At 67.2% G+C, this 57671-nt stretch carries 49 protein-coding genes and 1 tRNA gene (1 of these 50 running past the window's edge); 31 read left to right on the top strand and 19 right to left on the bottom strand.

The features are described 5' to 3' along the window. Window positions 1-1210: the 3' portion of a serine/threonine-protein kinase gene (locus DZC52_RS07475; RefSeq protein WP_116650505.1), read on the top strand. 767 nt of this gene lie to the left of the window's left edge; only the last 1210 of its 1977 coding nucleotides appear in the window; the start codon falls outside the window, past its left edge; the stop codon is at window positions 1208-1210. A 397-nt stretch (window positions 1211-1607) separates the two neighbouring features. Here the strand turns inward: DZC52_RS07475 and DZC52_RS07470 are convergent, their stop codons facing one another. Then, complete coding sequence (locus DZC52_RS07470; RefSeq protein WP_116650504.1) at window positions 1608-2618, bottom strand: CsgG/HfaB family protein; 1011 nt, start codon at window positions 2616-2618, stop codon at window positions 1608-1610. 259 nt (window positions 2619-2877) lie between these two features. On the opposite strand from DZC52_RS07470, the gene DZC52_RS07465 reads away from it, so the two are divergent. Continuing rightward, window positions 2878-4140 carry a NupC/NupG family nucleoside CNT transporter gene (locus tag DZC52_RS07465; protein ID WP_116650503.1) on the top strand — a complete coding sequence of 421 codons (1263 nt, stop codon included), beginning with the start codon at window positions 2878-2880 and terminating at the stop codon, window positions 4138-4140. 20 nt (window positions 4141-4160) lie between these two features. Here DZC52_RS07465 and DZC52_RS07460 read toward each other — a convergent pair whose 3' ends face one another. Both DZC52_RS07460 and DZC52_RS07455 read right to left on the bottom strand, forming a co-directional pair. Next, window positions 4161-5567 carry a choice-of-anchor D domain-containing protein gene (locus DZC52_RS07460; RefSeq protein ID WP_116650502.1) on the bottom strand — a complete coding sequence of 469 codons (1407 nt, stop codon included), beginning with the start codon at window positions 5565-5567 and terminating at the stop codon, window positions 4161-4163. A gap of 112 nt (window positions 5568-5679) precedes the next feature. Then, the gene (locus tag DZC52_RS07455; RefSeq protein ID WP_181918835.1) at window positions 5680-6447 is read right to left on the bottom strand and encodes a class I SAM-dependent methyltransferase; all 768 of its coding nucleotides are present in this window, start codon (window positions 6445-6447) and stop codon (window positions 5680-5682) included. Between DZC52_RS07455 and DZC52_RS07450 the strand changes: the two genes are divergently transcribed. From DZC52_RS07450 to rsmA, 5 genes are read left to right on the top strand one after another with little or no spacing between them, the layout of a single operon-like run. Then, the gene (locus DZC52_RS07450; RefSeq protein WP_181918834.1) at window positions 6380-7477 is read left to right on the top strand and encodes an aminopeptidase; all 1098 of its coding nucleotides are present in this window, start codon (window positions 6380-6382) and stop codon (window positions 7475-7477) included. The two genes, DZC52_RS07455 and DZC52_RS07450, sit on opposite strands and share 68 nt — an antisense overlap. A gap of 54 nt (window positions 7478-7531) precedes the next feature. Next, complete coding sequence (locus DZC52_RS07445) at window positions 7532-9700, top strand: LPS-assembly protein LptD (RefSeq protein WP_147307635.1); 2169 nt, start codon at window positions 7532-7534, stop codon at window positions 9698-9700. A gap of 32 nt (window positions 9701-9732) precedes the next feature. Beyond that, on the top strand, window positions 9733-11013 hold the full coding sequence (locus tag DZC52_RS07440) for a peptidylprolyl isomerase (protein WP_116650498.1): 1281 nt from the start codon (window positions 9733-9735) through the stop codon (window positions 11011-11013). Between the two features lie 16 nt (window positions 11014-11029). Next, on the top strand, window positions 11030-11998 hold the full coding sequence (gene pdxA, locus DZC52_RS07435) for a 4-hydroxythreonine-4-phosphate dehydrogenase PdxA (RefSeq protein WP_116650497.1): 969 nt from the start codon (window positions 11030-11032) through the stop codon (window positions 11996-11998). Continuing rightward, window positions 11995-12774 (top strand): 16S rRNA (adenine(1518)-N(6)/adenine(1519)-N(6))-dimethyltransferase RsmA, encoded by a 780-nt coding sequence (gene rsmA / locus DZC52_RS07430; protein ID WP_116650496.1) that lies wholly within the window; start codon window positions 11995-11997, stop codon window positions 12772-12774. The genes pdxA and rsmA overlap by 4 nt, the downstream gene beginning before the upstream one ends. Before the next feature lie 33 nt (window positions 12775-12807). On the opposite strand, the gene DZC52_RS07425 is transcribed toward rsmA, so the two are convergent. After that, a complete protein-coding gene (locus tag DZC52_RS07425; protein ID WP_220338301.1) occupies window positions 12808-13158 on the bottom strand; it encodes a DUF2782 domain-containing protein in 351 nt (116 codons plus the stop codon). A 117-nt stretch (window positions 13159-13275) separates the two neighbouring features. Here DZC52_RS07425 and DZC52_RS15510 point away from each other — a divergent pair, with 117 nt between their 5' ends. The 9 genes from DZC52_RS15510 (at window position 13276) to DZC52_RS07380 (ending at window position 27377) form a co-directional block, all read left to right on the top strand. Continuing rightward, window positions 13276-14430 carry a hypothetical protein gene (locus DZC52_RS15510; protein ID WP_181918833.1) on the top strand — a complete coding sequence of 385 codons (1155 nt, stop codon included), beginning with the start codon at window positions 13276-13278 and terminating at the stop codon, window positions 14428-14430. Further along, window positions 14427-15206, top strand: a complete 780-nt coding sequence (locus tag DZC52_RS15505; protein WP_181918832.1) for an ABC transporter ATP-binding protein — start codon at window positions 14427-14429, stop codon at window positions 15204-15206. Before DZC52_RS15510 ends, DZC52_RS15505 begins: the two co-directional genes overlap by 4 nt. A 42-nt stretch (window positions 15207-15248) precedes the next feature. Next, window positions 15249-17936, top strand: coding sequence for a DNA polymerase I (polA, locus tag DZC52_RS07415; RefSeq protein WP_116650494.1), 2688 nt, complete (start codon window positions 15249-15251; stop codon window positions 17934-17936). Between the two features lie 819 nt (window positions 17937-18755). After that, window positions 18756-24758, top strand: a complete 6003-nt coding sequence (locus DZC52_RS07405) for a beta strand repeat-containing protein (protein WP_116650492.1) — start codon at window positions 18756-18758, stop codon at window positions 24756-24758. 18 nt (window positions 24759-24776) lie between these two features. Beyond that, a complete protein-coding gene (locus DZC52_RS07400) occupies window positions 24777-25286 on the top strand; it encodes a phage tail protein (protein WP_116650491.1) in 510 nt (169 codons plus the stop codon). A gap of 11 nt (window positions 25287-25297) precedes the next feature. Continuing rightward, window positions 25298-25822, top strand: a complete 525-nt coding sequence (locus tag DZC52_RS07395; protein ID WP_116650490.1) for a phage tail protein — start codon at window positions 25298-25300, stop codon at window positions 25820-25822. A gap of 9 nt (window positions 25823-25831) precedes the next feature. Continuing rightward, a complete protein-coding gene (locus DZC52_RS07390) occupies window positions 25832-26353 on the top strand; it encodes a phage tail protein (RefSeq protein ID WP_116650489.1) in 522 nt (173 codons plus the stop codon). Window positions 26354-26360: 7 nt separating this feature from the next. Next, window positions 26361-26852: a hypothetical protein gene (locus tag DZC52_RS07385; RefSeq protein ID WP_116650488.1), complete on the top strand. Its 492-nt coding sequence runs from the start codon at window positions 26361-26363 to the stop codon at window positions 26850-26852. A gap of 12 nt (window positions 26853-26864) precedes the next feature. Further along, window positions 26865-27377 (top strand): GNAT family N-acetyltransferase, encoded by a 513-nt coding sequence (locus DZC52_RS07380; protein ID WP_116650487.1) that lies wholly within the window; start codon window positions 26865-26867, stop codon window positions 27375-27377. 15 nt (window positions 27378-27392) lie between these two features. On the opposite strand, the gene DZC52_RS07375 is transcribed toward DZC52_RS07380, so the two are convergent. Then, window positions 27393-27686: a DUF6916 family protein gene (locus DZC52_RS07375; protein WP_116650486.1), complete on the bottom strand. Its 294-nt coding sequence runs from the start codon at window positions 27684-27686 to the stop codon at window positions 27393-27395. Between the two features lie 122 nt (window positions 27687-27808). Here DZC52_RS07375 and glmU point away from each other — a divergent pair, with 122 nt between their 5' ends. From glmU to DZC52_RS07355, 4 genes are all read left to right on the top strand, one after another. Beyond that, window positions 27809-29167, top strand: a complete 1359-nt coding sequence (gene glmU / locus DZC52_RS07370) for a bifunctional UDP-N-acetylglucosamine diphosphorylase/glucosamine-1-phosphate N-acetyltransferase GlmU (protein ID WP_220338300.1) — start codon at window positions 27809-27811, stop codon at window positions 29165-29167. Between the two features lie 80 nt (window positions 29168-29247). Continuing rightward, entirely contained in the window at window positions 29248-29655 is a 408-nt protein-coding gene (locus tag DZC52_RS07365) for an ExbD/TolR family protein (RefSeq protein ID WP_116650484.1), read from the top strand. 33 nt (window positions 29656-29688) lie between these two features. After that, window positions 29689-30066 (top strand): DUF4870 domain-containing protein, encoded by a 378-nt coding sequence (locus tag DZC52_RS07360; RefSeq protein WP_220338299.1) that lies wholly within the window; start codon window positions 29689-29691, stop codon window positions 30064-30066. A gap of 66 nt (window positions 30067-30132) precedes the next feature. Then, complete coding sequence (locus DZC52_RS07355; RefSeq protein WP_116650483.1) at window positions 30133-31260, top strand: acyl-CoA desaturase; 1128 nt, start codon at window positions 30133-30135, stop codon at window positions 31258-31260. 251 nt (window positions 31261-31511) lie between these two features. On the opposite strand, the gene DZC52_RS07350 is transcribed toward DZC52_RS07355, so the two are convergent. From DZC52_RS07350 to DZC52_RS07330, 5 genes are read right to left on the bottom strand one after another with little or no spacing between them, the layout of a single operon-like run. Then, the gene (locus DZC52_RS07350; RefSeq protein ID WP_116650482.1) at window positions 31512-32303 is read right to left on the bottom strand and encodes a TatD family hydrolase; all 792 of its coding nucleotides are present in this window, start codon (window positions 32301-32303) and stop codon (window positions 31512-31514) included. A gap of 29 nt (window positions 32304-32332) precedes the next feature. Further along, window positions 32333-32728: a YbaN family protein gene (locus tag DZC52_RS07345; protein ID WP_116650481.1), complete on the bottom strand. Its 396-nt coding sequence runs from the start codon at window positions 32726-32728 to the stop codon at window positions 32333-32335. 32 nt (window positions 32729-32760) lie between these two features. Beyond that, a complete protein-coding gene (locus DZC52_RS07340) occupies window positions 32761-33204 on the bottom strand; it encodes an RrF2 family transcriptional regulator (RefSeq protein WP_116650480.1) in 444 nt (147 codons plus the stop codon). Between the two features lie 10 nt (window positions 33205-33214). Then, window positions 33215-34420, bottom strand: coding sequence for an NnrS family protein (locus tag DZC52_RS07335; RefSeq protein WP_116650479.1), 1206 nt, complete (start codon window positions 34418-34420; stop codon window positions 33215-33217). Then, window positions 34402-34824 (bottom strand): YbaN family protein, encoded by a 423-nt coding sequence (locus DZC52_RS07330; protein WP_116650478.1) that lies wholly within the window; start codon window positions 34822-34824, stop codon window positions 34402-34404. The genes DZC52_RS07335 and DZC52_RS07330 overlap by 19 nt, the downstream gene beginning before the upstream one ends. Window positions 34825-34923: 99 nt before the next feature. Between DZC52_RS07330 and DZC52_RS07325 the strand changes: the two genes are divergently transcribed. The 3 genes from DZC52_RS07325 (at window position 34924) to DZC52_RS07315 (ending at window position 38110) form a co-directional block, all read left to right on the top strand. Then, window positions 34924-37200, top strand: a complete 2277-nt coding sequence (locus DZC52_RS07325) for a nitric-oxide reductase large subunit (protein ID WP_116650477.1) — start codon at window positions 34924-34926, stop codon at window positions 37198-37200. Between the two features lie 209 nt (window positions 37201-37409). Then, a tRNA-Thr gene (locus DZC52_RS07320) sits at window positions 37410-37485 on the top strand. Between the two features lie 73 nt (window positions 37486-37558). After that, window positions 37559-38110 (top strand): lipocalin family protein, encoded by a 552-nt coding sequence (locus DZC52_RS07315; RefSeq protein ID WP_220338298.1) that lies wholly within the window; start codon window positions 37559-37561, stop codon window positions 38108-38110. On the opposite strand, the gene mnmC1 is transcribed toward DZC52_RS07315, so the two are convergent. Beyond that, window positions 38104-39984: an FAD-dependent 5-carboxymethylaminomethyl-2-thiouridine(34) oxidoreductase MnmC1 gene (mnmC1, locus tag DZC52_RS07310; protein ID WP_116650476.1), complete on the bottom strand. Its 1881-nt coding sequence runs from the start codon at window positions 39982-39984 to the stop codon at window positions 38104-38106. The genes DZC52_RS07315 and mnmC1 overlap by 7 nt on opposite strands. Window positions 39985-40091: 107 nt before the next feature. On the opposite strand from mnmC1, the gene DZC52_RS07305 reads away from it, so the two are divergent. After that, the gene (locus tag DZC52_RS07305; protein ID WP_116650475.1) at window positions 40092-40517 is read left to right on the top strand and encodes a MerC domain-containing protein; all 426 of its coding nucleotides are present in this window, start codon (window positions 40092-40094) and stop codon (window positions 40515-40517) included. Window positions 40518-40590: 73 nt separating this feature from the next. Further along, window positions 40591-40980, top strand: coding sequence for a glycine cleavage system protein GcvH (gcvH, locus tag DZC52_RS07300; protein ID WP_116650474.1), 390 nt, complete (start codon window positions 40591-40593; stop codon window positions 40978-40980). Here gcvH and nfi read toward each other — a convergent pair. The 6 genes from nfi to groES all read right to left on the bottom strand — a co-directional run bounded on the left by nfi (window position 40977) and on the right by groES (window position 48399). After that, entirely contained in the window at window positions 40977-41633 is a 657-nt protein-coding gene (gene nfi, locus DZC52_RS07295; protein WP_116650473.1) for a deoxyribonuclease V, read from the bottom strand. The genes gcvH and nfi overlap by 4 nt on opposite strands. Continuing rightward, a complete protein-coding gene (gene glnE / locus DZC52_RS07290) occupies window positions 41634-44195 on the bottom strand; it encodes a bifunctional [glutamate--ammonia ligase]-adenylyl-L-tyrosine phosphorylase/[glutamate--ammonia-ligase] adenylyltransferase (RefSeq protein ID WP_116650472.1) in 2562 nt (853 codons plus the stop codon). Then, window positions 44192-44977, bottom strand: coding sequence for a gamma-glutamyl-gamma-aminobutyrate hydrolase family protein (locus DZC52_RS07285; protein ID WP_116650471.1), 786 nt, complete (start codon window positions 44975-44977; stop codon window positions 44192-44194). Before DZC52_RS07285 ends, glnE begins: the two co-directional genes overlap by 4 nt. After that, window positions 44974-45975, bottom strand: a complete 1002-nt coding sequence (locus tag DZC52_RS07280; protein ID WP_116650470.1) for an amidoligase family protein — start codon at window positions 45973-45975, stop codon at window positions 44974-44976. Before DZC52_RS07280 ends, DZC52_RS07285 begins: the two co-directional genes overlap by 4 nt. 423 nt (window positions 45976-46398) lie before the next feature. Beyond that, complete coding sequence (gene groL, locus DZC52_RS07275) at window positions 46399-48048, bottom strand: chaperonin GroEL (protein ID WP_116650469.1); 1650 nt, start codon at window positions 48046-48048, stop codon at window positions 46399-46401. Window positions 48049-48108: 60 nt separating this feature from the next. Further along, window positions 48109-48399, bottom strand: coding sequence for a co-chaperone GroES (groES, locus tag DZC52_RS07270; protein ID WP_116650468.1), 291 nt, complete (start codon window positions 48397-48399; stop codon window positions 48109-48111). 268 nt (window positions 48400-48667) lie between these two features. On the opposite strand from groES, the gene cutA reads away from it, so the two are divergent. The 6 genes from cutA (at window position 48668) to accC (ending at window position 54514) form a co-directional block, all read left to right on the top strand. Continuing rightward, window positions 48668-48988 carry a divalent-cation tolerance protein CutA gene (cutA, locus tag DZC52_RS07265; RefSeq protein ID WP_116650467.1) on the top strand — a complete coding sequence of 107 codons (321 nt, stop codon included), beginning with the start codon at window positions 48668-48670 and terminating at the stop codon, window positions 48986-48988. Further along, window positions 48985-51285, top strand: coding sequence for a protein-disulfide reductase DsbD (locus DZC52_RS07260; protein ID WP_116650466.1), 2301 nt, complete (start codon window positions 48985-48987; stop codon window positions 51283-51285). Before cutA ends, DZC52_RS07260 begins: the two co-directional genes overlap by 4 nt. Further along, complete coding sequence (locus DZC52_RS07255; protein WP_116650465.1) at window positions 51282-51818, top strand: TlpA family protein disulfide reductase; 537 nt, start codon at window positions 51282-51284, stop codon at window positions 51816-51818. The genes DZC52_RS07260 and DZC52_RS07255 overlap by 4 nt, the downstream gene beginning before the upstream one ends. 407 nt (window positions 51819-52225) lie before the next feature. Then, window positions 52226-52672 carry a type II 3-dehydroquinate dehydratase gene (gene aroQ / locus DZC52_RS07250; protein ID WP_116650464.1) on the top strand — a complete coding sequence of 149 codons (447 nt, stop codon included), beginning with the start codon at window positions 52226-52228 and terminating at the stop codon, window positions 52670-52672. 3 nt (window positions 52673-52675) lie between these two features. Beyond that, entirely contained in the window at window positions 52676-53164 is a 489-nt protein-coding gene (gene accB, locus DZC52_RS07245; protein ID WP_116650463.1) for an acetyl-CoA carboxylase biotin carboxyl carrier protein, read from the top strand. Between the two features lie 3 nt (window positions 53165-53167). After that, complete coding sequence (accC, locus tag DZC52_RS07240) at window positions 53168-54514, top strand: acetyl-CoA carboxylase biotin carboxylase subunit (RefSeq protein WP_116650462.1); 1347 nt, start codon at window positions 53168-53170, stop codon at window positions 54512-54514. 190 nt (window positions 54515-54704) lie between these two features. Here the strand turns inward: accC and DZC52_RS07235 are convergent, their stop codons facing one another. After that, on the bottom strand, window positions 54705-55178 hold the full coding sequence (locus DZC52_RS07235; protein ID WP_116650461.1) for a chemotaxis protein CheW: 474 nt from the start codon (window positions 55176-55178) through the stop codon (window positions 54705-54707). An 8-nt stretch (window positions 55179-55186) separates the two neighbouring features. Next, window positions 55187-57671, bottom strand: a 2485-nt coding sequence (locus tag DZC52_RS07230; protein ID WP_147307634.1) for a hybrid sensor histidine kinase/response regulator, incomplete at its 5' end; no start/stop codon positions are given.

The raw sequence follows: 57671 nt of genomic DNA, 5'->3' as shown, positions 1-57671 counted from the left end.
CTGGTCGGCGCTGCTCGCCGACATGAAACCCCTCAAGACCGGCAAAACGGGTCCGGTCCAGCGTGGTGACACGGGGCCCTCCACCGCCGAGCGCGAGGTGACCGAGGCACTGGCCACGGCCCGCACCGCCGCCCAGGCGGCGCCGGCCGCCAGCGCGCCCGAGGCCACCGCTGTTCTGCAAACCGAAACCGCGCAGCAGCATCCCGTTCCCGTCCAGCGCGAGACGCCGAAGCGGCGGGGCCGCACTGCGGCCATGCTGGTCGTGCTGGTCCTGGCACTGGCGGCAGCCGGCTTCGGGCTCGCGCGGCTCGATCCGTCCACCTGGAACCGCGTCACGGCCTGGTGGCCGGGCGCAGGCGACTCCGGGACCCCGTCTGCCGCACCTGCCCCGGAGGCCGACTCGGAAGAGGCTCTGGCCGAGCAACCCGGCCCGGCGGCCGATGCCGCCGGCGCATTGCGGGCCGGTCAGGCCGTGGCCGCCGGCGAGGGCGGAGCCGACGGCGAGGCGACCGCCACCGAAGACGCTGGCGGCGGGTCGGACAGTGCGGCGACGAGCCTTGCGAAGGATGAAGGTCAGTCGACCGGCTCGGCAAGCGAGGCCGTTGCGACGGGCGAACCCGATTCGGTCGCGGGAAACACAGGCGAAGAATCCGGTTCGACGGAAGCATCGGTCGTCGAACAAGGCCCGGAAGTGGCCATGGTCGAAAGCGAGTCGACTCCGGCACCCATGAACGCCGCCCCCGCCGAGACTGCGCGGTCGTCGGCGCCCCCACCGCCGCCGCGCGGAATCGTGGTGATCGGCGTGGGCGATCCGGTCATCGCCGATCCGATGGTGCGCGAAATCGAGTCGGCCCTGCGCGGCGGCAGCCACCCGCTGGTGCAGCGCGGCTTCGTCAGCGGTTATCGCAACTACGTCCAGGGCGAGGAAGTCGACCTGGCCGGGCTGGCCGGGCCCGCGCTCGATGCCGGCGCGCGCTATGTCGTCGTCGCCCGCGCCCTGCCGGCCGGCGAGCGGGAGCTGCAGTACTACAATCGCGTCGAGACGGCGTTCATTGCCCAGCTCGAGGCGATCACCTACGACCTGCACGACATGCGCCAGATGGGCGCCTCGCCGGTCGAGCAGATCGAGTTCACTTCACTCAACGCCACGCGGCGGGCGGTCGATTCCGTCGAGCCGTGGCTGGCCGGGATCAGGGCGCAGTTCGACTGACGGCGGCGGCTACGCCGCGTTTGTTCGTTCTTTCGTTCTTTCGTTCTTTCGTTCCGGCGCTTTTTGCGTTGGGGCTCGTGAATTGGTTATTTGGTGTCTTGGTGTTTTGGTTTTTTGGTGCGGCAGCCTTGAGGTTCGGGGGCGTGGGTTGGGCTGGGGCCGAGTACTTTGCTTTCCGCCGTGTTGACGAACCAAAAAGGCACTGAGTCCAAGTTCAGCTGGCTCTGAAGTGCCCTCCCCAAACGCATCGCGGCGCAGCCGCCCCGCCAACCCTCGCGGCTGCCGAAACCAAAACACCAAAAAACCAAAAAACCAAGGAGCCAAACCGCGAACGAAAAAGGCCCCGCCCGAACCCGGGCGAGGCCTTTTGTCGAACCGCTAGGTGTGTCGCGCGTTCTTACTGCACGTCCAGCGTGAACTCCGAGGCCACCCAGCCGGTGCGGCCCTGGCCGTCGCGGATCTGGATCCAGTCGCCGGCGCGCACGAGCACGTCGGCCATGGCGCCCGAGCTCAGGCTGAACTGGACCGAGCTGTCGCCGTTGGGGCCGGAACGGACGTTGAGCGAGTTGGCCGTGATCACCACGCGCTCTCCGGTGCCGCCGCCGGCGCTGCCGTTGCCGCCGGTGTTGCTGGCCTGGTAGCCGGCCGCCTGGCCGCCGCCGTGGCGGTAATAGCGCTGCGGCGTGCGGCGCACCACTTCTTCGACGGCCTTGCCGATGACCTGGCGCAGGGCCTTCTCGCGCGGGGTGTTTTCCCATGTGGAAAGCGAACCGCCCAGGGCGTGGCTGCCGGTGTAGCCGGCCAGGGCGCCGCCGATGTCGAAGTCCTTTGCTTCGCCTTCGATGCTGGTGGCTGCCAGTACGCGGCTGGTGTTGGAGTCGATGATGCGCAGGTCGATGGCCATGTGGGCGCTGCTGCTGCCGCCGGCGATGCCGCCGATGACCCGGCCGATGCGGCTGCCGCCGAAGGAGCCGCGCGTGCCGCTGGCGTTCTCCGAGAACTCGGTGACCGCGGCAACGACGAGCAGTTCGGCGCCCTCGATTTCGCCGATGGCCGCGGCGGTACTCTCGCGCACGCGGCCGCTGGCGCCCAGGTCCTGCTCGGCCATGACGTCGTCGATGGCCTGGCGCTCGAGCACGATGAAGCGGCCGGAGTTGAACAGGGCGGTGGTCAGCATGTCGGCCATGCCGTCACCGATCGATTCGTTCCACCAGCGGCCGGAGTTGGCCGCCTTGTTTTCGAAGCGAGCCACGGCGATGCGGGCCTGCGGGCCGTTGTAATGCGCCGCGCGGGCTTCCTCCATGCTCGGGCCGGAGCCGCTGTCGCGAACCTGGGTGGTGGTGCCGGCAGCCGGGCAGCCGGTCAGCATGCCCAGCGCGCACAGGCCGACGATCAATCTCAACTTCATGGTCTTACCTCCCGCTTTAATCCTGGTAGTTGCTGCACTGCAAATCCCGTATCGGATCGGCAGGCTGCTCGATGGTGTACCCCAATAACGGAATTCCCGCTGAAATCCGGCCAGACTCGGTGTTCACGGGGAACGCCCGGTCGGCTTCGGCTCATTCTAGTCCGCGTTACCAGGATGCGCCAGCGCGGCCCCTGCGTTTCAAATGTGTTAAAAGTACCGGCGCACATTCACCGGCGAATGATCGAGGGAGTCGAGCGGTTTGATTCAGGATCTTTTCGGGCTGGCGGGAATCGCCCTTTTGTTGGGCATTGCCTGGGCCCTGTCTTCGGCGCGCGCCAGCATTTCGTGGCAGACCGTTGTGGTCGGCCTGGTCCTGCAGCTGCTCCTGGCGATCCTGGTGCTGTGGGTGCCGCTGGGCAAGATGCTGTTCGACCAGCTCGGTCAGTTGTTCGTGACGCTGATCGGCTACACCAGCGCCGGTGCGGAATTCATCTTCGGGCCGCTTGCCGACGCCGAGGAGTTCGGCTTCATCTTCGCCTTCCAGGTGCTGCCGACCATCATCTTCTTCGCCTCGTTGATGGCCTGTCTCTACCACATCGGCATCATGCAGAAGATCGTCGAGGTCATGGCCTGGGTGATGACGCGTTTCATGAAGGTCTCCGGCAGCGAGTCGCTGGCCACGGCGGCCAACGTGTTCGTCGGCCAGACCGAAGCGCCCCTGGTCGTGCGGCCCTTCATCGCCGGCATGACCCGCTCGGAGCTGTTCGCGCTGATGACCGGGGGCATGTCGACCATCGCCGGCGGCGTGCTGGCCGCCTACGTGATGCTGCTGGGCGGCTCCGATCCCGCACAGCAGGCCTTCTACGCCAAGCACCTGATCTCGGCTTCCATCATGGCCGCGCCGGCCGCGCTCGTGGTCGCCAAGCTGCTGCTGCCAGAAACCCAGGAATCGGAGACGGCCGGCACGGTGCGCACCGCCATCGATCGACCGCACACCAACCTGATCGAAGCCGCCGCCGGCGGCGCCGGTGAGGGCCTGAAGCTGGCGCTCAACGTCGGCGCCATGCTGCTCGCCTTCCTGGCCCTGATCGCGCTGATCAACGGCCCGCTGGGCTGGTTGGGCGAGGTCACCGGCCTGCAGGCGCTGGTCGGCCAGCCCATCGACCTGGCTCTGCTGCTCGGCTGGATCTGCGCCCCGCTGGCGATGCTCGCGGGCGTGCCGATGGAGGAAGCGGTCGCGGTCGGCGGCCTGATCGGGCAGAAGGTCGTGGCCAACGAGTTCGTCGCCTACGTGGCGCTGACCGAGATGCAGGGCGAGCTGTCGGAGCGATCCACCCTGATCGCCACCTATGCCCTGTGCGGCTTTGCCAACTTCGCCTCCATCGCCATCCAGATCGGCGGCATCGGCGGGATTTCGCCCTCGCGTCGTGCCGACCTGGCCCAGCTTGGCCTCAAGGCGGTGCTCGGCGGCACCCTGGTTTCCCTGCTCAACGCCAGCTGGGCCGGCATCCTCGTCGGCTAGTCGGGCTCTGAACAAGCCCCCTACGGCGACGCCTGGAAGCGGTCGGCAAAGATCTCGACCACCACGGCATTTCCGGTCAGGTCGAATGGCCCCGGCGTGACGGATGCATCAGTGATCAACTCGGTGGTGAAGATATGCCCGCCGGGCGCCGCCGGCGTGAACTGCACCTCGAGGTCGCAGCCCGCCTGGTAGGCGATGGTAAACGGGAAGGGACCGCAGGTCCCCGGGGCGACAACGAACTCCGGCGGCAGCGCGGGATTGACCCCCAGCACTTCCAGGTCGAAGCCGGTAGCCGTGCCGTTGCCGGCGTTGATGACTTGCAGGGGCGCCGTCACGGTCTCGCCCAATGCCACCGTGCCGAAGTCCAGGTTCAGGGGAAGCACTTCCAGGATCACGTCCACGCCTTCGCCGAGGAGAAGCACCGGCGCCGGCGGAGGCGGCGCCGTATTGGAGCTGACCGTGATCGATGTCGACTGCAGGCCTGCGGCGGTCGGTGCGAACGTGTAGTCGAGGGTGCAGCTCGCGCCGGGCACCAGCGAGAAGGGCGGCGTGGGGCAGGCGCCCGGCACCAGCGTGTTGAGGAACCAGGGCGAGGTCGCGGGCGTGATGGCCGTGACGTCGACGCTCGCCGTTCCACTGCTGGTCAGCGTGGTCGCCAGCGGCCCGGCGATTTCCCCGACCCGGCTGGGGCCGAAGTTCAGGCTGTCCGGTGAAATCGACAGCTGCGGGGTGCCCGACAGATCCTGGGCATTGATTCGGATCAGCCAGGTGCCGTCGCCGCTGCAGCCCTGGCAGGTCGGCAGTGGAAAGGCGTTGCTCACTCTTGCGACCGCATTGACGGCGCCGTCGAGATCGCCCGGGTCGACGGGAATGCTCTGGTTGCTCGAGGCCACCCAGCTTTGCAGGTTGGGCGGGTAGTTCGGGATGGAGTCGCTGCCGTCCTCGTCGAGCGCGCCGACGCGCACATCGTTGGGGAAGGGGACGTTGGCCAGGCCGTTGATGATCGCCCCGGCGAAGAATGAGTCGCCGGCCGTCAGGGTCTGCGGGCTGGGCAGGGTGTAGGTGTTGAGCGTGTTGCTGCCGGTGTTGGCAACCAGGTCCGACCAGGACGTGATCACGACCGCGTCGGATGGGTCACCGTCCTGGTTGGGGTCCGCCCACAGGTAGAAGGTCACGCTCGTGCCGTTGGGCACGTTGTTGTTGCCGGAATCGCCGCCGAAGGCCACGCGCAGGCCGGTGATCGTCTCCAGCCCCGGTTCCACCGTGAACCGGTTCAGCCAGGCGAAGGAAATATCGCCGCTGCCACCCGCCAGGCCCCAGGCGCTGTCCTTGACGCCGTCGTCGAGGCGGTACTCATCGAGGGCGAGGCACGATTGCCACGGAAAGAGAAGGAAGAGCGCGATTGCGCGGATGCAGCGGATGGCCATGGTCGTCTCCCGGGCTCGACCGGACCCGGCCGGACATCCGGCTCGACCCCGAGAATCGTGCCCCTTTTGGCAAGACGACTGGAAAGAATCATCCTCCCGTCGGCGCGGGTTTTCAAGTGGCCTGCGCGATGACCACCAGCCGTTCCGCCTCGAGATCGTAGTCGCTGCCGGCGTAGTCGCCGTGAATCGATTCCACGGCCAGGCCGGCCTGGGCCAGCAGCGACCGGATCTCACCGGCCGACCACACCCGGTGCGAGAAGCTGTGGTAATGGACGCGATCGCCGTCGATCAGCATCCACTCGTTCTCGAGCCGGGTCATGTCCGCGGTCAGGTCAGGGCGCTCGACCAGGATGCGGCCGTCATCGTACTCGGTCAGGTGGACGGGCTGGAGGTGGCGGCAAAGATACTCCAGGCCGACGAGGTCGAGCACCAGCCGGCCACCCGGCTTCAGGCTGTCGTGGATGCGATCCAGCACGCGCCGATGATCGGCCTCGTCGGGGAAATAACCGAAGCTCGTCCACATCACGATGACGAGGTCGAAGGCCTGCTCGCGCGTGAACTCGCGCATGTCGGCCTCGACGATCTCGATGTCGCGGCCGTCGAGGGCTGCCTCGAGCTGGGCCAGCAGCGAGGGGCTGGTGTCGACCGCCGTGACCTTCAGGCCCGCGTCGGCCAGGGGCAGGGCGTGGCGTCCCGGTCCGCAGCCGAGATCGAGCACGGTTCCGGGGTGCTCGCCGAGCAGGTCGAGCAGTAGCTGGACTTCCTGGGAGCCACGCGCGAAAGTGTCGGCGTTGAACATCAGCGAGCCGAAGTTGCGCCAGAATTCGTCGTCCAGGTACCAGTCGTCGCTGTGGTCGCTGTGGTCGCTGTGGTCGGTCAAGGGTCTGCTCCTGTCGGTCATGCTGCTGGCGCTGGCCGGTTGCGCCACGGTGGCGTGGTACGGCCAGGCCGCCCGGGGCCAGATCGAGATTCTGGCCAAGCGCGAGGATATCGCAGAACTGATTGCCGATCCGGTCACCGCGCCGGCGTTGCGCGAGCGACTGCGCACGGTTCTCGAGATTCGCGAGTTCGCCTCCAGTGAACTCGACCTGCCCGACAGCGGCAGTTACTCCGACTACGCTGATCTCGGTCGCGAAGCGCCGTTGTGGAACGTCGTCGCCGCGCCGGCCTACTCGGTCGTTCCCGAAACCTGGTGCTATCCGCTGGTCGGCTGTCTCGCCTACCGGGGTTTCTTCGACCGAGAACGCGCCAGGGCGCTCGCCTCGAAAATGGCGGCCGAGGGCTTCGACGTCGCGGTCTTTCCGGCCACCGCCTATTCCACGCTGGGATGGTTCGACGACCCGGTGCTCGACAGCATGCTCGAGTTGTCCGATCCGGCGCTGGCCGAGTTGATCTTCCACGAACTGACCCACGAAATGCTCTACGTGCGCGGCGATACCGCCTTCAACGAGGCCTTCGCCACCTTCGTCGGTCGCGAGGGGGCGCGACGCTGGCTCGCGCGTCAGGGCGACGATGCCGTCGTGCGCGAGTGGCGAGCGAGCCAGGCACTGGACCGTCGGCTGACCGAGGCGTTGATGGCGGCCCGGGAGCGGCTGGCGCTCGGCTACGGACAGGCCTCCGGCCGGGACGAGCTGGCGGCGGTCAAGTCGCTCGAGTTCGAGCGACTCGGTTCCGAATTGCGGCGCCTGGCCGAAAGCGAAGGGGGACATCGGATTGAGGCCTGGGCATCGGGCGAACTCAACAACGCCCATCTGGCGCTGGTGGCGACTTACGAGGCCGGTGTTACCGCTTTCGAGTCGCTCTACCGGTCCGAATGCGCCGAAGACTTCGGCTGCCTGTACGAGCGCGCCCGTGCCCTGGCCGAGGCGGATGCGCAGCGGCGGGCGGCCTTTCTGCGCGGCGACCATTGAACAATTGCGGGGGATATGCAAACTTAACCGGCTAATTTGCAGCCGGAACCCGACTTGTCGCCGCATCACCTGCTTTCCGCCGCGATTGCCCTGGCGCTCGCCCAGGCCGCCACGCCCGCCCGGGCGGAGGTGGACGAGCCCCTGTCGTGCCCGCCGCCGGCGCCGCTGCGTATTCCCGAAGCGCCGCCGGAGACCGAGCCGGGCACCACCGACATTCATGCCGGGCAGTTCGACGCCAGCCGGCAGGACGAAGTGCGTTTTCGCGACAGCGTGCGGCTCACCCAGGGCCGGCAGCAGCTCGAAACCGACGAGTTGATCTACGAACCGCAGACCGGCCGCGTGCGCATTCCCGGCTGGCTGCAGTACAGCGGTCCGCGCCTCAACGTCGATGCCGAGAACGCCCGCTACGACACGCGACGGCAAAGCGGCCAGTTCGAGTCGGTCGTCTACACCATCCCCGGCACCACCGCGCGCGGCTCGGCGAGCAGCGTGTTGCTGCGGGATCCCGAGCACGCCCGGCTCGAGACCTTCGATTTCACGACCTGCCCGCCGGAGCAGACCGACTGGCAGCTGCAGGCGTCCAGCGTCGACATGGACCTGGAAAAGGGCGTGGGCACGGCCCGCAACGCGCGGTTGACCTTCAAGGGCGTGCCCCTGCTGTACTCGCCCTGGCTGAGCTTCCCGCTCGACGACCGGCGCAAGAGCGGCTTCCTGTACCCGGGGTTCGGCTATTCGGCCGACGACGGCCTCGACATCTCCGTGCCCTGGTACTGGAATATCGCGCCCAACCAGGACGCCACGATCACGGCGCGCTGGATCGAAAAGCGCGGCCCATTGCTGGGCTTCGAACACCGCTTCCTCACGCAGCGCCAGGCCGGTGAGTTCCGCATCGACTGGCTGCCCGACGACCAGCGCACGAACGAGAGCCGCTACTACGGCGAATTCGATTACCGCTTCAAGCCGTCCGACGGCTGGCTGGCAACGCTCGACCTGAAACGGGCGAGCGACGAGGAATATTTCATCGACCTGGGCAGCGACCTTCGCGACTCGGCCATCCAGTTTCTTCGATCGTCGGCCGGCCTGCGCGGATCGGGTCGCTACTGGTCGTTCGAGGTGCTGGCCGACAACTTCCAGGTGCTCGACGAAAGCGTGGGGCCGACGCAGGAACCGTACCGGCGCCTGCCGCGGACACTGCTTGCCATCGATCGGCCGCTGGGGGGACGCTTCCGCTTCTCCCTCGACGGCGAAGCGGTCTACTTCGACCGCGATGTGGGCGTGACCGGAGCGCGTGTCGACCTGTTCCCGCGCCTGCACTACGACCTGGTGGCGCCGGGCTGGCACATTCGCCCGTCGCTGGGCGTGCGCTCGACGGCCTACGAGCTCGACGGCGGCGGGCAGGCCAGCCTGACGCGCACCACGCCGATCGCCACGCTCGATGCCGGCCTGGCCTTCGAGCGCCGCCTCGACAGCGGGCGCATCCAGACCCTGGAGCCCAGGCTCTTTTACCTTTACGTCCCGTACCGCAACCAGGACGATTTCCCGGATTTCGACACGCGCGAACTGACCTTCGGCTTCAGCCAGCTGTTCCACTACAACCGGTTCAGCGGTCCCGATCGCCAGGGCGACGCCAACCAGCTCACGCTTGCGCTGACCTCGCGGCTGCTCGAGGCCGAGGACGGCTTCAGCCGGCTGGAGGGCAGCGTCGGTCAGATCCTGTATTTCAGGGACCTGCGCGTGCAGCTCGACGACCAGGCGCCGGACACGCGCCAGCGTTCGGCCACGGTGGCCGAGATGACCTGGCGGCCGGCGCGCCAGCTCGCCCTGAGCGCCGGCCTGCAATGGGACGACGAGGAAGATGAAACCGAGGTTGCGAGATTCGGTCTCAACTGGCAGGGTCGGGACGCCCGTCAGGTGGCGCTGGGCTACCGGTTCCGTCGGGACCGGGTCGACCAGGCCGATATGCGTTTCCGTTACCCGGTCAACGATCGGCTCAACCTTATCGGGCGCGTAACGTATTCGTTCGAGGAAAATGAGACACTGGAGGTGCTCGGCGGCATCGAGTACGACAGCTGTTGCTGGTCGCTGCGATTCACCGCGCGCGAATGGGTGCGTGACCGCGAGTCGGACAAGCGCACGGCATTCTTCGTCGAACTCGAGCTCAAGGGCCTGGGCAGCATCGGCCGCCCGCCCTACCGGCTGTTCACCGATCCCTCCTGGCGATGACAGGCAAGCATTCTCTGAGGAACTGAATTGCAATGAAACAGGCAATGATTCGAACCCTGGCGGCACTGATTCTGGTGCTGCCCCTGCTGGCGACCGCGCAATCGGACGGCCAGCCCATCGACCGCATCGTGGCGCTGGTCGAAGAAGACGTGATCCTGCAAAGCGAACTCGACCAGGCCATCGACGCCATCTCGCAGCAGGTCAGGGCGCGCGGCGAGAACCTGCCGCCGCGCAGCGTGCTCGAAGAGCAGGTGCTCGAGCGCCTGATCATGCAGCGTCTGCAAGTCCTGCGGGCCGAGCAGACCGGCATTCGCGTCTCCGACGCCGACGTCGACAATGCGCTCAATCGGGTCGCCCAGCAGAACAACCTGCCGCTGGCGCAGTTGCGCCGGGTGCTCGAGTCCGACGGCATCGATTTCGAGGAATTCCGGCGCGATATCCGCCACGAGATCATGACCTCGCGGCTGCAGCAGCGCGTGGTCAATTCCATGGACCCCATCAGCGGCACCGAAATCGACATCCTGCTCGCCTCCGACCAGTTCAGCAGCGAGGAGTACCTGCTTTCGCAGATCGTCGTTTCCGTGCCCGAGTCGGCCTCGCCCGAGCAGGTGCAGGAAGCGCAGTCCCGCGTCGAGGAAATCTACCGGCGCCTGGACGAGGGCATGGCCTTCTCCGCGGCGGCCATCAGCTATTCCCAGGGCCCGGATGCCCTCGAAGGCGGCGACGTCGGCTGGCGCAACGCCAGCGCCCTGCCCAGGGTCTTCGCCGAGGCGATCCAGGGGCTCGGGCCCGGCGAGGTGACCGAGCCGCTGCGTACGCCGGCCGGCTTCGTCATCCTGAAGGTGCGCGATGTGCGCGAGCGCAGCGAAGTGATGGTCGAAGAGTATCGGGCGCGCCACCTGATGATCAGCCCCTCCGAGTTGATCTCGCCCGAAGAGGCGCGCGAACAGATCCAGAACCTCAGGCGCCGCATCCAGCAGGGTGAGGACTTCGCCGAACTGGCGCGCGAGTACTCCAGCGAGCAGTCGACCGCCAACCTCGGCGGCCTGCTCGAATGGTTCCCGGCCGGCGGCTATGGGCCGGACATCCAGGAAGCGGTCGACTCCCTCGAGCCGGGCGAGCTCAGCGAGCCCTTCCGCAGCCCACGCGGCTGGCACCTGGTGAAACTTCTGGACGTGCGGCAGACCGACCGCACGGAAGAAATCCGGCGCTCGGAGGCGCGCGAGATGCTGTCGCAGCAGAAATCCCAGGAAGAACTGGACCGGTTCATGCGGCAGTTGCGCAACGAGTCCTTCGTCGAAATCCGGCTCTGAGGAGTCGGTCCCGGGCATGGCGCTCGAGCAACTCATCGTCACGCCGGGTGAACCGGCCGGCATCGGGCCCGAACTCGCGTGTCGGGCGGCGGCCCTCGATCCGGCGCTGATCCTGGTGGCCGATCCCGGCTTGCTGCGCGAGACCGTCGAGCGGCTCGGCCTCGAGACCACGGTTCAGGAGTTGGACTCGGTCGAGGCCGGGGCCACCGGCGGCATCCGCTGCCTGCCGGTGGAACTGGCCCGCCCGGCGGTGCCCGGGCGCACCGACCCAGCCAACGCGGAATACGTTCTCGAATGCCTCCGCGTGGCCGCCCGCCACTGCCTGGCCGGCCGCGTACACGGTCTGGTCACCGGCCCGGTCCACAAGGGCGTGATCAACGAAGCGGGCGTTCCTTTCAGCGGTCACACCGAATTTCTCGCCGCCGAGTCGGACGTGGACCGGGTGGTGATGATGCTCGTCGCCGGCCAGGTGCGCGTGGCCCTGGCGACGACCCACCTGCCGCTGCGCGAGGTGCCCGACGCGATCGACGCCGATAGCCTGACCCGGACTCTGGAAATTGTTCACGAAGGCCTGCAGCGCCAGTTCGGGCTGGCCAGGCCGCGCATCGCGGTGCTCGGCCTCAACCCGCACGCCGGCGAGGGCGGCCACCTCGGGCGCGAGGAGATCGAGATCATCGAACCGGTGATGAAGAAGCTGGACAGTCGCATGTCGCTGACCGGTCCGCTGCCGGCCGATACCGCCTTCGTGCCGGACCGCCTGCGTGCGTTCGACGTCGTGCTGGCGATGTACCACGACCAGGGCCTGCCGGTGCTCAAGCACGTCGGGTTCGGGCATGCGGTGAACGTCACCCTCGGGCTTCCGTTCATCCGCACTTCGGTGGATCACGGCACGGCGCTGGACCTGGCCGGGACCGGCAAGGCCGATTCGGGCAGTCTCAACGCCGCGATCAACCTGGCGCGCGGCATGTCCCGGCCGCGCGGATGAAGGCGCACCGGCCACGCAAGCGCTTCGGACAGCATTTTCTCCACGATGCCGGCATCATCGCCCGCCTGGTGTCGGCCATCCGGCCCGGCGACACGGATCGCATCATCGAAATCGGCCCCGGCGAGGGCGTGCTGACCGGCCCCTTGCTGGAGGCCGGTGCCCGGGTGACGGCCATCGAGCTCGACCGCGACCTGGCCGCGGCCCTGCCCGAGCGCCTGGGCTTTCCCGAGCGACTCGAAGTCATCCAGGCCGATGTGCTGGGAGTCGACCTGGCCGCCGTGGCCGACGGGCCCGTGCGCGTGGTGGGCAATCTCCCGTACAACATCTCCACCCCGATCATGTTCCACCTGTTCAAGTGGCGCGACGTGATCACGGACATGCACTTCATGCTGCAAAAGGAGGTCGTCGACCGCCTGGTGGCGGCGCCCGGAACCAAGCAGTACGGCCGGCTTTCGGTGATGGCGGCCTTCCACTGCCGGATGGAGCGCCTGTTCACCGTACCCCCGGGCGCGTTCCGCCCGCCGCCGAAGGTCGATTCGGCCATCATCCGCATGATCCCGAAGCCCCTCGAAGACGAGACGCTATCGCGCCTGCCGCAGCTCGAAGAAGTCGTTCGCCGAGCCTTCGGCCAGCGCCGCAAGACGCTGCGCAATGCGCTGAAAGGCTTGCTGGACGAAAAGGCCATCGAAGCCGCCGGCATCGACCCCATGGCCCGTGCCGAGACGGTAGATTTGGCGGGCTTTATTTCCTTAACCGATCAGTTGGGAGAGGCGTGAGCGCTCAGGATCTGTAAAGGCAGCGCTGCCGACTTACCATTCGGCGATCTTCCAGTAGGCCGGCTTCACCGGATCCATACCGTCATGCCGGCTTTCGAGCTCGCCGTCGCCGTCGGTGTCGATGAGGTAGTAGGACGGGCCACCCTCGATGGGCGTCACGCGAATCATGTACACGGCGCCGCCGGAAGAGTATTCCTCGACGATGCGGTCCTCTTCGCGCCGAATGACCACCTGCGGCTGGATCTGCTCGTCGGGATCCTGCACCTTGGGCGGCAGCGGCTCGCGAATCGGGGGCGGCGGCGGTGCATCGGACGGCGGGGGATCGTCCTGGGCCAGGGCCGGCCAGGCCATCAGCAAAATCGGGATCAGCAGGATGTATCGCATCTGGGCGGCCTTCGAACGATGTGTGTGGCAAGTCTACCAGAGGGCGGGTGATCGCAGAGATTTCAGCGTGACGTTCGGCACGTGCGAGGCTGCATCGACAAGGCTAAGCTGCCGGCCATGTCGCCGTCGATTCAATCCCCCGCGCCCCACGGCAATCCGGTCGTCGCCGCCCGGCGCGCGATGTGGGCGAATCTCCTGAAGGAGGTTGTCGACCGGCCGGCGCTTTCGGGCCTGGTCGGGCTGCTCGGCCTGGCCAGCGTCGTGCTCGTACTGGGCCTCCTGTATTCGCTGGCTCAGGCGCACGCGGGCACCGTACTCGTTTGGCTGCGGCGCTGGGGCGCAGCGGCCTGGGCCGCGGTCTTCCTGCTGTGTCTGGCCGGCCTGGTGCCGTCGGCGCGACGGGATCTGGCCGAGGCGGCGTCGGGCTGGCTGTCCGCCCTGCCGCAGATGCCCTGGGCCATGCGGGTCTGGTCGCGATGGCGCAGCTTCGGCCTGGCGCTGATGCAGGCCGTCTTCCTGCTTGCTGCGCTGGTATCCGTGCATCGCCTGGCGCCGGGCGATGTCGACCTGACCGTCTTCGATTGGCTGCCGGCGTTCGTCGTGCCGATGCTCGCCTGGCTGATCCTGCCGCTGCTGGCCCGGCCGCAGGCCACGTCTTCGGCGTCGCGCCGGTCGCGATCGCGACCGGGCGGTCGGTGCGTCGCGCGCGAGCGGCGTTCGGTGCTGTCTCACTGGCAATGGACGGATTACAAGAGTCGGCGCTGGACTGCGGGCATGCGATGGTCGCTGGGGCTCCTGGTGCTACTCGTTCCGGCCGGGGCCAGTTTCCTCCAGGTCGGCATGACGCTGCTCTTGGGCGCCCTGCTGCTCCAGTGGCTGCAGTTCTGGACGTCGTCGCTTCGGGTGGTCGTGCAGGCCAGCAGCCTGACCGCGGCATTGCCGCAGCGACCCGGGCCCTTCGTTCTTCAATTGTGCGTGCTGCCGGCGCTGCTGGTCGTCTCGCTCGCGCTCTTCGTCTTCGGGTTGGCGGCCCTGATGGGCCTGTCCGTGCCGGCGGCGCTGGTCGTCGCCCTGGCGCTCACCGGCGCGCTCTCGCTTCATGCGGCCTCCGTGCTGGCCTGGCGCCATCGGCCGCGCCTGACGGGACTGCGTTCGACGAGTGTCCTCCTGACCTGGGGCACGCTTTCCCAGGCCGCGCCGTTCACGGCGCCGCTGATCTGGCTGGGCTGTTTCGCCTGGCTGCTTCGGCTGGCCGCCAGGGAGGCGCCGTGACGGCCGTTCTGCAGGTTTCGGGCTTGTCGGTCACGCTGGGGCGGACTCCCGTTTTGCGTGATGTCGAGTTCTCCCTCGGCGAAGGCGAACTCGCCGCGCTGATCGGTCCCAACGGCAGCGGCAAGAGTACCTTGCTGGCCGCGATTGCCGGGTTGCGGCCGGTCGGAAGCGGGACGATCTTCGTCCGGGGCTGGCCGGTCCCGGGCCGCAAACGCGAGGCGCGCGAACGGCTGGGCTACATGGTGGCGCAGGACCGGCTGCCCGGCCTGCTGACGCCGCGGCAGTGCCTGGCCTTGTTCTCGCGCAGCCGCGGATTCGAATCCGTGCCGGAAAAGACCCTGCAGCAGGCCGACGACTTCGGCCTGATGCCCTGGATGGACGAGTGGCTGGCGGCCTGTTCGCTGGGAACCCGGCAGAAGGTGTCGGTCCTGCTGGCCCTGCTCGGCTCGCCGCCGCTGATCCTTCTCGACGAGCCGATCAACGGCCTCGATCCCGTCAGCGCGCTGGCGCTGAAACGCTGGTTGACCGAGCTCGCGTCGCAGTGCGGGTGCACGGTGCTGATGGCAACGCACGACATGGCCGTCGTCGAATCCCTGCACGACCACGTGATCGTGTTGCTGGAAGGCCGGCTCCTGCTCGACTGGGACCGGGAGCGGATGGCCCGCGAACTCGCCGCGAGCGGGGAGGGGCTGGAAGCCTGCGTGGCCCGGGTTCTGGGCGAGTCGAGCGCGGGCGAGCGCGCCCCGCACGAGCGCGGCCGGCCGCGCTGTCGGTAGTACCATGTGGGCCTCGTTCCAAAACGGCCCCAACCGACTGCAATGACCAAGAAATCCCGCCTCTGCCTCGTCGACGGCTCGTCCTACCTCTACCGGGCCTTTCACGCCCTGCCGAGCCTGACCAGCGGCGACGGCCAGCCTACCGGGGCGATCTTCGGCGTGGCCAACATGGTGCGTCGAATGCTCGAGCACTACGAGCCGGACTACGTGGCCGTCGTCTTCGACGCGCCGGGCAAGACCTTCCGGCACGAGACCTATGCCGAGTACAAGGCCACGCGTCCGCCGATGCCCGACGAACTCAGGTCGCAGCTCGAGCCGCTGCACGAGCTGATCGACGCCATGGGCCTGCCCCGGCTCGTGATCGAGGGCGTGGAGGCCGACGACGTGATCGCCACGCTGACGCGACAGGCTCGCGAGGCCGGCCGGCCGGTGCTGATCTCCTCCGGCGACAAGGATCTCGCGCAACTGGTTGCCGACGGCGTGGTGCTCGAAGACACCATGCAGGACAAGCAATACGACCCCGGCCTGGTCGAGGAGAAGTTCGGCGTCGGGCCCGAACTCGTGGCCGACCTGCTGGCCCTGACCGGCGACAGTTCCGACAATATCCCCGGCGTCGAGAAGGTCGGTCCGAAGACGGCGGCCAAGTGGCTCAAGCAGTACGGAAATCTCGACGGCGTGATCGAGCACGCCGACGAGATCGGCGGCAAGGTCGGCGACAACCTCCGGGGTGGGCTCGAGCAGCTGAAGCTCTCGCGCGAGCTCGTCGAGCTGGAAGATTCGGTCGAACTCGAAGGCGGTCTGGAAGCCCTCAAGCGCGGCGAGCCCGACCGGGAGCGCATGATCGCGCTGCTCAAGCGCTTCGGCTTCTCGACCTGGCTGAAACAATACACGGACGACGCGGGAGACAGCGCCGCGTCAGGCGACGAGCTGGTCGTCGAGACGGTCACCACGAAGCGGCAGCTCGATGCCCTGGTCGAGGCCCTGCAATCGGCCGATCTGATCGCTTTCGACACCGAAACCACCAGCCTGGAACCGCTCGACGCCGACCTGGTCGGCTTCTCCTTCGCCGTGGAGGCCGGCAAGGCCTGGTACGTCCCGCTGGCGCACGCCGACCAGGATAACGAGTTCAGCGCGGACGAAGCCATCGAGGCGCTGCGCGGCATCATCGAGGACGACGACCGTCCCAAGGTCGGGCAGCACCTCAAGTACGACCTCAACGTGCTCGAGCGTGCGGGCATTGCCCTGGGCGGAATCGAGCACGACACCATGCTCGAGTCCTACACCTATCACTCCTCGGGCACGCGCCACGACATGGATTCCCTGGCAACCCGCTACCTGGGGCGCCAGACCACGTCCTACGAGACGGTGGCTGGGAAGGGCAAGAAACAGGTGACCTTCGACCAGGTGCCGGTGGCAACGGCCGCCGAGTATGCCGGGGAGGATGCGGAAGTCACCCTGGCGCTCCACCAGCATCTGTGGCCCAAGCTCGAGAAGCTCGAGGGGCCCAGCCGGGTCTACCGTGAGCTGGAGATCCCGCTGATTCCGGTACTCGCACGCATGGAGCGAACGGGCGTGGCGCTCGATGTCGATGTGCTCGCGGCGCAGAGCGCCGAGATCGAAAAGCGGCTCGACGAGCTGGTCGAGGCCGCCCACGCGGCCGCTGGGCAGGCGTTCAACCTCGGCTCGCCCAAGCAACTGCAGGAGATCCTGTTCGAGCAGCTCGGCCTGCCGGTCAAGCGCAAGACGCCCAAGGGGCAGCCGTCGACGGCCGAGGACGTGCTGCAGGAGCTGGCGGTCGAAGGCCACGAGTTGCCGAATCTGATCCTCGAGCACCGCGGACTGGCCAAGCTCAAGAACACCTACACCGACCGCCTGCCCGAGCGGATCCATCCCCGCACCGGGCGGGTGCACACCCACTACCACCAGGCCGTGGCCGCCACCGGCCGGCTTTCCTCGACCGACCCCAACCTGCAGAACATCCCGATCAGGACGCCTGAGGGGCGGCGGATCCGCAAGGCGTTCGTGGCGCCGCCGGGCACCGTGCTGCTCGCGGCCGACTACTCGCAGATCGAGCTTCGCATCATGGCCCACCTCTCCGGCGACGAGCGCCTGCTCGCCGCATTCGCCGAGGGCGAGGACATTCATCAGGCCACGGCCGCCGAAGTGTTCGGTCTGGAGATCGACGCCGTCGACGACAACCAGCGGCGGGCCGCCAAGGCCATCAACTTCGGCCTCATGTACGGCATGAGCGCCTGGGGGCTGTCGCGGCAACTCGAGCTGCCCCGCAACGAGGCGCAGGAGTATATCGACCGGTACTTCGATCGCTACACGGGGGTCCGCGATTTCATGCAGGAAACGCGTGAGCGGGCCCGCAAGCAGGGCTACGTGGAAACCCTGTTCGGGCGGCGTCTGTGGGCGGACGAAATCCGATCGCGCAACAATCAGCGCCGCCAGGCCGCCGAGCGTGCGGCCATCAATGCGCCCATGCAGGGCACGGCCGCCGACATCATCAAGCGCGCCATGATCGATGTGGACGCCTGGATCCAGTCCGGGGACGTGCCCGCGAAACTGGTCATGCAGGTCCACGATGAACTGATCCTGGAGGTCGACGAAGGGGCCCTGGAATCGGTGCGCGAGGGCGTGGTCGATCGCATGCAGCACGCCGCGGAACTCAAGGTCGAGCTCCTGGTCGAAGCCAACAGCGGGCCGGACTGGGAAACGGCCCACTAACTGGCTGATTTTCAAAGCGAAAAAAATTTCTGAAAATCGGCGGAAATTTCGGAACTTTCGCGCATGAGTGCTGGTCTATTTAATCACCATGCGCATGGTTTGGTCCGCTTCCCTCCCTAGGCGGGCCAAGGATTCGGTTACAGTCCCCAAACCGGATCCGACTACAGGCCCCGGGTCCTCCCTCGCCCGGGGCCTTCTTTATTCCGGGATCGATCAATAGCGCGCCGAGAGCCTCGCGTTCGGCGTCCGGCGGTCCTCGCGATCCTCATGTATTGATCCATACACTGCGGTCGCTCCGGTCCGGCGGCCACCGAACGCGAGGCTCTCGCCACACTCTTGAACGATCCCTCTGAGATGGCAGACGCAACTGGCGGAGCCGCCGTCCGGCAGCGTAGGCAATGGAGCTGTGGCGGTTTTCCGAAGGAAAGGAGCCGCAGCGGAGTGCCGTTAAACGCGTGCTCGGAATCCTCATGTATTCGCACATACACTCCGGTTCCTGCGCTCCGGCGGCCACCGACACCAACGCTCTCGCCACGCTCTTGACCAATTCCTCCGAAATCGGCGATGTAGCGCACCGAAAACGCAGTTGTCGGCGTCCGGCGGTCCTTGGGATCCTCATGTATTCGCACATACACTCCGGTTCCTGCGCTCCGGCGGCTATCGACAGCGAGGTTCTCGGTGCGCTGGTGCGGATTTTCTTGATGGGGGGCAAGTCTGGCAGTACGATGCGATCTCGGGTTTGAGCGGAAAAGGCGGGGCTTGGTCGGTCCGCGGGTTTCCGTCGGTGCCAACGCTAATAATCCAGAGGGACTTCAGAGGGTGAATGCACTGCGAATCGGGGGGCTGCTGCTCCTGGTGCTGGCAAGCGGCGCGGCGCAGGCGCTGACTTCCCAGCACGAATTTCTCATCGACCTCGACGCCCGCACGAGCACGGGCTGCACGGTTGCGACGCCCGACGGTCCCTTCGAGGGGGTCGAGGTCATCGTCCGCAACACCGTGGAGACCGCCGGCCTGGCCGCCGCCGACGTCACCGCCGTGACGCGCCGGGACTGTGTCGATCCGGCCACGGATACCTTCGGCCCACCGGTCAACGTGGGCGGCGGCTGGCCGGTCGGCGTCGGCGAGGGTATGGCCGGCTTCCACGTCATCGAAACGAGCGTGGCCGTACCGGGCTCGCTGCGCTTCCGCGGCGCCCGCATCGGCGTGGTGGCCAGCAACGAGCTCGGCGACAACGCCACCCTGCTGGAAGTCAACGGCAACCCGATCTATCTTCCGGGCATGACGGCGCTGGCGGTGCCGGTGGCGACGGGCATTGCGCTCTTCGCGCTTGCCCTGGTGATGCTTGCGCTGGGCCTTTTCATGCTCGGGCGCCGAGGTCGGTTGACCCTGATTTCCGTGCTGTGCCTGGCCGGTGCCGGCGTGGCTGCTGCCGGCGCGGTCTATTCGGGGGCGCTGGCGGATTGGGACGCGGATGACTTGCTGGTGCAGACTTCGGCAAGCGACCCGGAAGGCGGTGTGGACGTTCGGGCGGTGTTCGGGCAAAGAAGCGGCGACGGTCTTACCGCCTTTCTGCGGCTCGACAGCGCCCTGGTGTTTGCCGCGCCGCCCGTTCCGCAGGCGGACAGCTACACCACCCAGCTCACCTCTCCGATCAACGAAGGCTCGGCATCCGGCCTGCTGGCCAACGACGATCGCGGCCTGCCCGAAGCCGACCTGGTGAGCTTCGGCGGTGGCGACCTCTCCGGCACCGTGACCGATCACGCCGCCGGGGCGACGGTCAGCGTCGGTGCCGACGGCAGCCTGACGGTCAATGCCGACGGCAGCTTCGATTTCCAGGCCGAGTCCGGCTTCGACGGCGCTTTCAGCTTCGACTACCGGCTCGAGAACGTGGCCGGCGCCGTCGATGCGACGGTCACCATCGAGGTCCAGCGCCCGGCCGGCGCGGTCGACGACGCCTTCGACGTGCTCGCCGGCGATACCCTCGATACCGGCAGCGGGGCACTGCTGGCCAACGACACCGGCTGGCCAGCGCCGCAGGTCTCGGCCTTCGGCGGCGGTGATCTCGGCGGGACGGTCGACGACAACGCCGCCGGCGACAGCGTCACCGTGGGCGCCGACGGCAGTCTCTCGGTCAGCGCCGACGGCCAGGTCGTCTTCACGCCGGAGACGGGCTTCACCGGTGACTTCGTCTTCGACTACCGCATCGACAATCCGGCGGGCAGCGACACGGCCACGGTCACCGTCACCGTCAATGAAGCGCCGGCGATCACCTCTGCCGACAACGCCACCTGTTCGGTGGGGAGCGCCTGCGATTTCGCATTCACTGCCGACGGCTACCCCGATCCGACGATCACGGTGTCCGGTACCCTGCCGGCCGGCGTGACCTTCAATGCCGGAAACGAAGCGATCGAAGGGACGCCGCAGGCGGGCAGCGGCGCGGTCTACACCCTGACCGTCACTGCCGCCAACGGCATCGGCAGCGATGCCGAGCAGACCTTCACGCTGACCGTCAACGAGGCGCCGGCCATCACTTCGGCCGACAACCTGGCTTGTGAAGTCGGCGCGGCCTGTGATTTCACCTTCACCGCCGACGGTCATCCCGACCCGAGCTTCTCGCTGCCCGGCCTGCCCGCGGGGCTGAGCCTGGACGCCTCGTCGGGCGTGCTCTCCGGCCAGCCCGACGCCGGCACCGGCGGCGAGTACAACCTGGTCCTCGAGGCGAGCAACAGCGAGGGCAACGACACCCAGAACTTCACGCTGACGATCGGCCAGCCGCCCGAGATCACCTCGCCGGCCAGCCTGACCTGCGAAGTCGGACAGGCCTGCAGCCTGGCGTTCACGGCCGACGGCTACCCGGCGCCCGGATTCAGTGTCGCCGGAACCCTGCCGACCGGCGTCGGCTTTGATGGGACCGACACCCTGTCGGGCACGCCCCAGGCGGGCAGCGGCGGCGAGTACTCGCTGACCGTCACCGCCGCCAACGGTATCGCGCCCGACGATGTCCAGACCCTGACCCTGACCGTCAACGAGGCGCCGACGATCACCTCGTCGAATGCCGCCAGCTGCCGGACGGGACAGGCCTGCAGCGTCCAGTTCACCGCCGACGGCTACCCGGCGCCGAGCTTCTCCCTGACCGGGGCACTGCCGGCCGGGGTGAGCTTCGATGCCGGCACCGGAACGATTTCGGGCACGCCGGCGGCCAGCGCCGGCGGCGAGTACGTCCTCGATCTCACGGCCGCCAACGGCATCGCGCCCGACGCCAACCAGACCTTCACGCTGACCGTCGAGCAACCGCCGGCGATCACCTCCGGTGCCGCCCAGACCTGCGCGGTGGGTTCACCCTGCGGGTTCTCGTTCACCGCCGACGGCTACCCGGCACCGACGATCACGCTCGGCGGTGCGCTGCCGGCTGGCGTGACCTTCGACGGTGGCACGGACACCATCGGCGGCACGCCCCAGGCCGGCTCCGGCGGGCAGTATTCGCTGACCGTGACGGCGGCCAACGGCGTCACGCCGGACGCCACGCAGAGCTTCACGCTGACGGTCAACGAGGCCCCCGTGGCCAATGACGATCCCACCGGCGGCATTCCGGCCGGCAGCTCGCCGGGTTCCATCCCCTACCACGGCAGCTTCGACACCGCGCTGAGCGTCAGCGCCGCCGACGGCGTGCTCGACAACGACACGCTCGGCTTTCCGCAGGCGGCCATCACCACGCCGGTCCCGTCGGCCGCCAATGGTTCGGTCAGCCTGGCTGCCGACGGCAGCTTCGTCTACACGCCGGATGCCGGTTTCACCGGGCTCGATTCCTTCCAGTACTGCATCGAGAACGTGGCGACCGACAGCTGCGCCACCGTGACCGTCGCCATCGGCGAGCGACCGGCGGCAGCCGACGACACCTATCCGGCCACCCTGGTCGGCAACGTCGGCGTGGATACCACGCGCAGCAGCGGCTACACCGTGCTCGATCTCTCCGCCGGTGACGCGGTGAGCCTGGCCGTCGATGCGACGAGCAACGGCGACGCCGTGCTCAACGGCGACGGCAGCTTCGAGTTCAATCCCGCGCCGGGCTTTTCCGGCGGCAACGCCACGCTGACCTACAGCGTGACCAACGGCTTCGGCACGGCGACCGGCACGGTCACGCTGCCGGTGGGACCGGATCGCGTCTGGTTCGCCGACAACGCCGCTGCCGCGGGCGGCGACGGGCGCGTCGATTCGCCCTTCGATACGCTGGCCGCCCTGGATGCGGCCGCCGACCAGGCCGGGGACGTGCTGTTCCTGCACGCCGGCAGCGGCGACTACACGGGCGGTGTCGGCCTGCTTGACGGACAGTTCCTCATCGGCGAGGCGGCCACCGTTCCCATTGCGTCGATCGCCGGGCTCAGCCTGCCGGCCGACAGCGTGCTCCCGGCCACCGGCGGCGGCCGGCCCAGCGTCGCCAACGCCGCCGGCAGCGGCGTGAGCCTGGGCGCGAACAATCTGCTGCGCGGTTTCGCGGTGGGCGATACCGCCGGCCCCGGGATCGACGGCACCGATTTCGGCACCTTGAGCGCGAGCGAGCTCGACGTAACCGGTTCGGGTGCCGCGTTGTCGCTGGACAACGGCACGGCCAACGCCACCTTCGGCACCCTGGCTTCGAACTCGGCGACCGGCAATGCCGTCGATCTCGTCGACGTCGACGGGACGCTCGCACTCGGCGCCGGCAGCCTGGCCGGCATGTCCGGCGCCGCGTTGCGCATCTCGGGCGGGACGGCGACCATCGACTATGCCGGCAGCCTGCAGAAGACCAGCGCCGGCGACTTCATCGGTATCCGGAATCGTACCGGCGGCAACATCAGCCTGACCGGCAGCCTGGCCTGCTCGGGCGGTTGCGGCGGCGGTGCTGCGGGTAGCGCGGTCCTGACGATCGCAAACGTCACCGGCGGCACGCTGGCGTTCAGCGGTTCCAGCAAGAGCCTGGAGCCGGCCGCGCCGTCCGGTGGTCTGCGACTGACCAACAATGCCGGGGCCACGATCGACATCGACGGGAACCTCGGCGTGACGACCAGCGGCGGCGTGGGCCTCTTCGCAAGCGGCGGCGGGACGCTCGACATGAATATTCCGACTCTCGCCCTGCAGGCCGACGGCGCCCCCGCGCTGTCGGTCGACGGCATGACGCTCGTCGGCGAGGCCGCCAGCGGGATCCTTTACGTGACCAGCGGTGCGCTCGGGAACGGCGTCTATGCCGTCTCGGTCGCCAATTCGCAGTTGCCTTCCGGCTTCACCGTCGGCACCAACCTGGTCATCGATCTCGACGACGCGGGCGAATCCGGCGGCGGCGTGTCGCTGACCAACAACACCGGCCGCATCGCGTTCACGCAGTGGAACCGCGTCAATACGAACACGACCTCGGCACTGGCCGCCAGCAGCGCCGGCACGCTCGAGATCTCGCCGACCTCGGCCGGAGCGGCCGGCACCTTCGAGGGAACCGCGGTGAGCATCTCCAGCACCGATCTGGGCAGCACCGGCGTGACCCTCACCGAGGTCTACAACACCAATGCCCGCGGCATCGTGCTCGAAAACGTCACCGGTGCCGGCGGCTTCAGCGTCACCGGAAGCGGATCGCCGACGACCGTCGGCAGCGGCGGCACGCTGACCGGCAGCCCGGACAACGCCGTGCGCCTGGTCGGCGCGCGCAATGTCTCGCTCGGCGGCATGATCGTATCGAACACCGGCAGCCACGGCATCTACGGCACCGGCCTGAGTGCCTCGACACCGGGCAGCGGCGGCAACGCCTTTACCTTCCACGACGGCGAGATCAACGCCGCCGGCGACGGCAACGACGAGAACGCCATCCACTTCGGTGACGCACCCAACATCGACAACGTCAGCGACGCGGTGACCCTGCACAACGTGATCTTCGACGGCTACGCCGAGAACGCGTTGCACCTGGCCAACAACACCGTGGCCGTCGACGTCAGCGTGACCGACAGCCTGCTGCGCAACGCCAACACCACGACCAACTCCAACGGCCTGTTGCTGCAGAGCCTGACCGGCGCCTCGGCCAGTTTCGATCTCACCGTCACCGGTACCACCTTCGGTCAGCCCTTCGGCGGCAGTTCGATCTGCTGCAACGGCCTGACCTTCAACGCCCAGGGGACCGGCATCCACAGCCTGGTCGTGCAGGACAACGTGTTCCAGAACATGAGCCGTGCCGGCGGCGGGCAGGGCCTGAGCGTGGCCACCACCGAGACCGGCGAGATGAGCGTCGATATCAGCAACAACCAGTTCATCGACCTCGACGGCGCCCACGTCGGGCTCGCGCCGCTGGAGGATTCGGCCATGAGCGGCACGATCGCCAACAACACCTTCACCGCGCCGAACATCCGGGGCGTGGGGATCAGCATCGTCGGCGACGGCGAGGCCGGATCGGTGCCGGGCAGCACCGGCTCCTTTACCGGCGCCTTCCTGATCCAGGGCAATACCATCGGCAGCACGGGCGCCCGCATGGATCGCGGGCTTCGCCTGCTCTCGCGCGATACCGCCAACCCGGCCGGCCGGATGGATTTCACCGTCGAGAACAATGTCGTCCATTCCCTGGGCTCCGGCGGCGAGACGATCCTGGTCAACGCGCTCGACAGCGCCACGATTTGCGCCGATATCGTGAACAACACCGTCAGCACCGATGCCAGCAGCTTCTTCGACGACATCGGACTGGTGCAGCAGGACGCCTCGGTGACGAATATTGCCCAGACCAGCATGGCCGACGTAGTGACGGTCAACGGCGGCGCGACGGTCTTCACCAGCGGAACCATCAACTACGCCCAGAGCTGCAACCTGCCATGATCACCACGGAGCGTTCCCATGTCTGAGCCCTTCCTGGCCGAGATCCGCATCGTCGGCTTCAACTTCGCCCCGCGCGGCTGGGCGCTGTGCGACGGGCAGATCCTGCCCATCAACCAGAACCAGTCGCTCTATTCGCTGCTCGGCACGACCTACGGGGGCAACGGCCAGACCTCGTTCGCTCTGCCCGATTTGCGCGGGCGAACGCCCATCCACGTCGGCAATGGTTACTCCGAGGGTCAGCGCTTCGGTGAGGAGACGCACACGCTGTCGGCCGCCGAGATGCCGCAGCACGGCCATACCGGGCGGGCCTCGGCCGACGAGGCGACCGAGCCGGCGGTGACCGCCGCCGGCAGTGAAGTGCTCGCGACCGCCGGCGCGCCGGTCTACCACGACGCCGCCAATCTCACCGCGCTCGACGCGGGCAGCGTGTCCAGCGTCGGCGGCGGCCAGGCCCACGAGAACATGCAGCCGTTCATCACGCTGAATTTCTGCATCGCCCTGCAGGGGCTGTTCCCCTCGCGCAACTGAGGAAGCGATTCATGAGCGAACCCTTCGTCGGAGAGATTCGTATGTTCGCGGGCAACTTCGCCCCGCGCGGCTGGGCGTTCTGCGACGGCCAGTTGCTGGCGGTCTCGCAGAATGATGCCCTTTTCTCGCTGATCGGCACCATCTACGGCGGCGACGGCCAGACGACCTTCGGCCTGCCGGACATGCGCGGACGCATCCCCATCCACGCCGGCACCGGCCCGGGCCTGTCGCCGCGCCAGCTCGGCTCGAAGGGCGGTGCGGAGTCCGTGACCTTGACGGTCAATCAGATGCCCGGCCATTCGCACGAGCAGCGTGCCAGCACGGATCTCGCCCAGGACGCGGGTGCGCAGGGCAAGGTGCCGGCGCGGACCAATCCCGCCAGCCTCGACATCTACGACGGCATCGGTCCGTTTACGCGGCTGTCGAGCGAGTCGGTGACGCCCACCGGCGGCAGCCGCTCGCACACGAACCTGCACCCGTTCACCTGCATCCACTTCATCATCGCCCTGTTCGGCATCTACCCGTCGCGCAACTAGGAGGCTGCCATGTCCGAACCCTTCATCGCGGAAATCCGAATCTTCGCCGGCAACTTCGCGCCAAGGGGCTGGGCCACTTGCGACGGCCAGCTCCTGCCGATTTCCCAGAACACGGCCCTGTTCTCGCTCATCGGGACGACCTACGGCGGCGACGGCCAGAGCACGACCGCGCTTCCCGACCTGCAGGGCAGGGCGGCAATGCATCCCGGCCAGGGCCCCGGACTGACCCCGCGAAGCCTGGGTGAGCGCGGCGGCGTGGAAACGGTCACGCTTACCGAGGCACAGATGCCCTCGCACCGGCATGACTGGAACGTGTCGGTGCGCAGCGCCAACGAGAACGATCCGGCGGGCGACAACCAGCTGGCCGGATCGTCCGGCGCCAACCTGTACCGGGCGCCGCAGTCCATGGTGGATCTGGACGAGCAGGCCATCGGCTCGAGCGGCGGAAGCCAGGCCCACAACAACATGCAGCCCTCGCTGGCGATCAATTTCATCATCGCCCTTCAGGGTCTGTACCCCAGCCGGAGTTGATCACGCCATGAATCGACGCGAATTCGTTTCCTTTGCCGCGCTCAGCGGCGCCGTCGCCGTCCCGTCATCATCCCGCGCGGTTGCCGGCCTTTCGGGTGCCTTGCGCTGTCGCAGCACACGGCTCGACGAGTCGCGGCCGGCGATCGACGCGGACCACCATGCGCCCGCCGGATTCCGCCTCGACCTGCTCGGTGCGGCCGAGGGCGAGCCCGATTGCGATCGTCCCGGCTTCGGCCTCAAGGCGATCTATTCCGGACTGCTCAGCGGCAACGAGTTCACGCTGGTGCATCCTTCCCGGGGCGAGGTCTCGCGTCGGGGCAGCCTGCATTTCGGTCGCGGCAGCCTGGCCGGCCTGGAGGTCCAATGGGCCAATCGCCGGTCGTTCGTCGCCGCCGCGGAGCTTTTCGGTCACCGACCGAGGCCCGGCCGTTACCGGCTGGACGTCAACGGGACCGACGGCGACGGGGTGTCGCTGGAGTTCCGGCTGGTGGCGGCCTGAAGGAAGCCGGCCTTGGCGGGAGGGTGGCAAGAGCGGCTGGCGCCGACGGCGCGATGCCTGGGGCTCGGCCTGCGCAGCGAGGATCCCGAACAGGACGGCGAGTTTCTCGATCGGCTGTATGCCACGACCCGCGTCGAGGAACTGGCGCAGACGGGCTGGAGCGAGCCGGAGGTTCGCCGCTTCCTGCACGAGCAGTCGCGCCTGCAGCGCGCCCACTACCGCGAGCATTATCCGGACGCCGAGTTCCTGCTGATCGCGGGCGAGACCGAGCCGGTCGGTCGCCTGTACCTGGATGAGCGGCCCGGTGAACTGCGCTTGATGGACATCGCCTTCCTGCCCGCGTGGCGCGGCGCGGGGCGAGGGACTGCCCTTATCGAGGCGCTCCAGCGCCTTGCCGGGGAAGAGGGTCTGGCGGTGACCCTGCACGTGGAGCCTTTCAATCCGGCCATCCGACTGTATCGGCGAATGGGCTTCGAGGCCTTGGAAACGCGCGGGGTTTACCAGTTCATGCGCTGGGAAGCCTAGTGGGCCATGCGGCTACTAGTTGATCGCGATCTCGTAGCGCATGCCGTGCTCGCCGGGTCCGAGCGGCACCATGAACAACGCCAGGTCGCCGTGCTCGGGATGCACCATCACGTGCGTGCCCTGGGGCCAATAGCCGTCGTTGGGGCCGCTCTCGACGACGGCGCTGAAGGGTTGCCTGCCCTCAGGCGGCTTCTCCCCACGGCGGGCGACTTCGACCACGCGCCCGCTCTGACTGCTATCGCCGAAGCACAGCGTGACATCGCGGTCGATCAGGTTTTCGAAATCTTCGATGGTTAGCTTGTCGAGCATGCTGGTTCCGGAGGCTTGATCGGCGGCAATGGTAACCGGCGCGGCGGCGCGATTCGACAGCGGCGGCGATGGTGGCGGCCAGTATACTGGGCCCGGCTACCAGTCATTACAGGGGCAGACTCATGCTTGAAGTGATCATCCTCGCCGCCGGTGAGGGCAAGCGGATGAATTCCGCCCGGCCCAAGGTGCTCCAGCCGGTCGGCGGACGGCCGATGCTGCAGCATCTCGTCGACACCGCCCGTGAACTGCGGCCGGACGCCATCCGCGTGGTCATCGGCGCCGGCGCCGACCAGGTGCGCGCCGTGCTGGACGGGCAGGGGATCGACTGGGTGATGCAGTCCGAACGTCGTGGTACCGGTCATGCAGCCGCCCAGGCCCTGCCCCGGGTCGACCCCGCCGCGCGGGTCCTCGTATTGCCCGGCGACATGCCCCTGATTCGCGCGGCCACGCTTGCGCGACTGCTCGAGAGCGAAGCCGATCTCGCCGTGCTCAGTTTCGTCGCCGCCGACCCGACCGGTTATGGACGAATCGTTCGGGAAGGCGGCCACGTGACGGCGATTCGCGAGGAAAAGGACGCCAGCGACGAGGAACGCCGCATCGACGAGGTCAACAGCGGCGTGCTCTGCGCGGCCGCGACCGATCTGTCGGGCTGGCTCGAAGCCGTGGGCGACGACAACGCCCAGGGCGAGTACTACCTGACCGACTGCATCGGCATCGCGGCCGGAGCGGGGCGGAACGTGTCCGCGACCATCGCCGAGCAGGCCGAGGAACTCCTCGGTGCGAACGATCGCGCCCAGCTCGCCGAACTCGAGGGCGTCTTCCAGGCGCGCGCGCGCGCGGCGCTGCTGGCCGAGGGCGTGACCCTGCTCGATCCCGATTCGGTCCAGGTGCGTGGGCCGGTGGTCAGCGGGCGCGATGTGAGTATCGACGTCAACGTCGTGCTCGAGGGCAGCAATCGCTTCGGCGACGAGGTGGTGATCGGGCCCGGCTGCGTGATCCGCGACTGCGACCTGGCGGCCGGCACACGCATCGAGCCGATGAGCGTGCTCGAGGGCGTGCGCACCACCGGGGCCTGCTCGGTCGGGCCGTTCGCGCGTCTGCGCGCCGGCACCGAACTGGCCGAGGGCGCCAAGGTGGGCAACTTCGTCGAGACCAAGAAGGCCCGGCTGGCGGCCGGCGCCAAGGCCTCGCACCTGAGCTACATCGGCGATGCGGAAGTCGGCGAGGGCGCCAATATCGGCGCGGGCACCATCACCTGCAACTACGACGGCGTGAACAAGCACCGCACCGTGATCGGCAAGGGCGCGTTCATCGGGTCGAACTCTTCCCTGGTCGCGCCGGTCGAAATAGGGGAGGAGGCCACGATCGGCGCAGGGAGCGTGATCGCCTCCGACGCCCCCGAGGGTCAGCTGACGGTCTCCAGGGCCCGCCAGCGCAGCATTCCCGGCTGGAAGAGGCCGGCCGCGAAGGACAAAAAATAGCTGAGCGGAGTTGGCGCGGAGGCCGCGCCTGCGGTATTCTCGTCCCCTTCCAGTTTTTTTCCAGAGATTCTGTTTCAAAAATGCGTAGACGTCATCGAGAAGAGGAAGAAGCCGAGATCAACATCACACCGATGCTCGACATCGTGTTCATCATGTTGATCTTCTTCATCGTGACCACCTCGTTCGTGCGCGAGCAGGGCCTGGACATCTCCCGCCCCTCGCAGAGCGAACAGAAGACGGTGCAGGAAGACCAGAACCTGCCGATCGTCGTGCGCATCGACCAGACCAGCATGATCACGGTCAACAAGCGCCGCGTGGAGCCGGATGCCCTGCGCGCCAACCTGGAGCGGGAATACGCCCAGAGCCCGCAGTCGCCGCTGATCGTGGCCGCGCACCCGGACGCCAACACCAACGCCCTGGTGCAGGTGCTGGATTCGGCCAACGTGGTCGGCATCAGCAACATTTCCGTGGCGACCGAGAACCAGTAAGGTATCGGCGAGCAAACCAGCAAGGAGCCCGCGATGAACGAAGAGTATTCGCCCGAGTCCGATATGAGCAGCGACGACAAGGAAACCAATAACTGGGCCATGATCCTGCATCTGTCGATGCTTTCCGGCCTGGTGGTTCCGCTGGCCGGACTGGTCGTGCCCATCGTCATCTACGTGCTCAAGAAGGACAGCATGCCGGGCCTCAAGCCCCACGGCTATGTCGTTTTCAACTGGATGATCAGCGCGATCATCTACGCCATCATCAGCATGATCCTGATGATCGTGGGTATCGGCTTCCTGCTGCTGGCTGCGCTCGGCCTCGTCAGCCTGATCTTCCCGATCATCGGCGGGGTCAAGGCCTCCGAGGGCGAAGTCTGGCCCTACCCTCTGTCCATCAAGTTCTTCAAGTAAATAATCGGCGCCGGCCGCGTCCCCTGCCGGGGGCGGGGCTTCGGCACCGGGGAAACGAATCCTGAAATGACTCAAGAAAAGCCTCGCCTGGTCTACGAAAACCTGACCTTCTTCATCGCCATCGCCGTGCTGGGCTTCGTTGCCGCGCCGGCGTGGTTTTTCATGTACGGCTTCAGCGGCTGGACCTGGGCTTTCGCCGGCATCTTCTGGGTGCTCAGCGGCCTGTCGATCACCGCTGGCTACCATCGCCTGTGGTCGCACCGCACCTACAAGGCGGCCTGGCCGCTGAGGCTGTTCTTCGCCGTCTTCGGCGCCCAGTCGCTGCAGAATTCCGTGCTGGTCTGGTGCGCCCGCCATCGCGTGCACCATCGCTACGTCGACGATGTCGAGCGCGACCCGCACTCGATCAAGTCCGGCTTCTGGCACGCCCACATGGGCTGGATGCTGCGCAGGTACCCCACCAGCGAGATCGATTTCGACCAGGTGCGCGATCTCGAGCGCGATCCGATCGTGGCGTGGCAGCATCGCCACTACTGGCCGCTGACCTGGGGCATGAACCTCGGCCTGCCGCTGCTGCTGGGCTGGCTCGTCGGCGACATCGTCGGCATGGTGTTGCTGGCCGGTGCGTTCCGTCTGGCGTTTTCGCAGCAGTGCACGTTCTTCATCAACTCGCTGGCCCACACCCTGGGCAAGCGCACGCACAACCTCGAAAACACCGCGCGCGACAGCGGCGTCGTCGCCCTGCTGACCTGGGGCGAGGGTTACCACAATTTCCACCACGCCTTCCAGGCCGACTACCGCAACGGCATCAGCTGGTGGCAGTTCGATCCGGGCAAGTGGCTGATCGCCGCGGCGTCCTGGATGGGCCTGGCCTACGAGCTGCGGCGCACGCCGCGCTTCAAGATCCGCCGCGCGCGTCTTCAGGTGCAGTTCCGCGAACTGCAGGAGCGCCTGGCTGGCAGTCCCGATGCCATGACCTGGTCGGAAACGCTCGAGCGCGAGTACCAGCAGTTCAAGGACACCGTGGCGCAGTGGCAGGCCGTGCAGGCCGAGCGCGTCGCCGCCGGCAAGGCGGCCATCCGCGACAAGTGGCGCCGCACCGAACTGTCCACGCGCTACCGCGAACTCGAATACCGCCTCAAGATGCAGGCACGCCGCCTGGCCACCCTCCGCCAGGCTGCCGCTGCGGCGTAGTCAGATCGCGTTGCGGGTGGTACGGGTTCTCGCAACGGCGCAAAGGCGCCAAGGTCGCAAGGAATTGAAAACGTAACTTGCGATAAAGACAGTTCAGCAGCCCGGCAAGTGCTGAAAAGTGGAGATCGATTACGAAATCACCGGCCAATCGGCCGGTGTTTTTTTTGAGTATTGGTTCCTTTGCGACCCTAGCGCCTTGGCGCCATTGCGAGAAAGCGACAACGTTCCCGCTGCCCCCTTCCGACGACCGTTTACGCCTCCAGGCCGAAGAATCGTTCTGCCGTCGCCGTGGTTTCCTCGGCCAGCTGGTCGGGGCTGACGCCGCGGCAGGCGGCGACGGTGCCGGCGATCCAGGGCAGCCATTGCGGTTCGTTGCGGCGGGTCTTGATCTTCGGTTTCATGTTGCGCGGCTTGAGGTAGGGTGCGTCGGTCTCGAGCATCAGGCGGCCGGCCGGTATCTCGTGAACGAACTCCTTGAGGTGGTGGCCGCGTCGTTCGTCGCAGATCCAGCCGGTGATGCCGATATGGCAGTCCATCTCCAGGTACTCGAGCATCGCTTCGCGCGTGTCGGTGAAGCAGTGGACGACCGCGCCGGCCAGGTGCGGGCGGAACTCGCGGAAGATGGCCACGAAGTCGTCGTGGGCGTCGCGCTGATGCAGGAACACCGGCTTGCCGCAGTCGACGGCCAGCTCGAGTTGGCGCTCGAAGGCGCGGCGCTGCGCCGGGCGCGGCGAGAAGTCGCGGAAATAGTCGAGCCCGCATTCGCCGACCGCGACGACGTCGGTTTCGCGGTGCAGTTCGGCCAGGACGCTGAGTGTCTCGGCGCCGACTTCCTCGGCGTGATGGGGGTGAACGCCGGCGGTCGCGTAGAGCACGCCCGGCCAGTGACCCGACAGTTCGTGTGCCTGGACGCTTCCCGCCTCGGTCGCCCCGGTGACGACCATTCGTTTCACGCCCGCCTCCCGGGCCGTCTCGATGACGGTTTCGCGGTCGTGGTCGAAGGAGTCGTGGGTGAGGTTGCAGCCGATGTCGATCAGTTCCATGGCGCGGAATTGTACCGCCCCTGATCTCGTTATTCGTCCTCGTTGTTTCCGACCCTGCTGGGGCGGCTGAAAATCCAGGCGGCGACCAGGAGCAGGCAGGCGCCGACTGCAATCAGCACCGAAGGTGATGCGCCCGCCATCCACAGCACGAAGACGCTCAGCGCCATCGCGCCCGCCGCCGTCCACCGCGCCGGATTCGAGATGACGCCGTGGCGATGCCAGTCCCGCAAGGCCGGACCGTAGCGTGGGTGCCGGAACAGGCGGTAGCGGAATCGCGGCGAGGCCTTGGAGCCGGTCCACAGCGCGATCAGCAGGAAAACGGTCGTCGGCATCAGCGGCAGGAAGGCGCCGACGGCACCGAGCCCGATGGCGATCCAGGTGAGGATCAGCCAGAAAAGCCGGGCGGAGCGGGGATCGAGAGCCATGGAGCCGGAATTATACGCCCGGCCCTCGGCCGCTATTCCAGGCGGATCTGGAGGATACGCGCCATTTCCGGCGCGAGCTTCGGCGTGACCAGGTCGGCGAGCGTGTAGCCGTCGAGCACTTCGAGAAATGCGCGTAGCGCTTCGTCGAGCATCCGGGGCAGGGCGCAGGCGGGGGTGATGATGCAGCGGTTCTCCGGCCGGAAGCATTCGACGAGGCCGAAATCCGGCTCCATGTCGCGCACCACCCGGCCGATCACGATCTCGCCCGGCTCGTGACCCAGCCGGATGCCGCCGCCGCTGCCGCGGGTCGAAAGGATGTAGCCCAGGCCGGCGAGTTTGTGCGCGACCTTCATCAGGTGGTTGCGCGAGATGCCGAAGGCCTCGGAGATTTCCTGGATCGTGACGCGGCGCTCCCCCGTCAGGGCCAGGTGCATGAGAACGCGAAGGGCGAGGTCGGCGTGATGGGTCAGGCGCATGGTCGGGTCCTCATCCGGGGCGACCGTCGGCGCGGGGGCGCACGAGGATCGGCAGGTAGAGCCACAGGAAAACTGCGAAGGCGGCGAACCAGGCGGCGGTGCTGGTCATGACCCCGGCGCGCCAGGGCAGCCAATCCAGGGCCGTGACCAGACGAACGGTCGCGGCGGCGAGAATCAGCGCGTAGGCGGCGACCGCACCCTTCGGCAGTTCCAGGGCTCGCCCGGTGTGGCCCAGCGCGACGCGCGTCATCACGCCGATGATGAGCACGCCCATGGCGCCCGGGCCCAGCGCATGCATCCAGGCTGTGGAAGCCGGGCTGCCGGTGCCGTAGCCGAAGGCCATGAGAATCAGGCCGAGCGGAATCCAGGCGTAGCCGGCGTGCAGGATCCAGACGAGCGCGTCCGAACGTGCCTGCCAGCCCCGCCAGCCGATCACGCGAACGGCGTTGGCCAGGCCCGCCACGCCGGCCAGGAGGGCCAGCACGGCCGCCGGCGCCCCTGCCATCAGGGCCAGCGCCAACAGCGCGACCGAGGTAACGCTCGCGGTCTCGACCAGCGGCCAGCTGCGCACGACCTCCGGCCGGATCTCCCGGCGCAGCAGCCAGTTGCGCGTGAACGCCGGCGTGATTCGGCCGCCAATGATGACCATGAGCAAAACGATCAGGCCCACCGTACCCAGCTCCACGCGGCGGACCAGCTCCGGTTGCTGCGTCCACCAGCCGGCGTGGAAGAGGAGGTTGGCCAGGGCCAGGGCGGAGACTACCGCCACGAGGGGCAGGTTGCGGTAGTTGGCCGTTCCCACGATGACGCGCCCGGCATAGACCGCGACCGCGACGAAGAAGCCCACATCGATCGCGGCGACCAGAGCATGCGGCAGCACCGCAGACAGCCAGAGGGCGATTCGGCCGGCCAGCCACAGGCCGAACAGCGCCTGCAGGCCGCGACCGGACAGTGGCTGCGCCCCGGTCCAGTTGCACATCGCCGTGAGAAGGAAGCCTGCGATCGCGGCACCCGCCATGCCGAACAGCATCTCGTGGCTGTGCCACTGCATCGGCGGATGGTCGCCGGCCAGGGGCCAGCCCAGCAGCAAGAGGCCGAGCCAGCCGGCCAGGGCCAGGATGGCGTAGCCGGCCGCGGCCAGGAAGAACGGGCGAAACGGGCAAGCCCACAGCGCCGACTCCCGGCGCCTGGTTTCGATCAGGGTGTCGGTTGGCATCTTGTTGCGATCCGGGTCGGTTCGACGCGTGAAGGGCGGGTCAGTACGAAGGTCCCCGCGGCGGCGAACAGGGTGCCCAGGCCGGCGAGCAGCGCCGGGTCGGCGCCGGTGAGCCACAGGGACGCGAGGCTGGCGGCCATCAGGCCGCAGGCCAGCCATTTCGCTCCGACGGGGATGGCGCCGTGACGCTGCCACGCTCTCAGCGGGCCGCCGAAGCGCGGGTGCCGGTAGAGACGATACCGGAGCCGCGGCATCGCTCGGGAGCCGGCCCAAAGCGCGAGCAGCAGGAAGGGCGTCGTCGGCAGCACGGGTAGCACCGTGCCCGCCGTCCCCAGGCCGAGTCCGGTCCAGGTCAGGGCGAGCCACATCCAGCGGGGCGCTGCTTGTTTGCCGACATTATTCATGTATCAAGTATACATCTACATAATATGCATGTAAAATGCATCAACGGTCGCGCAGGGTAAGGCGGCCATTCGAAAGGCAGACAGAAAAGGAGAGAAACAATGACCCCGTCAACACGCTTCTGGTGGGTGCTGGCCGTCATCTGCATCTTGTCCTTCGCGACACTGGGTTTCATCGGCACCGAGATCTATCGCCAGATGCCGCCGGTGCCCGCGCAGGTCATGAGCGAGGACGGTGACCTCATCTACACCCGCGAACAAATCCAGACAGGTCGCCAGGTCTGGCAGACCCTCGGCGGCCAGCAGGTCGGCTCGGTCTGGGGCCACGGCGCCTATCTGGCGCCCGACTGGTCGGCCGACTGGCTGCACCGGGAGGCGACCGCGCTGCTCGATATCTGGGCGCAGCAGGAATACGGCGTCGGCCTCGCCAGCCTCGACGGCGAAACCCGGGCGGTACTCGAGCACCGCCTCGAAAAGGAGATGCGGGCCAACCGCTACGACGAGACGACCGACTCCATTACAGTCAGCGCCGAACGCGCAGCAGCCATCGCGCGTGTGCACGAACACTACACCGGCGTGTTCAGCAACGACCCGGATTTCGAGGCCCTGCGCGAACAGTACGCCATCGCCAACGACGCCATTCCCTCGGCCGAGCACCGCGACCTGATGCCCGCCTTCTTCTTCTGGGCTTCCTGGGCCGCGACCACGCAACGGCCCGACAGCGAAATCACCTACACCAGCAATTGGCCGCCCGAGCCGCTGGTAGGCAATTCCCCGACAACCGGTACGGCCATGTGGTCGATCGCCTCGATCATCCTTCTTCTGGCCGGAATCGGCGCGTTGACCTGGTATTACGTGGCCACTCACGACAGCGGACACCTGCAGACGCCGCCCAGGAGCGATCCCCTGCTGGGCATGAACCCCACGCCCTCGCAGCGCGCCTCGGCCAAGTACTTCTACACGGCGCTGGCGCTGTTCCTCGCGCAGATCGTCCTGGGCGCGACGACGGCCCACTACGCCGTCGAGGGCCACGAGTTCTACGGCTTCAACCTGTCCGAAATCCTGCCCTATGCCGTGACCCGGACCTGGCACACCCAGCTGGGTATCTTCTGGATCGCGACCGCCTGGTTGGCGACCGGGCTCTACCTGGCGCCGGCCCTGTCCGGCCACGAACCGAAGTTCCAGAAGCTGGGTGTCAACATTCTCTATGTGGCCCTGCTGATCGTGGTCGTCGGCTCGATGGCCGGCGAGTGGTTCGGCGTCCAGCAGCGCCTGGGCCTGGACATCAACTTCTGGATCGGCCACCAGGGCTGGGAGTACGTCGATCTCGGACGCTTCTGGCAGATTCTTCTGTTCGGCGGCCTGCTGATCTGGCTCGGCCTGATGGGCCGGTCGCTTTGGCCGGCGCTGCGCCAGCCTTCCGAGAACCGCGCCCTGATCACGATCCTGTTCCTGTCGACGATCGCGATCGGCCTGTTCTACGGCGCCGGGTTGACCTGGGGCAAGCACACGCACCTTTCGATCATCACCTACTGGCGCTGGTGGGTCGTGCATCTCTGGGTGGAAGGCTTCTTCGAAGTGTTCGCGACCTCGGCGATCGCGCTGCTGTTCACCCGGCTCGGCCTGGTTCGCGCCAGGCTGGCCACCGAGGTCGTGCTGTTTGCCACCATCGTCTTTCTCACTGGCGGCATCCTGGGCACGCTGCACCACCTCTACTTCGCCGGCACGCCGACTTCGGTGATCGCCGTGGGCGCCGTGTTCTCCGCCCTGGAAGTGGTGCCGCTAGTGCTGATCGGCTTCGAGGCCTTCGAGAACTATCGACTGCACAAGGCCGCGCCATGGGTCGAACGCTACAAGTGGCCGATCCTGCTCTTCGTGGCGGTCGCATTCTGGAACCTGGTCGGCGCGGGCCTGCTCGGCTTCCTGATCAACCCGCCGATTTCGCTCTACTACGTGCAGGGGCTCAACACCACGGCGGCCCACGGCCACGCCGCCCTGTTCGGCGTCTACGGCCTGCTTGGCATCGGCCTGATGTTGTTCTGCCTCAGGGGCATGACGCGAGATCGCGCCTGGAACGATCGGCTGCTCAAGCACGCCTTCTGGTGGCTCAACATCGGACTGGCCGCGATGGTCTTCCTGTCGCTTCTTCCGGCGGGCGTCTACCAGGCGTTCTGGTCCGTCACCGAGGGCCTGTGGTATGCGCGCTCCCCGGAAGTGGTCCACTCGGCCTGGATGCGCGGCATGGTCTGGATGCGGGTCCCCGGCGACATCATCTTTGCCGTCGGCGGTGTGCTCCTGGCCTGGTTCACCTTCCGCCTGTGGCGGGGCAGCCGGCAGCCTGAACTCAGCGCGCCGGCGGCAACGGAGCCGGTGGGCTGAGGCAAGACGAGGCAACAGGCAATGCAGCGGCCGGGCACTGTCCCGGCCGTTTGCTTTGGGTAGAATAAAGGGGGCGCCGGCTTAGCTCAGCAGGTAGAGCGGTTGCGGTGTCCCGGCGGCGCTTCTTTCAAGCTTCGCTTGAAAACCGCACCACCGGAACGATTAGAATTGCATCCTAGGTCAATGGTGGCAGTTCATTGGACCTTCTTGCCGGCTTAGCTCAGTTGGTAGAGCGGCTGATTTGTAATCAGTAGGTCGGGAGTTCGAATCTCTCAGCCGGCACCATTTCTTTTCCTTCCTGTACCTTCCTTCACATCCTCGGGGCTACGTTTCCGCTTTCGGCAAACGGAGCATCGAAATGAAACATTTCCTCGCCATACTCGCGCTGCTGGTGCTGTCGGGCTGCGCCATGATGCGGGGCGGGCCGCCGCTGGAGACGGTCGATCGGGTCGATCTCGAGCGCTACATGGGGCAGTGGTACGTGATCGCCAACATTCCCTATTTCGGGGAGCGCGGCAACGTGGCCGGCCGGGCCATCTACCGGATGCGGGACGACGGGCGCATCGACGACATCTACCGTTACCGGGACGGCAGCTTCGACGCGCCGGAAGAGGAGATGACGGGCGTGGCCTGGGTGGTCGACGAGGAGACCAACGCGGAATGGAAGGTGCAGTTCTACTGGCCGATTCGCTTCGGCTACTACATCATCGGGCTCGACGAAGACTACCAGTGGACGGTGGTCGGACATCCCTCCCGCGAATATGCCTGGATCATGGCGCGCGAGCCCGTCGTGTCCGACGAGCGCTACGAGGCGCTGCTGGCGCTTCTGGAAGCCCGCGGATTCGATTCCTCCCAGCTGCAGAAGGTGCCGCAGCGTCCGGAGCAGGTCGGTCAGCGGGGCTTTCAGTGATGGTCGTCGACGGAATCGGGGCGCCAGTCCGGCTCTCTCCTGCGCCGGCGCTCCACGAATCGCTCGGGAGCCAGTGACACCATGACTTCCAGATCCGTGGCCACGGGGTGGCCGGCGAGGCGGTCGGCGATGAGGTCGGCACACAGCGGCGTGTGGGTCATGCCCTTGGAGCCGTGGGCGATGTCGAGCCAGACGCGTCGATCGAGCGTGTGCGGATTCTCCCGGGGCTCGGGCAGCGGCCCCACCATCGGCAAGGTATCCGGCGACTGTGCGCGGAGGCCGGCATGCTGACCGACGATTTCGATGTACTCCCCGCCGAGCGCGCGCCACAGCGAAGGAACATGGCGTTGCAGCTCGGACAGGTTGAGTTGGTCGTCGGCGGGGTCGACGACCGCTTCCTCGCGCTGGCGATCAAAGGTGGCGCCGATGCAATGCACGCCCTCGAAAGCCGGCGTCACGTAGCCGGCGTGACAGTGCGCCTCGCGCCAGGCCAGGCTGGCCGCGGTTGCCCTGCAGAAGCTGACCTGCCCGCGAACGACCCGCAGGGGCAGCCAGTCCAGACCCTCGAATCCGCGGGTTGCCCCGGCAGTGCACAGGACGACCGCGTCGCCCTCGACATGATCGCCTGAGCCCAGCTCCGCTCTCGCCTCTTGACCGCCGCCGATGGACCGAACGTGGGCCGCGACGGTCGAGATTCTCGGGTGGTCGAGCAGGAATCGACACCAGGCGCCGGGGCGCAGGCTGCCGGCACCTTCGATACGCACCCGCTCGTCTCCCGCCGGGTGGAGCAGTTCTTGAGGCCAGGCCCCGCTGGCCAGGGCCTTGCGCGTCTTTTCGGCGACCCGGGGATCGACGAGGTGCTGGATCACGCCGTCCAGCCGTCCGTCGCTCTCATCCCGGGGAAAGCCCATTCGGCGCAGCCACTCCCGGGCGCGCAGAAGCGCGCCGAGGTAGAAGCGGTTCTGCGCATTGAGATGGTGACTGGCCGTTGTGTAGAGCACCGCCGCCAGGGAAGACGGGATCTCGCCGGACAGTCGGGGATCCACGACGGTGGCTGACCAGCCGCGTTCGGCCAGGGCGCGCGCCGCGGTGCAGCCGGCGAACCCGGCGCCGACCACGATGGCCCGGCCGCGCCTTGTCCGCTGGGCCGCGCTTTCACCGGGCATGCGCGCGACCAGACGGTGGCGTTTTCCGCCGAAGCCTTCGCGCCGTTCGACTTCGAAGCCCGCACTCGCCAGTCCCCGTTTGACCACACCGGCGGCGGTGAAGGTCGCGACCGTTGCCCCGGGCCTCGATCGCGCCCCGAGCGTTGCGAACAGCTCCTCGCTCCACAACTCGGGGTTGCGCGAGGGTGCGAAGCCGTCGAGGAACCAGGCGTCGATCCGATCCGGCCCGGCTTGCCACAGCGTGGCGGCATCTCCGAACATCAGGGTCAGCTCCACGCGTTCGGCCAGCCGGATGCGGTGGAGCCCCGGGGCCGGCGGTGGCCAGCCCGCGAGGAGTGCCCGGGCGGGTTCGGCCAGTCGGGGCCAGTGCGACGCGGCGCGAGCGAGATCCTCGCGCGTCAGCGGGTGGCACTCGGCCGAGTAGATATGCAGGTGCGCCGAGGACGGCGCATGGCGGTCGAAACACTCGGCCGCCAGTAACGCGTTCAGGCCGGTGCCGAAGCCGGTCTCCCCGATCACGAACAGCCCGTCGTCGGGCAGTTCGACGAAGCGCCGCGGCAGGTCGCTGGCTTCGATGAAGACGGCGGTGCTTTCGGCCATGCCCCGGCCCGGCATGAAGTAGCTGTCGCCGTATTCGGGGGCGAAGGGCGTGTCATCGCGCCAGTCGATCTTCGCGGTCTGCAGCGGCGGGAGGATGAAGTCGGGCATCTTCAGGGTCGGGCAAAGCCGACATTCTAAGGCGGCGACGCTCGGGGAGGCGACGTCGGCCGGCAAAATGTTATATCATACGATTTTCGTCGCCGGATTCGCGAACCATGGCCGCCGTCTTCAAGTCACCGGAACGCCACGCCCACGCCAGCCTGCTCGATCGGGCGGGTATCTGCGTGTCCGCGGTGTGCCTGGTGCAGTGCCTGTTGCTCAGCCTGGCGATCGTGCTCGCGCCGATGATGTCACTGGGCATATTCGGCAGCGACCTCTTCCACCGCCTGCTGCTGTTGTTGATCCTGCCGCTGAGCCTCGGCGCGTTCTGGCTGGGCTATCGCAGCCACCGCAGTGTCGGCCTGTTGCTGGCCGGAATGGCGGGCCTGGCCCTGGTGTTGGCCGCCGCCTTTCTCGAGGCGACCGTCCTGCCGCCCCTGGCCGCCTCGGGCCTGACCTCGGCCGGCGGCATCACGCTGATCGTCAGTCACTGGCTCAACCTGAAAAAGCGACGCCGCGTCTGCTTGCGTCCGATGGCGTGAGGGTTCCCGCTGCCGTCTCGGCAGCTCGCCCGTTTGCTGATAGAATTTGCGCGAACTTTCAAGGGACGGCTTCATGAGCGACATTCCTTCCGATCTGCGCTATGCGGAAAGCCACGAATGGGTCAGCCAGGAAGAAGAGGGCGTGGTCAAGGTGGGTATCAGCGACCATGCGCAGGAACAGCTGGGCGACCTGGTTTTCGTCGAACTGCCCGAAGAGGGCGACACTTTGAATCGCGGCGACGCCTGCTCGGTGGTCGAGTCCGTGAAGGCGGCTTCCGACATCTACTCTCCGGTTTCCGGGGAAGTCGTGGTGGTCAACGAGGCGCTGGCCGACACGCCCGAAATCGTCAACAACGATCCCTACGGCGACGGTTGGTTGTTCTCGGTGAAGCTCGACGATCCCGGCGAACTCGACGAACTGATGGACGCCGAGGCCTATAAAGAGCACTTGGCTGAGGATTAAGCCGGCGAATGCCGACCGGCGAGACGGTCGGCGCGCCTGACCGGCTCGGGCAGGCGGTACCTGGGAGTGCAGGTCAGGACCAGGTCGACGGCCGTCGCCAGGCTGACGCGGTGTCCGACCGAAATGTAGAGGGGGCGGACGCGGTCTCTCGAGCGGACCACGCGGCCGATCACTTCTCCGCCATCCACCAGATCTGCCGCGGCGCCCTTTTCGGGGCCCGGTTCATCGTGCTGGCCGCATAGCCGGCTCTTGCCCACGCCGATGGTTGCCAGGCCGGTCGCCACGCCCAGGTGGCAGGCGATGCCGAAGCGTCTTGGATGCGCCCGTCCCTGGCCGTCGCACAGCACGAGCTCGGGCGGCAAGGCAAGCCGCTCCAGCGCACCCAGGATCGCCGGCAGTTCGCGAAACGAGAGCAGGCCGGGGATATACGGCAGTTCGGTGGCCTGCTCGAAAACCACCTCGTCAACCGTTTCCAGTTCCGGGAAGCGCATCAGCACGGCCGCTGCGCGCGTCGTCCGCCCCTGGTCCGGGAAGGCGGCGTCCACGCCTGCGACCAGCTCGGGCGGCAGGCGCAGGTCGTCGCGGTCGATGACCTGGGCGGCCAACTCGCGCTGGCGACCGATGAGTGCCCTGGTGTCGACGCTCGGGGCCATCTAGGCCTTCTCTTCTCCCGGTGTACAGCCGAATCGGTCGCTCCAGGCATCGTCGATGCGCTCGCGAACGCCGTCCTCGTCGAAGGGCGCCGGCTCGCGCCGGAGCCAGTCCATGTGACGTCGCTCGAGCAGTCCACGCCAGTCCTCGGCCAGGGCACGGGCCTGCTCGCCGTCGAGCCAACCGGCCTCGGCGAGCGCTTCGAGCTGCGTGTCGGTGCGTCGGTGGGCGACCAATCCCGGATGCTCGGCGGCCCGGGTGAGCACGCCCAGTTCGGCGAGGAACTGCAGGTCGGTCAGCGCGCGCTTGGTGGGCGATTCGCGCCGTTCGCGCAGTTGGCGTGCGCGCATCCCGGCCAGGTCGCTTGCCGCCGACTTTTCCTCGCGCGGCTGCCTCAGCACCGCTTCCCGTACGGCTTCGAATTCGGGTTCCAGAGATCGGTCGCCGCCTATCCAGCGCGCGCGGATCAGGGCCTGGTGTTCCCAGGTCCAGGCCTTGTTGCGCTGGTACTCGGCGAAGCTCTCCAGCGTCGAAACGAGCATGCCGGCGCGCCCGTTGGGGCGCAGGCGAGTATCGATCTCGAACAGTCGCCCGCCGGGCAGGGGCATCTGCAGGGCGCTGACCAGGCGTTGGACCACGCGTCGCGGCGCCTCGCCCGAGCGGTGCAGGAAGACCAGGTCCAGGTCGGACTCGAAGTGCAACTGGCCCGCCCCGAGGTTGCCGTATCCGATGACCGCCAGGTCGGCGTCGCCGCTTCCGGCCAGATCGAGCGAACTTTCGACGATGACTCCCGCCATGTCGCTTAGCTGCCGGCCGGCGCCGACGGCATCGAGGCGATCGTCGAGCTCGGCCAGGGCGGTGCGCAGGAAACCGGCCTGGCGCCAGCGCGACAGGGCCCACAGGCTGGCTTCCCGGTCATCGGGATCGGGCTTCGGGGCGGCGGGTAGTTCGAAGCCGTTGATCGGGTCGAGCAGGTCGTCGATGAGCTGGGGGGCGGCGATGATCCACTCGGCCACCCGCTGGCTGAGGTGGAAGACCCGGACGAGTCGTTCCAGGGTCTCCGGGCGCTCACGCAGCAGCGCCAGGTAGGCCGAGCGACGCGAGACCTGGTCGACGAGGCGCAGCAGGTCCGCCAGGCCGGTGTCCGGCGGTCGCTGGCGGCCGACCACCTCGATGAGCTTCGGCATGAGCCGCTCCAATCGCTGACGGCCCTCGGCGCTGAGCGGCCGCCGCTGCAGGTCGGCGTGACAGCGCGTGAGGTGCTCGGCGGCTTCCTCGGGATCCTGAAAACCGGTTCTGCGCAGGCGTTCGGCGAGGTTCTCCGGCGGCGGCCAGAGGCCGTCCCCCGCTTCCGTTTGCTCTTCGGGTTCCCGAAAGCGTTCGCTGAAATAGCGGGTGACCACCCGGCGGTGGGCCGCCAGTGCCGATTCCAGCTCGTGCCAGTCGTCGAAACTCATCAGCTCGGCGAGCCGCCGGCGTTGCGGTTCGTCTTCGGGGAGCTCGTGGCCCTGTCGTGCCGTCATGGCCTGCAGGCGATTTTCCAGGATGCGCAGAAAACCGTAGGCATCCCGCAACTCGCCCGCCTCTTCGGACGGGATCAAGCCGAGTCGGGAACAGGCGTCCAGTGCCGGCAGGAAGCCGGTACGCCGCAGACTGGCTTCGCGTCCCCCGCGCAGGATCTGCAGGCTCTGCACCAGGAATTCGAGCTCCCGGATGCCGCCGCGCCCGCGCTTGATGTCGTCGAGGTCGCTGCGCGCGCGGGCGTTGGCGTCGATGCGGCGGTGCAGGTCGCGCAGGCTCTCGAAGATGCCGTAGTCGAGGTAGCGGCGGTAGACGAAGGGCTGCAGGGCCTCGATCAGGGCCCGCCCGGATTCGATATCGCCCGCCACGGGCGCGGCCTTGAGCCAGGCATAGCGTTCCCAGGTGCGCCCCTCGCTGAGAAAGTACTGTTCCATGGCCGGCACCGACCAGACCAGGGCACCGGACTCGCCGAAGGGCCGCAGCCGGGTATCGACGACCCAGGCGCGCCCGTGGGCGTCCACGGTATCGAGCAGGCCGATGAGCTTGCGCGCCACTCGCTTCATCCAGTCGGCGGCGTCGACGCGTCTGGGCCCGCTGCTGCGCCCCTGTGCGTCGTGGGCGAAGACCAGGTCGATATCGGAGTTGAAGTTGAGTTCGCCGCCGCCGAGCTTGCCCAGGCCGAACACGATCAGGCGCTGGCGTTCGCCCTGCTCGTTCTCGACCCAGCCGTGGCGTTCGGCGACCGCCCGCTCGGCGGCGGCCAGCGCCAGCTCGATACACTCGCCGGCCAGGGTGGAAAGCGCTTTTCCGGTCTCGGCGATATCCGCCTCGCCGGTAAGATCCCGCCACAGGATGTGGATCGACTGCAGCTGCCGGTACCTGCGAAGCTCGGCCGCGGGATCCTCTCTCATGGCCGATTCGCTGGGCCGCGGCAGTGCCCTGTCCGGATCCGGGGCGTCCTCGAATCGCCGCCAGGCCTCCGCGACGAAACGGCAGTGCGAGCCGAGCAGATCCTTGCCGGGGCGTTTGACAGCAATCTTCATGAGCGATCGATCGTTCGTGCCGCTTCCACCAGGGATCGAAAGAGGGCCTGCTGCCGCCTGCGTTGCGGCAGGTATTCCGGGTGCCACTGTACCCCGATCAGCCAGGGGCCGTCGGCGCACTCCATCGCCTGGATGATGCCGTTGGATTCGACAGCGCCCACGGTCATTCCCGCCGCCAGCTTGTCGATTGCCTGGGAGTGCAGCGCGTTGACCCAGCAGTCTCCGGCCCCGAGCAGTCGGGCGATGCGGGTGCCGTCCTCGATCACGACGCGCTTTCGCGGCAGCACGGAACGGATGGCCGGGTATTCATCGTAGAAGCCGACCAGGTGCTGGTGCAGGCTGCCGCCGAGGGCGACGTTGATCAACTGCATGCCGCGGCAGATGCCGAGCATGGGCAGACCCGCTTCCTGAGCTTCACCGATGAGACGATACTCCAGTTCGTCGCGGGCCCGGTCCGGACCGCCGCGCTTGGTGGTGAGCAATCGCCGCAGTCCCGCCATGAGGGGAAAGAGCACCAGGCCGATCAGCCGGCGCCAGCCGCTCGCCCCGCGGTCGGTCATGCGTTCGGGCCGGGGCTGCTTGTGCTGCCCGTAGAGCCGCGGGCTGACGTCCGCGCCGCCACCCAGGATCAGGCCGTCGAGGCGAGCGACGTCGGCCGGCCGGGAAGGGCGGATGCGTAGGGGGCGGCCGCCGGCGCGTCGCACCGCCAGGGCCGAGAACCACCAGGCGGCCAGGCCGCCCCGGTCGGGGCCGGTCACGCCGATGACGGGGCGGGCGCTCACGTGCGGAGCTTGCGCCAGGCGTGGGAGAGCCAGCGTCGCAGGGCGCTGGAGCGCGAAAGTCGCCGCGCGCGAAGGCGCTCGAGGCGTTCGGGGTCGTCGGCAAGCTTTTCGATCGCGATCCAGCGGTTCCAGACGGTGGCAAGCGACCAGTCCGGCTCGTCGATCAGGCAGTTGGGCAGGCGGTAGTGGAATGCCGGCCGAGGTTTCACCAGGTTGGTCTCGACGGGTGCGTTCATGATGCGCTCTTCGTCGAGGTGGGCGAACAGGGGCAGGAGGTCGAGCGGGCGGTTGCGCGTCGGCGTCAGGCGCAGGTAGTCGTCGATCAGGGTATCGAGATCGGGGTCGTAGTCGGACTGCAGGACGTGCGCGACGTACTCCTCAGGGAAAGGCTGCACGTAAGGCGTAATGCGCCTGGACAGGTCCACGCGCTCGGCTTCGATGAGTTCGTCGTAGCTCAGCAGGAAGGCGCGGATGATCGCAAGCAGGTAGTCGGCGTCGAGGCGTGCCGCCTCGATGTTGAGCTGCATGCCGAAGGCATACAGCGGCGATGAATGCGTGCCGCGCGCGCCGGCTTCGTGCAGCCGGGCGCGTATGCCGTCGAGCGCTTCCAGCTCGGTCCAGGGCACGGGCGGTCCGACGAGCTCGAGGGGCACGATGAGGCCGGCTACCCGCGAGATCAGTGATTCGATCTGCTCGCGCTCGTCGCCTTCGCCGATGTCGATGCCGAAATCGGACAGGAGCTTTCGGTACTGTCCGCTCTTGAGTAGGTCGGCGTCGAGCTCGACCCGGAATTCCCCGAGCGAGGTGTCGCTGACCCGGGTCAGGAAGGCGTTGTCGGTCTCGATGCTGCCGCCGACGGTATCCATCACGGCTTCGGCCGCCTGGTGCGGACGGATTCCCGCCATCTCCAACTCGACGCCCACGCGGCGCGCTTCGCCGTCGGGATTCTCCCGGCACGGCGGCGGATCGAATCGCGGGATGTCGGCGCGCTGGTCCATCGATGTGGACAGGATACCGGACACCCGCCCCCAAAACGAAAAAGCCCCGGCCTAAACCGGGGCTTTCTCGATCTGGCTGTGAGCCAGCAATGGGCACTGCACGAGCGGGTGCAGGTCCCGGTTCAGAGTGGAGATGAGCCTTGGGGCGGAAGCGGAGCGCAGGCGGAATGTCGGGGGCGGCTTGCCTGTGGCAAGAAGCCCCCGACTGGAGCCGTCGCGCGTGTACCGACACAAAAAACCCCGGCGCTGGGCCGGGGTTTTAGATGCATACGGGCGTTGCTAAGGGCGTATGCATAGGGACCGAAGGTCCCGGTTCCAGGCAAGGCGCGGGGTGGCTGGTAAGCGCAGCGTACCTTCATGGTACGTGAGCATTGCCAGCCGCCACGCAACGCCGCATGGGGCCGGGAGATTCGGGCCCGGCGGTTACATCATTCCGCCCATTCCGCCCATACCGCCCATACCACCCATGTCCGGGGCGCCGCCGCCGTCGTCCTTCTGCGGGATCTCGGCAATGGCGCACTCGGTGGTGATCATCAGGCCGGAGACCGAGGCGGCGTTCTGCAGGGCAGTGCGCGTGACCTTGGTCGGGTCCAGGATGCCGGCGTCGATCATGTCGACGAACTCACCGGTGGCGGCGTTGTAGCCGTAGTTGCCCTTGCCTTCGGCCACCTTGGCGAGAATGACGGAGGGCTCGCCGCCGGAGTTGGACACGATCTTGCGCAGCGGCTCTTCCATGGCGCGCAGGGCAATCTTGATACCCACGGTCTGGTCGTCGTTGTCGCCGGTGAGCTTCTCGATCGCGGCGCGGGCACGCACCAGCGCGGTGCCGCCGCCGGGCACCACGCCTTCCTCGACGGCCGCACGGGTGGCGTGCAGGGCGTCTTCGACGCGGGCCTTCTTCTCCTTCATCTCGACTTCGGTGGCGGCACCGACCTTGATCACAGCCACGCCGCCGGCCAGCTTGGCCACGCGTTCCTGCAGCTTCTCGCGGTCGTAGTCGGAGCTGGCGTCCTCGATCTGGGCGCGGATCTGGCCGACCCGGCTTTCGATCGCGGCCGCATCACCGGCACCGTCGATGATGGTGGTGTTTTCCTTGTCGATCTGGACCTTCTTGGCCGAGCCGAGCTGGTCGACCGTGGTCTTCTCGAGGCTCATGCCGACTTCCTCGGAGATGACCTGGCCGCCGGTCAGGACCGCCATGTCTTCGAGCATGGCCTTGCGGCGATCACCGAAGCCGGGCGCCTTGACGGCCGCGACCTTGACGGTGCCGCGCAGGTTGTTGACCACCAGCGTGGCCAGGGCCTCGCCCTCGATGTCCTCGGCACAGATCAGCAGGCTGCGCGACTGTTTGGCCGCGCCTTCGAGGATCGGCAGCAGTTCGCGCACGTTGGAGATCTTCTTGTCGTGCAGCAGGATGTAGGGGTTCTCGAGCTCGACCTGCATGGTCTGCTGGTCGGTCACGAAGTAGGGCGAAAGGTAGCCGCGGTCGAACTGCATGCCCTCGACGACGTCGAGTTCGTTGCTCAGCGACTGGCCTTCCTCGACCGTGATCACGCCTTCCTTGCCGACCTTGTTCATCGCCTCGGCGATGATCTTGCCGACTTCCTCGTCGCTGTTGGCCGAGATGGTGCCGACCTGGGCGATGCCCTTGTCGGTGTCGCAGGGCGTGGAGAGCTTCTTGAGTTCTTCGACGGCGGCGCGGACCGCCTTGTCGATGCCGCGCTTGAGGTCCATCGGGTTCATGCCGGCGGCGACCGACTTGACGCCCTCGCGCACCATGGCGTGGGCCAGCACGGTGGCGGTGGTGGTGCCGTCGCCGGCTTCATCGGAAGTCTGCGAGGCGACTTCCTTGACCATCTGGGCACCCATGTTCTCGAACTTGTCTTCCAGCTCGATTTCCTTGGCCACGGACACGCCGTCCTTGGTCATGGTCGGTGCACCGAAGCTCTTCTCGAGCAGGACGTTGCGGCCCTTCGGGCCCAGCGTCACGCTGACCGCGCGGGCCAGCACGTCCACGCCCTTGAGAACCTTGTTGCGGGCGTCTTCGGAGAATCGAATTTCTTTGGCGCTCATGATTGTTTTCCTCTAAATCTTGAGTCTTTGGGATGTCAGGTTGATTCGCGGGCGGTCGATTCAGGAATCGATGACGGCCATGATGTCGTCTTCACGCATCACCAGCAGCTCGTCGTCGTCGACCTTGACCTCGGTGCCGGAATACTTGCCGAACAGCACCGTGTCGCCCACCTTCACATCCAGCGCGCGCTGTTCCCCGTTGTCGAGGATCTTGCCGTTGCCGACCGCGATCACCTCGCCGCGAATCGGCTTTTCGGTGGCGCTGTCGGGGATGACGATTCCGCCGGGGGTGGTGCGCTCTTCTTCCACGCGCTTGACGATGACGCGATCATGCAAAGGACGCAGTTTCATGGGTCTTTCTCCCTTGACTAACGGTTGTTTGTGATTAATGACAGGCCCTCCGGATCGGTTGGTACCGGACCGGATGACCTTGCCTGACTTCTGGGCGAGCCGCGGCGGGAGCGTTCCACTGCCGCAACTGCGCCGACGCCTTGCGAAATGGAGCCCCCGGGCAGGCATTTCAAGGCTTCGGGACGACGGGAGGCGCACATTTTTGTGCCGGCGACGGCGGCCTGTCAGAATAGCGACGGTTCCATGGGCTCGAACGAGACGAATCGACATGAGCGACGATATCTGCCTGGTGCTGACGACCTGCCCCGATCGCGAGACGGCTGAACGACTCTCGGCCATGCTGGTCGAACAACGGCTGGCTGCCTGCGTTTCGGCCGGCTCGGAAGTGACTTCGACCTATCCCTGGCAGGGCCGGGTCGAGTGCGAGAGTGAAATTCCGCTGACCATCAAGACCACCCGGGCCAGGGTGGGTGCGCTCAAGCAGGAGCTGGTCGCGCACCACCCCTACGACGTCCCGGAAATCCTGGTCGTGCCGGTCAGCGACGGACTGGACGAATATACCCAATGGATTCGGGACTGGATTCAATGACCAAGACCCTTGCGCGCTTTGGCGCACTGATCGCCCTTTTGTGGGCCCTGCCCGTTGCCGCCCAGGTCGGCCCCGACGATCTCCTGCCGGTCGAGCAGGCCTTCGCGCTCGAGGCGAGCGCCGACGACGGCGAGCTCGTTCTGCACTGGGAGATCGCGGAGGGCTACTACCTTTACAGGCACGCCTTCCGGATCGACGCGCTCGGCGAGGACGTGGCATTCGGCGATCCGGAGATCCCGGCGGGCGAGCCCATGGTCGACGAATTCTTCGGCGAGACCGAGACCTATCGCGGCGCGGTGACAATCCGTGTGCCCGTCGAGGAGAAGCCCGCCGACGGTTCGGTGGGCGCGCGTGTGGCTTTCCAGGGCTGTGCCGACCTGGGGGTCTGCTATCCGCCGCACCGCCAGGATGTCCGGGTGGCGCTGCCGGCCGAACGGCAGGCGCCGGCTTCGGTGGGCGGGCTGGCGGACACCGGCAACCAGGAAAGCTCCGGCAGCGCGCTGGACGCCCTGCTGGGGCGCCAGCGCCAGGCCCTGCCCGCCGAGGAAGCCTTCCGCGTCGAGGCCATTGCCGACGGACCCCGGGCGATCCTGGTGCGCGCGACGGCCCGGCCGGACTATTACCTGTATCGCCATTCCTTTGCGTTCCGGGTCGAAGAAGACGGGGTCGGGGTGGCCGCCGCCGACCTGCCCGAGGGCGAGCCCAAGACCGACGAGCATTTCGGGGAGACCCGGGTGTATTTCGGTGAGGTCGAGATTCCCGTCGAGCTTTCCCGCCCGGCCGGTGGCGAGCGCGAGATCACCCTGGTGGCCGATTTCCAGGGCTGCCTGGACGAGGGCATCTGCTACCCGCCGATGACCCGGCGCATCGCGGTCACGCTGCCGCCGGCGCAACCCGAGTCGCCCGACGGTGTGGGCGGGAGCGGCGGTGCGGCGTCCGGGGAAGACGCCTCCGCGCAAGCCGTCCCCCGCGAGATGGCCGAAGAGGCCGTAGAGTCCGTGCTTCCGCGTTCCGAGCAGGATCGGCTTGCCGCGGCCCTGGCCGGGCGTCCGGTCGTGGCCATGGGCCTGTTCCTGGTCGCGGGCCTGCTGCTGGCCTTCACGCCCTGCGTCTTTCCCATGGTGCCGATTCTCTCCGGGCTGATCGCGGGCGAGGGCGATCGCATGACCACGGGTCGCGCCTTCAGGCTGTCCCTGGCCTACGTGCTTGCCATGGCGCTGGTCTACACCCTGTTCGGCATCGTCGCGGGCCTGTTCGGCCAGAACCTCCAGGCCGTCTTCCAGCATCCGGCGGTGCTGGTCAGCTTTGCCGCACTGTTCGTCGTGCTCTCGCTGGCGATGTTCGGATTCTATGAGCTGCAGCTGCCTTCGGGCCTGCAGACGCGGCTGAACGAAATGTCCAATCGCGCCGAGGGCGGCACCCTGATCGGTGCGGCGGTGATGGGTGCGCTTTCTGCGCTCATCGTCGGCCCCTGCGTGGCGCCGGCCCTGATGGGGGCGCTGATCTATATCGGCCAGACCGGCGATGCCGTGCTGGGCGGACTGGCGCTGTTCGCCATGGCGATGGGCATGGGTATCCCCCTGATGATCTGGGGCACGTCGGCGGGCAAGCTGTTGCCCCGCGCCGGCGGATGGATGAACGCGGTCAAGGCGGTCTTCGGCGTGGGCCTGCTGGCCCTGGCCATCTGGATGCTCGAGCGCGTGCTGCCGGGCGCGGTGATCATGTTGCTGTGGGGTGCGTTGGCCATCGCTTGCGGTGTCTACCTGGGTGCGCTCACCCGGTTGGAACCTGAGGCCGGCGGCTGGCGCAAGCTCTGGCAGGCCCTGGGCGTGATGCTGCTGGTCTTCGGCATCGCGCAGTTCGCCGGGGCGCTCTCGGGTGGTCGGGACTGGACGCGCCCGCTGCACCATCTGGTCGGTTCCGGCGGCCCCGCGGTTTCGGAGGCCGCGGCGTTTCGCAAGGTGCAGACGCTCGAGGAACTGCAGTCCGCGATCGCTGAATCCGACCGCCCCGTGTTCCTGGATTTCTATGCCGACTGGTGCGTCGATTGCGTTCGCATGGATCGCCGCACCTTTACCGATCCGGACGTGGCCCGGCGCCTGCAGGATTTCACGCTGCTGAAGGCCGATATCACGGCCAATAACGATGAGCACCGAGAGATGCTTCGGCACTTCGGTTTGATCGGCCCGCCGGCCTACCTGTTCTTCGTCGACGGCGAGGAACTGGAGGATTACCGCATGTTCGGGTTTCTGGCGCCCGAGGAATTCCTCATCCTGCTGGACGAGGTCGCTCCATGAAGGGTTGGCGCCTGTGGGTTTCGGTCGTTGTGCTGGGCTTCGCGGTCGGCACTGCCCTGGCCTGGCTGACCAACAGCGCAAAGGACGGCGGCGATGCGCCCGAGTCCGGCCTGGCCGTGGGCGAGTCGCATCCCGGGTTCGCGCTGCCCGCCCTGGACGGCGGGCGCGTCGATGCGGCGCAGTTCGCCGGCCGCGCCATGCTGGTCAATTTCTGGGCCACCTGGTGCGCCCCCTGCCGGCGCGAAATGCCGGTGCTGCAGGCCGCCAGCGAACGCCACGGCGATGCCCTGGCCGTGGTCGGCGTCGCCCTGGACGACCCCGAGCCGGTGGCCGACTTCGTCGAGGAGCTGGGCATCGCCTACACCATCCTGGTCGGCCAGGACGAGGTGCTCGACGTGCAGAGCGCCTGGGGCAACGAAGTCGGCGCGATGCCCTACACGGTGCTGGTGGACGGCGAAGGCATCGTTCGATGGCTTCATTACGGGGAAGTCACGTCTTCGGAGTTGGATGAAGCGTTGGGAGATGTTCTCTAGACGCGGCGCCACAGTTTGGGCTGGGGTGTAGAAGGGTTTCAGGTTTCAGGTTTCAGGTTTCAGGTTTCAGGTTTCAGGTTTCAGGTTTCAGGAGCGCCTGCGCGGCCGAGGGAACGATGCCGAAAACCCTCACGCCGTACCCACTGGCAGCTGGAACGTGTGAGCAGTCCTCGTAGTGTGGGAACGGTCAGACCCTTTCGGATTCCGTCCTCCGACATCTCCCGCTCCAAGCCCGGCGAAGCCGGCCCCCGAGCCGTTCCGCGCCGCCTGAAACCTGAAACCCTGAACCCTGAAACCCAAGTTCACCGCGACCATTCGCCACCGTATCTTCGCCGATCTCCACCGAACGTGTGGACATTTCCCCAGACATGCGGCACACTCGCGGTTCTTTCATGGCAGGAGCCGGCATGAGCGCCGTTCTCGTCGTTCACGGACCCAATCTGAACCTGCTCGGGCGGCGCGAACCCGAGGTCTACGGCGCGGATACGCTGGCCGACATCAACGCGCGCCTGGCGCGTCTGGCGGCCCGCAACGACGTCGACCTGGAGACCTTCCAGTCGAACGCCGAGCACGAGCTGGTCGAGCGCATCCAGGCGACGGCCGACGACGGCACCGACTGGATCCTGATCAACCCGGCGGCGTTCACGCACACCTCCGTGGCGATTCGCGACGCGCTGGCGGCCGTGGCCCTGCCTTTCATCGAAATTCATCTGAGCAACCCGCATCGCCGCGAGCCGTTTCGGCACCGCTCCCATTTCAGCGACCTGGCCGAGGGCGTGGTTGCCGGGTTGGGCGCCGATTCATACCTCCTGGCGCTGCAGGCTGTCATCAACAAGATCAATGCTTCGGGATAGAACATGGACCTTAGAAAAATCAAGAAACTGATCGAACTGCTCGAGGAGTCGGAACTGGCCGAAATCGAGATTCACGAGGGAGAGGAATCGGTCCGGCTGATTCGCCACCACGCCCAGCAGGCGGCCCAAGCGACGCACCAGATTCCGGTCTCGGCCCCGGCGCCCCAGGCGCCGGCTGCGGCGCCGCAGCCGGCGGCGGAAGGGTCTGGCGGCGGCGAGCAATCGGCCGAACCTGGAGAGTCGCTGCCGGAGGGCGAAGTGGTCCGCTCGCCGATGGTCGGCACTTTCTATTCGGCGCCCAACCCCGAGTCCGATCCGTTCGTGCGCGTGGGCAGCAAGGTGGCTTCCGGCGATACGCTCTGCCTGGTCGAGGCGATGAAGATGTTCAACCAGATCGAGGCCGAGTTCAGCGGCGAGGTGGTCGCCGTCCTGGTCGAGGACGGCCAGCCGGTCGAGTTCGACGAGCCGCTGTTCGTGATTCGCAAGGGCTGATCGATGGCACCGTTCAAGAAGGTACTCATCGCCAACCGCGGCGAGATCGCGCTGCGCATCCTGCGCGCCTGTCACGCCATGGGCATCCGCACCGTGGCCGTCCACTCGACCGTGGATCGCAACCTCAAGCACGTGGGCATGGCCGACGAATCCGTCTGCATCGGCCCGGCGCCGGCCAACCAGAGTTACCTCAACGTGCCGGCAATCATCGCGGCCATGGAGGTGACCGACGCCGAGGCCGTGCATCCCGGCTACGGTTTTCTGGCCGAGAACGCCGATTTCGCCGAACGCGTCGAGGAATCGGGTTTCACCTTCATCGGGCCCAGGGCGGAAACCATTCGCCTGATGGGCGACAAGGTATCGGCCATCAACGCCATGCGCCAGGCCGGCGTTCCCTGTGTGCCCGGTTCCAACGGACCGCTCAACGACGACGAGCGGCGCACCAGGAGGCTGGCCGACGAGATCGGTTACCCGGTGCTCATCAAGGCTGCCGCCGGTGGCGGCGGTCGCGGCATGCGCGTGGTCGAGAATCCCGAGGACCTGATCAAGTCGATCAACCTCACGCGCCAGGAAGCGAAGTCGGGTTTCGGCGATCCCACGGTCTACATGGAGAAGTTCCTGACCAACCCGCGCCACGTCGAGATCCAGGTGCTCGCCGACAGCCACGGTAACGCCGTGCATCTGGGCGAACGCGACTGCTCGATGCAGCGCCGCCACCAGAAGGTCATCGAGGAGGCCCCGGCGCCCGGAATCACCGAGGAGGAACGTCAGCGCATCGGCAAGATCTGCACCGACGCCTGCAAGCGCATCGGCTACCTCGGCGCGGGTACCTTCGAGTTCCTCTACGAGGACGGGGAGTTCTACTTCATCGAGATGAACACGCGCATCCAGGTGGAACACCCTGTGACCGAATGCGTGACGGGACTCGACCTGATCCGGGCGCAGATCCTGGCCGCCGCCGGCGAGCCGCTGCCCTTCGGCCAGGACGACGTGCATATCCAGGGCCATGCCGTGGAGTGCCGAATCAATGCCGAGGATCCCGAGAAGTTCATTCCGCAGCCAGGCACGATCCAGGCCTTCCACGCGCCGGGCGGCCCGGGAATTCGCGTCGATTCGCACATCTACGACGGCTACAAGGTGCCGCCGAACTACGACTCGATGATCGGCAAGCTGATCGCTTATGGCGAGACCCGCGAAGCCGCGATCGAACGCATGCGCGTGGCGCTCGACGAGATCGTGCTCAGGGGCGTGGTCACCAACATCCCGCTGCACCAGCGCCTGATGCGCGATTCCGGCTTCCGCGAGGGCGGCACCAACATCCACTACCTCGAGAAACTGCTCAAGTCCTGAGGGCTCGGGAGAAAAGGTCTCACGCCAAGGCGCGAAGGCGCCAAGGTCGCCAGGAACAGACATGCAGTGAAAGAAGAAAGGGGCGTGCGACAGCTTGTCGACACGCCCCTTTCATTTTTTTATCTTCTTCTTTTGATTTTCTTCGCGACCTTTGCGCCTTTGCGCCTTGGCGTGAGACCGATGAGCCGACTCAGCTCGTCAGCGGCAACGCGCCGAAGGCTGCGTGGGCGACGAGGTGGCCGAGGCGGTCGAGGTCCGGGATGACGGCGTCGCGGCCGTCCACCTGGGCGCGACCGGCGACCGCGATGGGGTTCGACTCGGTCGGGATTTCCTCGAGGTTGTCCTCGGTAATCGTCACCAGGCGGGGATGACCCTGCGTGATCACTGCCATGTAGGGCATGCGGTCGGTGTCGATCAGGGTCTTGAGAATGCAGATGCGCGCGCCCTTGAGATCCTCGCCGTCGGCTTCCTCGATCAGGCTCGAGTAGCTGATAACCGGCACCTGCCAGCCGTGCCACAGGATCGTGCCCAGCACCCAGTCGACGGCCTCCGGGATCGGGTCGGGCTCGGTGAAGCCGACCATTTCGGCGACGGTGGCGTTCGGCAGCAGCAGCTCGACGCCGGTCACGGGAACCATCACGCTGCGAATTTCGGTGTCGGACATCGTCTTTCTTATCCTTGCGGCACGGGCATCCGGAGCTGGTCGAAGACTTCCTCGATCAGATCGGCTTCCTGGTAGGGCTTGGTGAGGTAACCGTTCACGCCCAGGTCCTTGGCGTGCTGGCGATGCTTCTCGCCGCTTCGCGAGGTGATCATCACCATCGGCACGTGCTTGAGGCGCGGATCATTACGCACATGGGTGGCCAGCTCGTAGCCGTCCATGCGCGGCATTTCGATATCGAGCAGGATCAGGTCGGGGACGCGCTCGAACATCGCCTCGACTGCGTCCAGGCCGTCGCGGGCGGTCATGACTTCCAGGCCGCGGTGCTCGAGCACACGGGCGGTCACGCGGCGCATGGTGATGGAGTCGTCGACGACCATGACCAGCGGCGTGCGCTTGATTTCCTCGGCGCGCTCGGCGCGTTCGTACTCGGCTTCGTGACCGGGCAGCAGGTTCTTCTCGAAGGCGCGCCGGATGAGCGGGCCCATGTCGAGAATCGGAACGACCTGGCCGTCGCCGGTGATCGTGCCGCCGAGAATGCCGGTGATCGAACTGATCTGCGGGCCGACGGGCTTGATCACGATCTCGCGATGGCCCTGAAGTTCGCTGACGCGCAGGGCGGCGCGGTGTTCGCCGGCCTCGATCATCAGCAGTGACAGGGTGCCTTCGGGCAGTTCCTCCACGTCGAAGCCGAGCTGCGTTTCGAGCTCGATGAGCGGGTACTGGTCTCCGGCGTATTCCTGATGCGGATCGCTGGAGTGGATCTGGTGCTCCCACTCGGAGCTGAGCATGCGCGTCACGCCTCGGACGGCCTGCAGGGGAATGGCGAACTGGCGGTCGGCCACGCGCACCATGATGGCCTGCATCACCGTCAGTGAAAGCGGGATGCGGATGGTGAACAGCGCACCCTTGCCGGTATCCGTGTCGGCACGCACGCTGCCGCCGATCTGGCGGACCTCGTTGGCGACCACATCCATGCCGATGCCGCGGCCGGCCAGCTCGCTGACCTGCTTGGCCGTACTGAAGCCCGGGCGGAAGATCAGCTGGGCGAGGTCGCGGTCGCTGGCGTTGTCGGGGTCGGCGAGCAGCTTCTGCTCGACGCCGCGCTTGCGGATGGCGACCAGGTTGAGCCCTGCGCCGTCGTCGCGCACGCGCAGCACGAGCTCGGTGGCCTCGCGGCTGACGTCGATATGGATCGAGCCCGTCTCGGGCTTGCCGGCTTCGCGCCGCTGCTCGGGCGACTCGATGCCGTGCGAGACGGAATTGCGCAGCAGGTGCTCCAGCGGCGCGGTGATGCGGTCGAGCACGGAACGGTCGAGCTGGCCGTCGCCCTCGATGTCGACCACCAGGCGCGCCTGCTTGTCCAGCTCTCGGGCGGCATTGCGAACCACGCGGCGGAAGCGGGGCAGGAGGGTGTTGAAGGCCACCATGCGGGCCTGCATCAGGCCTTCCTGCAGCTCGGTGTTCACGCGCGACTGCTGCATCAGCAGGGTTTCGGACTGGCGCGTCGCGTCGTCGAGGATGCTGGTGAGGCTGGTGAGGTCGTTGACCGACTCGCCGAGCGCTCTCGAGAGCTGCTGGATGGTCGAATAGCGGTCGAGTTCGAGCGGGTCGAAGGCCTCGTCTGCGGGGCCGTGCTCGCGCTCGTAGCGCGCCAGAATCTGCGCTTCGGTCTCGATCTCGAGCTTGCGCAGCTGGTCGCGGAGTCGGATGACGGTCTCGTCGACTTCCGCGACGTTGCTGCGGAAGACGTTGACCTGTTCTTCGAGCCTGGACCGGAAGATGCTGATCTCGCCGGCGAAGTTGACGAGGTCGTCGACGAGGTTGGCCGGTACGCGAAGCGTCTCGGTGCGGGCAACCTGGGCTTCCTCGGCCTGTTCGGGCGCGGCTTCTTCTTCCTCGGCCAGCTCGGGCAGGATCTCGGCTTCTTCGATCTCCTCCTCGGCCTCCGGGAACAGGCCGCCGCTGGGTCGCTCCGGCATCGGTTCGCGTTTCTGGACGGCCTCCACCATGGCATGCAGGTGGTCGCAACCGGCTTCGAGCGCGTCGATTCGCTCGGCGGTAGTCCGGTGCAGGCCCGCGGCGATGCCTTCGAGCAACTCTTCCATGACGTGGGCGACCGAGCCGATGGCATCGAGGCCGACCATGCGCGAACTGCCCTTGATGGTATGCAGGTCGCGCTGCAAGCTGGTGACGAGTGCCTTGTCTTCGGGCGCCTCGCGCCACTGCTGCAGGGACTCGTCGGCGTGTTCGAGGACTTCTTCGGCTTCTTCGAGGAAGGCTTCGAGCAAGTCCTCGTTGAGATCCGCGTACAGGTCTTCCGCCGCGGGTTCCGGCTCGGGCTCGGGCTCGGGCTCGGGCTCGGGCTCGGGCTCTGCTTCGGCTTCTGCTTCTGCTTCTGCTTCGGCTTCGGCTTCGGCTTCGGCTTCGGCTTCGGCTTCGGCTTCTGCTTCGGCTTCGGCTTCGGCTTCGGCTTCGGCTTCGGCCTCTGCCTCT

The organism is Wenzhouxiangella sediminis (assembly GCF_003410055.1).
In the GTDB taxonomy this organism is placed as follows: Bacteria; Pseudomonadota; Gammaproteobacteria; order Xanthomonadales; family Wenzhouxiangellaceae; genus Wenzhouxiangella; species Wenzhouxiangella sediminis.
This window is presented reverse-complemented; position numbering and strand designations above follow the sequence as displayed.

Coding starts and splice junctions, on each gene's coding strand:
- DZC52_RS07470 (WP_116650504.1), bottom strand. CDS start 2,618: ATGAAGTTGAGATTGATCGTCGGCCTGTGCGCGCTGGGCATGCTGACC.
- DZC52_RS07460 (WP_116650502.1), bottom strand. CDS start 5,567: ATGGCCATCCGCTGCATCCGCGCAATCGCGCTCTTCCTTCTCTTTCCG.
- DZC52_RS07440 (WP_116650498.1), top strand. CDS start 9,733: ATGAAACAGGCAATGATTCGAACCCTGGCGGCACTGATTCTGGTGCTG.
- pdxA (WP_116650497.1), top strand. CDS start 11,030: ATGGCGCTCGAGCAACTCATCGTCACGCCGGGTGAACCGGCCGGCATC.
- rsmA (WP_116650496.1), top strand. CDS start 11,995: ATGAAGGCGCACCGGCCACGCAAGCGCTTCGGACAGCATTTTCTCCAC.
- DZC52_RS07425 (WP_220338301.1), bottom strand. CDS start 13,158: ATGCGATACATCCTGCTGATCCCGATTTTGCTGATGGCCTGGCCGGCC.
- DZC52_RS15510 (WP_181918833.1), top strand. CDS start 13,276: ATGTCGCCGTCGATTCAATCCCCCGCGCCCCACGGCAATCCGGTCGTC.
- polA (WP_116650494.1), top strand. CDS start 15,249: ATGACCAAGAAATCCCGCCTCTGCCTCGTCGACGGCTCGTCCTACCTC.
- DZC52_RS07400 (WP_116650491.1), top strand. CDS start 24,777: ATGTCTGAGCCCTTCCTGGCCGAGATCCGCATCGTCGGCTTCAACTTC.
- DZC52_RS07395 (WP_116650490.1), top strand. CDS start 25,298: ATGAGCGAACCCTTCGTCGGAGAGATTCGTATGTTCGCGGGCAACTTC.
- DZC52_RS07390 (WP_116650489.1), top strand. CDS start 25,832: ATGTCCGAACCCTTCATCGCGGAAATCCGAATCTTCGCCGGCAACTTC.
- DZC52_RS07385 (WP_116650488.1), top strand. CDS start 26,361: ATGAATCGACGCGAATTCGTTTCCTTTGCCGCGCTCAGCGGCGCCGTC.
- DZC52_RS07375 (WP_116650486.1), bottom strand. CDS start 27,686: ATGCTCGACAAGCTAACCATCGAAGATTTCGAAAACCTGATCGACCGC.
- glmU (WP_220338300.1), top strand. CDS start 27,809: ATGCTTGAAGTGATCATCCTCGCCGCCGGTGAGGGCAAGCGGATGAAT.
- DZC52_RS07365 (WP_116650484.1), top strand. CDS start 29,248: ATGCGTAGACGTCATCGAGAAGAGGAAGAAGCCGAGATCAACATCACA.
- DZC52_RS07360 (WP_220338299.1), top strand. CDS start 29,689: ATGAACGAAGAGTATTCGCCCGAGTCCGATATGAGCAGCGACGACAAG.
- DZC52_RS07355 (WP_116650483.1), top strand. CDS start 30,133: ATGACTCAAGAAAAGCCTCGCCTGGTCTACGAAAACCTGACCTTCTTC.
- DZC52_RS07350 (WP_116650482.1), bottom strand. CDS start 32,303: ATGGAACTGATCGACATCGGCTGCAACCTCACCCACGACTCCTTCGAC.
- DZC52_RS07345 (WP_116650481.1), bottom strand. CDS start 32,728: ATGGCTCTCGATCCCCGCTCCGCCCGGCTTTTCTGGCTGATCCTCACC.
- DZC52_RS07340 (WP_116650480.1), bottom strand. CDS start 33,204: ATGCGCCTGACCCATCACGCCGACCTCGCCCTTCGCGTTCTCATGCAC.
- DZC52_RS07335 (WP_116650479.1), bottom strand. CDS start 34,420: ATGCCAACCGACACCCTGATCGAAACCAGGCGCCGGGAGTCGGCGCTG.
- DZC52_RS07330 (WP_116650478.1), bottom strand. CDS start 34,824: ATGAATAATGTCGGCAAACAAGCAGCGCCCCGCTGGATGTGGCTCGCC.
- DZC52_RS07325 (WP_116650477.1), top strand. CDS start 34,924: ATGACCCCGTCAACACGCTTCTGGTGGGTGCTGGCCGTCATCTGCATC.
- DZC52_RS07315 (WP_220338298.1), top strand. CDS start 37,559: ATGAAACATTTCCTCGCCATACTCGCGCTGCTGGTGCTGTCGGGCTGC.
- mnmC1 (WP_116650476.1), bottom strand. CDS start 39,984: ATGCCCGACTTCATCCTCCCGCCGCTGCAGACCGCGAAGATCGACTGG.
- DZC52_RS07305 (WP_116650475.1), top strand. CDS start 40,092: ATGGCCGCCGTCTTCAAGTCACCGGAACGCCACGCCCACGCCAGCCTG.
- gcvH (WP_116650474.1), top strand. CDS start 40,591: ATGAGCGACATTCCTTCCGATCTGCGCTATGCGGAAAGCCACGAATGG.
- nfi (WP_116650473.1), bottom strand. CDS start 41,633: ATGGCCCCGAGCGTCGACACCAGGGCACTCATCGGTCGCCAGCGCGAG.
- glnE (WP_116650472.1), bottom strand. CDS start 44,195: ATGAAGATTGCTGTCAAACGCCCCGGCAAGGATCTGCTCGGCTCGCAC.
- DZC52_RS07280 (WP_116650470.1), bottom strand. CDS start 45,975: ATGGACCAGCGCGCCGACATCCCGCGATTCGATCCGCCGCCGTGCCGG.
- groL (WP_116650469.1), bottom strand. CDS start 48,048: ATGAGCGCCAAAGAAATTCGATTCTCCGAAGACGCCCGCAACAAGGTT.
- groES (WP_116650468.1), bottom strand. CDS start 48,399: ATGAAACTGCGTCCTTTGCATGATCGCGTCATCGTCAAGCGCGTGGAA.
- cutA (WP_116650467.1), top strand. CDS start 48,668: ATGAGCGACGATATCTGCCTGGTGCTGACGACCTGCCCCGATCGCGAG.
- DZC52_RS07260 (WP_116650466.1), top strand. CDS start 48,985: ATGACCAAGACCCTTGCGCGCTTTGGCGCACTGATCGCCCTTTTGTGG.
- DZC52_RS07255 (WP_116650465.1), top strand. CDS start 51,282: ATGAAGGGTTGGCGCCTGTGGGTTTCGGTCGTTGTGCTGGGCTTCGCG.
- aroQ (WP_116650464.1), top strand. CDS start 52,226: ATGAGCGCCGTTCTCGTCGTTCACGGACCCAATCTGAACCTGCTCGGG.
- accB (WP_116650463.1), top strand. CDS start 52,676: ATGGACCTTAGAAAAATCAAGAAACTGATCGAACTGCTCGAGGAGTCG.
- accC (WP_116650462.1), top strand. CDS start 53,168: ATGGCACCGTTCAAGAAGGTACTCATCGCCAACCGCGGCGAGATCGCG.
- DZC52_RS07235 (WP_116650461.1), bottom strand. CDS start 55,178: ATGTCCGACACCGAAATTCGCAGCGTGATGGTTCCCGTGACCGGCGTC.